We start from the raw sequence: 57671 nt of genomic DNA, 5'->3' as shown, positions 1-57671 counted from the left end.
TTTTACCCCGATCTCAGCAAAATCAATATGAAACTAAAATACCGTTTGTTGTATTGGATTGAGAAACGGACGGGAGCGAGGCTTTTTGAGTACCGGAATTACAGGATTCTGAAGTGATGAGAAATGCGTAAATGCTAAAATTAGCCGCGAGCTATAAGCTACGCGTCATTGGCAATTGAACATTGTATATTGAACATTGGAAATTCAATCCTTCAATCCTTCTGTCCCTGAATACTGAGACTGATCACTGACCACTAAATAACTTCCTGGCAGCCGCCAGCTCATCGGGTTTGCCCACATCCATCCAAAGTTCGGAAGTATCTAAAAATCCTTTGATTTTTTGTGTTTTGGCCAGTTCGAGGTAAACTTCGATAATCGAAAAGCGATCCTGGGGAGGCATGTAATTCAGTATTTCGGGCTGAACCATGTGAATGCCACTAAAGGCCAGTTCTTTTGCCCGGTCATAAACTTCGGGCCGCGAGATTTTGGTTTCACCGCTTCGTTTGTTGATCCAGCCGGCCAGTTGCATGTTGGCATCAAACTTAAAATAGCGCTGCGATTTCCGCCCGCTTACCACCAGGGTGGCCAGATTTCCCGCTTCAAGATGTACTGATTTCAGTTGTTGAAGATCGAAGCTGCTGATGATATCGACATTGTAAATCAGGATGGGAGCTTTCCCCGAAAACAAAGGACCCGCTTTTTTTAGCCCGCCTCCGGTTTCCAGTAACTGGCCCGATTCATTTGAAATCAAAACGGGTACTTCCCATTTATGGCTTTCAATAAAATCGATTACCTGTTGGGCAAAATGATGCACGTTTACAACTATTTTTGATACACCGGCAGCTGAAAGTTTTTCAATGGCTCTTTGCAGCAAGGGTTTTCCGCCCACATCCACCAGTGCTTTGGGGGTGTCGGCTGTTTCACCCAAAAGCCGGGTGCCAAGTCCTGCCGCAAAGATCATTGCTTCCATAGTCGCGGATTTTAGCGCAAGCGGTTCAGGCTTCTGATCAGCGCTTCGTCTTTGCCAATGGCGCGAATGGCCAGCCAGTCGAGAATAACCGCCACTACCGGGAAGGCTACCGGAATTTTAAAAGCCACTTTAGCTCCGTCGAAACCTGCATAGGCAAAATAAAAGAACATGCCAAAGAGTCCCAACAGCAGGATAATGGTGAAAACCAGCAACCTGATCTGGCTGACTCTTTTCTTGTACATAAACAGGATCACTACATGTAACAAAGTAATAAGACCGATAAAGATCAGGATAGGTAAGCCGCTGAATACACTTTCCTGCCCGTTCATAATTCCTTTGGCGTAGAATTCCAGCAATTCGCCGTTCACCGAAAGGTCGGCCAGTTTTAAACCAAAAAGTGTAACAATCAGCACTTCTGCAATCAGGATATATACCGTTTGAATTCGTTGAATCATCGTTGTTATTTTTCAGCAAAAATAGCCAATCAAAAGGTTTCTCAAAATCAAAATGAAGCGGATTAGTAAAAAACCGAATAAACACTAACTTTAGCAATAAAAAGTATGCGCAGGGCTAAACAATAAAATTTATGCTTTGTTTCTGTGAATATTAATCAAAAGTTAAGATAAAATCAACAATGGACAAGTTTTCATCTGTGGGAAATCAAGAGTTAGAGGCAGTTGAGGACCTTTATAAATCGTATCTTGAAGACCCTGAGTCGATTGACAAGAGCTGGCAACATTTTTTTGCGGGATTTGAACTGGCCCGCAAAAATTATCCGGAAAAACCGGGCACCGTTCGGTTGGAGAACATCGACAAAGAATTTGCAATATTAAACCTCATACATGGCTATCGTCAGCGTGGGCATTTGTTCACAAAAACAAACCCTGTAAGAGCCCGTCGTAGGTACCTGCCAACATTGGCGATCGAAAACTTCGGGCTGGGAGAAAAAGACCTGGAAACGGTATTTCAGGCCGGTAACGAAATTGGAATGGGACCGGCAAAACTGAAAGACATCGTTGCGCACCTCGAAGACACTTACTGCCGTTCGGTGGGAGTGGAGTACATGTACATGCGACACCCCGAAGTAATTCAATGGCTTCGCGAGCGCATGGAAGGCTCCCGGAATTCGGAAGAATACACCCACGAAAAAAGGCTGCACTTCTTTTATCACCTCAAACTGGCGGTTGGATTCGAGAATTTCATCCACAAAAAGTTTGTAGGGCAGAAGCGTTTCTCTCTGGAAGGGGCTGAAGCATTGATTCCGGCATTGGACGCAATTATTGAGAAGGGAGCCGAACTGGGGCTGGAAGAGTTTATCATTGGAATGGCACACCGTGGACGTTTAAATGTGCTGGCCAATATTCTTGAAAAACCTTACCAGAATATTTTCAAGGAATTTTACGGAAAAGAATACGAAGACGATATTTCGCAGGGCGATGTAAAATATCACCTGGGTTACGAAAATGAGGTAACCACCGACTTTAACAAGAAGGTGAAACTGAAATTGTTACCCAACCCGTCGCACCTCGAAACCGTGGCACCGATTGCCGAAGGAATGGTTCGTTCGCAGATCGATTCGGTTTACCATGGCGATTACGATAAAGCGGCGGCCATTATTATTCATGGCGATGCGGCCATTGCTGCACAGGGCGTGGTGTACGAAACCATCCAGATGTCGCAGCTGCCCGGCTACAAAACAGGGGGCACCATTCATTTGGTGATCAACAACCAGGTGGGGTTTACCACCCCGTACCTGGAGGCACGTTCCAGCACCTATTGTACCGACGTGGCCAAGGTTACCCGTTCCCCCGTTTTCCATGTGAATGGCGACGATGTGGAGGCACTGATCTATACGATAAAACTGGCGATGGAATTTCGTCAGAAGTTTCATGCCGATGTGTTTATTGATATTTTGTGTTACCGGAAATACGGGCACAACGAGGGCGACGAGCCGCGTTTTACCCAGCCTTTATTGTACAAAGCCATCGCGCGGCACAAGAATCCCCGCGATATTTATGCCGATAAACTCAGCGAACTGGGTGTATTGACACTGGAAGATTCGAGGACAAGAGTGAAAGAGTTTGACCAGTTTCTGGAGGGAAAATACAAGGAATCGGAAAAGATTGAGAAACTGAAGATCCGCCAGTTTATGGTGAAGCCTTACGAACCTTACGAAATGCCCTCAAAAGCGATCTTCAACGAAACGATTGAAACCGGTGTGAAGAAGAGTGTGCTTTTGTCGGTTGCCGAAAAAATCAATGAACTTCCGCAAGACCTGCCTTTCTTTAAAAAGGTAGACCGTATCATTTCGGACCGGAAAATGATGATCCACGACGACCGGCTGGATTGGGCGATGGGAGAGTTGCTGGCTTACGGAACGCTGGTGACTGATGGTCATCCGGTGCGGGTGAGCGGACAGGACAGCGAACGGGGAACCTTTGCACACCGTCATGCCGCTTTTGTGATCGAAGGAACAGAAGATAAATACTATCCGCTGCAACACATAGCCGAAAATCAGGCGCCGTTTAGCGTGTATAACTCGCTGCTTTCAGAATATGCCGTTCTCGGCTTCGAGTATGGTTATTCGCTGGCACAGCCCAACGGACTCACGATTTGGGAGGCACAGTTTGGCGATTTTCACAACGTGGCACAGGTAATTATCGACCAGTACATTACTTCTGCCATCGAAAAATGGGGACTGATGAACGGTCTGACTCTTTTCCTTCCGCATGGTTACGAAGGACAGGGTCCCGAGCATTCCAGCGCACGTATTGAGCGCTTTTTGCAACAGGCAGCCGGAAACAACATCCAGGTAATTGTGCCCAGTACACCGGCCAACTTGTTCCATTTGCTGCGCCGTCAGGTGAAAATGAACATGCGTTTGCCGCTGGTGGTGTTTACACCCAAAAGTTTGTTGCGGCACCCGATGGTAACATCCAAGCTCGAAGAATTCACCAAAGGTGGTTTCCAGGAGATCATTGACGATCATGTGGCAGAACCCGATTTGGTGGAGCGAGTGGTGCTGACTACCGGAAGGCTGTATTACGACCTGGCGAAGTACAAGGTGGAACACGGTATCACGGATGTGGCGCTGGTGAGAATGGAGCAGATTTATCCGATACCGCACAAAGCGATCAACGATATTCTGAAAAAGTATCCAAAGTCGGAAGAACTGATTTGGGCACAGGATGAACCCGAAAACATGGGCGCCTGGCCGTTCCTCGCACGAAAACTCGATTGCCTGGGAATCAAAGGGATCGCACGTCCGGAAAGTGCCAGCCCGGCGGTTGGATTGATGGAAAAACACCGTCAGGGACTGGAGAAACTGATCAGTTCGGTTTTTTCGAAAAAAGAGGTGACCGTTTAGAAGACTCCTTCCATTTCATAAAGAAATGAACCATCGAAAAGTTCTATGTAGCTTTCGGCATTGTTTCTTGTGAATGTGACGAATTATGGAAAGCTTTGAATAAAATTTAGAGATAAATAAAAAACCATGATAATCGAAGTAAAAGTTCCCAGTCCGGGAGAATCGATAACCGAAGTGGAAATAGGCAGCTGGCTTGTTGAAGACGGGGCAGTGGTGTCGAAAAACCAGGAAATTGCCGAGGTTGAATCGGATAAAGCAACCCTGACCATTGTGGCGGCCGAAGGTGGCAAGATTGAAATAAAAGCGGCCGAAGGAGAAACGATTGAAGTAGGTGCCGTTGTTTGCACCATCGATACCAGCGTAGCTCCGGTGGCCCAAAAGGCTGAGGCAAAGGCTGAGGCTGAGGTGAAGGAAGAACCCAAGGTGGAGGCGAAGAAAGAAGCCGATCCTGCCAAAGAAGTAAAAGCATCGGAAGCCTACGATAAGGTAAAAGTGACTTCTGTGGCCAAAGAGATGATGAAGGAGAACGATCTTTCGGTGGACGATGTGATCAACGGGTTGAAACGCCTGGGGAAAAAAGAGGTGGAAGCCGTTTTAAGCGCTCCTGCTGTCGCAGCAGTGGTACAAAAACGCGAAGCAAGCCGTGCCGAAGAACGTGAACGGATGTCGAGCCTGCGCCGGAAATTAAGCGCGCGTTTGGTGGCCGTGAAAAACGAAACCGCTATGTTGACGACCTTCAACGAGATCGACATGAGTTTTGTGATGGACATGCGCAAAAAATACCAGCAAAAGTTTGTGGACAAGCACGGACTGAAGCTCGGGTTTATGTCGTTCTTTACGAAAGCAGCGGCGGTGGCTGCCGAATTTTACCCGATGGTAAATGCACAGATCGACGGGGAAGAGATCGTAATGCCGCAATTTGTGGATGTGGGAATTGCCGTTTCTACGCCCAAAGGTTTGATGGTGCCGATCGTGCGGAATGCCGAAAGTAAATCGGTGCCGGAGATCGAACTGGAAATTAAGGAACTGGCCGAAAAAGCCCGTACCAAAAAGATATCGGTGGAAGAACTGACCGGTGGTACTTTTACCATCACCAACGGTGGTGTGTTTGGCTCCCTGCTTTCCACGCCAATCATCAACCCGCCGCAATCGGCCATCCTGGGGATGCACAACATTGTGGAGCGCCCCGTGGCTGTTAACGGGCAGGTGGTAATCCGCCCGATGATGTACGTGGCTTTGTCGTATGATCACCGTATTATCGACGGAAAAGACTCGGTGGGCTTCCTGGTAAAAGTGAAGGAAATGATTGAAAATCCGGAACGCATGTTTACCAACGGGAAAGACGCCGGCGAGTTATTGCTGGGGATTTAAAAACGTACTTATACGATATGCGAGAACCGTTCCTTCTTTTTGGGGACGGTTCTTTTTTTATAGGATGGGTGGGGAGGCTGTCCAAAAAGTCAGATAAATTTTAAAAAAAACTTACAATTTATGATCGACTTTCATTTTACCCCTCCCAACCTCTCCGTCAGCTGACGGAAGGCTTAAAGTCCCCTATAGGGGATTTAGGGGTGATAACCTAGTGGTTACTTACAAATCGTAAGTTCAATCTAACACAAAAGAATTTTTGATACAGCCTCTAGCCGATGTAAAAAACAGGTATTCAGAACTCTCCGGAATTCTCAATTCAGTAAAAAACAACCTTTCCGCAACTGCGGAACATTCGGAACGGATAAAAATCAACCTTTCCGGGCTTGCGGAAAGTCAGAACCGGCGCCAAAACAAGGTTTCCGTACGTGCGGAAAGTATGAATCCGATTTCAGGCAAGGCTTCCGCACGTGCGGAAAGTATAAGCAGAACACAAAGGAAGGTTTCCGCGAAACAGGTACTTGCAAGAGGCACTATTTTTGTTAAATTGCGTGCATATATTTATGCCCCATGTCTAAGATTTCTTTCATTTACAGTGTTTTTCTTGTTTTAATTATAAGTCAGTTATTTATTAATTCTTCTATAGCTCAAAATGATTTACTCTGGAACTATAATTATGACGACGGATTACGCACAAGTAGAGATTATCTCGTAAAATCATTTATAACCGACAACAACGAAATTATTCTTACAGGGAGAATAGAATCGAGTTTTACCAATACCGATTTTAATTCAGCAAGAATATCCGAAAACGGGAAAATTTTGTGGGAAACCCAGTATTCATCAATTAAAGATGAAGCAGATACAATTGTTTTAAATTATGATGGAGGAGGAATTAATTCACAAGATATTCCTGTTTCAAGCTTTTTAGATAAGGACGATAACCTTTACAGTGCAGTTATTTTGGTGGAGAATTTCAATAATGGACATTTTTCACAAGATGTAGCTGTAATAAAACAGGATAGTCAGGGAAATATCTTATGGAAAAATATCTTCTATCGTCAGAGGATCGATTTTGCGTTAGACGATTATTTTCGTGGTTTTTTTGTTGATTCGGTAGGGAATTCATGGTTACTAACCCGGGCTCCAATTGATACGGGCAATAGTTTGGTTAAATACGACAACGAGGGGAATCAAATCTTTGTTTCTCATTTTGATTTACCTGAAAATACCGATAATAGCAATGCCAAATTAGATCTTATTGATGGAAAAATCACTTTTATTTCTTTTCATACAGGTGTTGGCCCGTTCTTGGTCACTATCTTTTCTGATAGTGGAGAGATTGAAAGGGAATTTCATTTAGGTAACACAGGAGATGTAGGTATGGGGGCAAGGAGATATGAAAGGATTTGGTTTGTTAATTTTCCAACAGGCGAAAAAGTCATTGTAGGTAAATTGTGGTATGACTGGGGTGGTAAAAAGTACTATAAATTAAAAATATTCTACTTTGACAGTAACTGGAATCAGATAGCAGATATTGAACCAGAAAGTATCCCTATAGATGACATCTATCCTCATAAAGTTACTTTGTGTGGCGAAAATATATATATAAATGGCGGCGTTTACTATACATTTGACGACCACATGTCTATGAAGCCGTTTATCCTTCAATACGATAGTAATGCAAATGAAAACCTTATTTATTTAGATAATAAGTACAATCAGGGAGGTTTCGTTAGATCATTAAATGTTTCAAATGATACGGTATATCTTACAGAGAATGTATTCGATTCGTTAACCTATACAACAAACCTTGTGCGCATTGTAAGTACATCTCAAATTGACTATCGCAAAGAAATTGGTGTCAACGGCTATAGATGTCATCCAGAGAATATATTTAAGACGAAAAATTCTCTGATTTTTACAGGAGAGCTTCGAAATACTTTCACACCTCAATATCCCGAAGATACGAATAGCGAACAATGGGTTGCCCGTTTTAATGAAGAGGGGATTGAACAATGGAGCGTAATAAATACTGGTGCCGGGGCTTCAGATATTCAATTTGAAAAGGTTATTTCGGATCGTTTCAACAACACCTATGTATGCGGAGATAGCCAAATTGGACCAATAGGTGATGGAGATAAGCATTTTGACAATCAACATTTATTACTACAAAAGATTGACGCCTTAGGTAATCTGCTTTGGTTCAGGAGATTATCGATTGATGCGACAAAGCAATTATCATATAGATCTGAACATATTAAGTTAGTGTTTAATAAAGATGGTAATATTCTTTTAGCAGGCTTTGTTTATCCAAATATTTATACTTATAAATTTTCCCCAGAGGGAGATCTCCTTGCCCAAAATATTATAGAAACAGAAAGAAGTACGCTTGTAAGAGATATTCATATTGATTCGAAGAACAACATTTATTTGTATTTACCTTATTACTCCAAACCATCACAAATAGTAAAATTATCGTCCGATTTAGAAGAGTTGTGGCGTTTAGATTTTGAGGAAGAGTTAAAAAGAGATGAACCTGGATTTTTCATAGAGCAAGATAATGGTAATATCTGTTTTATCTCGAAAGATGGAGATCTTATTGAAATGTCAGAGAACGGAATACTTAATTCCCGAACAACAATTTCGGAGTTTGAGAGAATTAATCATGTAAGAAAAACAAAAGAAGGAACATACCTGTTAACAGGCACAATAAAGTATGGCTACAGAGATCGTATAAAGATTGTTGAGATAGACTCTACGGGAAAAATTCTTTGGGAGTATAGAGATGAGAATATAGCTGAAGGTAAACACTCGATGGATTTGCCATCTGGCGATATTGTTGTTTTTGGTGGATCGGATGATGGCAGTATTTACTTACGATTTAATGATAAAAGAGAGTTTTGTTATAAAGAAGAGTACCCGGTTAAAATGACTCTTATTTGTGAAGATAGTCTCCAAAATTTACTTATAACAGACAATTATCCCAATAGTACAATAATGAAAATAGCTCCCAATGGAGATTCAATAACTAGTCATCAATATATTAACGACACTTTAGCCGCGAATTTTCAAATAACAGATATTAAAGTAGATGTCTCTAATAATCCGTTAGTTTGTGGTTATATCAACAACATATCATCCATTCAATATTATGTGTGGAGCGTGGGCACTGTAGCTAAATTTTCACAACCTGAGTCTATTAATCAACCTCCGTTATTTATAAAGCGACCTGAGATAGAAAAATTTTCTAATCCAAACTATCGCGATACACTGCTGGCAGTAGATCCTGATGGAGATTCTATTACATATTCAATTGAGCAAGGGCCAGATTGGTTAACATTAACTGGCGGTGGAATTTTGTCTCGAAATGATAATTATTCAACGGATTCATTAATAATATTGAAAGCGACAGATAGTCATGGCGCATATGATAGATTGATTATGACTTACGGATTAGAATCAACAACGGATATAAATACAAATGTTTTGCCAAACGGATATTTTACTGTTTATCCTAATCCAAGTAATGGTTTATTGTATATAAAATTTCAAGAGAACAACCTAAATGAAAAATGCAATGTTGAGCTATATGATATGAAGGGGAATGTTGTTTATAACAAAATATTATTTATCAATTCAGCAGGTGAAAATAACATTAATCTTTCGCCCCTAAATCCCGGACACTATCTGTTAATGATAGACAGAAACCCAAACAATAGTTGTAAAATTATATTGCAATAAGACTTTTATGTCTAAAAGTTCATCGGAAGTAATATTGTGGTTCATATGTGGCTACTTGTAAGGTTGTTTACGGTTGCGTAATTTTTCGATTTAGTTTGCCCATATCCTCCGCTCCGATGCGAATCCTTTCGCGTGGGTGGTAAAATGGCTTTTTGACTTTAAGTACTCGGAACAGTCGTGCGGCAGCGGCATCCTTCAGCAAACGAATTTAATGCCCCGAATAAAATTGAAAATCTTCTTGGACACCGTTGGGCTTTATTGTAAATTCAAAAGCAAATTCAAATCACTTCACCATGAACGAAACATTAAAAGAGCAAATCAAAGAATTTGTTTTGGCTGATATTCACGAAGAGCGCATCAGTGCAAAAGCCGATCCGTTCTGGCAGTCGCTGCGTGATGCCGGAACCCAGCTGTGGCTCGATACCGGCGACATGGACGAAGCCGAAAAAAACTGGTCGGCCGAAATGACCGCACTTACCACCAACAATACGCTGGTAAACAAGGAAATTCAGAAAGGCATTTACGACGGATTTATCGCCCAGGCGCGCGAAATTGTCAGTGAGCTTCCGGTGGAGGAGCAGATTGTTGAAATTGCTTTTATCCTGAATGCGCGGCACGGAATGCGGCTGGCTAAGAAATTCGGCGGCTTTGTAAGTGTGGAGCTTCATACCAACACGGCGCATCATTTTGATGCCATTGTTGATTACGGTTTGCGCTACTACAATATTAATCCCGAACAGTTTATCGTGAAAGTGCCGTACACGGCGGTTGGTCTGCTGGGGGCACGCCGCTTGCGCGAGCTGGGGGTGAAGATCAATTTTACACTTGAATTTTCAGCACGTCAAAACCTGATGGTGGCAGCCATTACCAAACCCAATTACTGCAACGTATTTTTAGGGAGAATTGGCGCTTATATGAAAGATAACGGACTGGGAAGTGGTGAAGGGGCAGGCGAGCGGACCGTGCTTTCGACCCAGAAGATCGTAAAAGAAATCAGTGGAAATAACCCGGTGCCGACACAGCTGATTGCCGCCAGTTTGCGCGGTTATTCTCAGCTTGATGCGCTGGCCGGAACCGATGTTTATACAATGCCAACCAAAGTAGCCGCTGACGGAAAAATTCATCTCGACGGAAAATTTACTTCAAAGGTGAATGAGGTATACCCGGTTGATTTGACTGAAGACGCAGCAAAATATTCGCCCGAAAAGCTTTGGGACATCAGTGAAGGAGAGCTAACTTTGGCCCGCAACCTGGATCGGGATTGCCCCAAAGACGGCAACGAACTGATTGACCGGGTGCACCGTGCCGGCTGCGGCGATATGTTCCCGTACTTAAGTGAGAAGGATTTGGGCTTTATTGCGTCCGACGGGAAAATACCCAGGCACGAACGCTGGGCTTCGCGTATCGAAAGTGGCGAACTGGCCATTGATACCTTGCTAAACCTGGCAGGTTTGGCTTCGTTTACAGCCGATCAGAAGGAACTGGACGACCGTATCCGAAGAATCATCACCGAAGGATGAACGAGAATGAAATAAAGTAGTTTGAAACATAATTGAAAAAAGAATTGTATGTCGGTTTTACTTTTTGACGAAACACCTTACGAGATCATAAACAACAGGGTAAAGCGAAAATTAATCCACACTGAAAACCTGATGACGGTGGTGGTTGATTTTTCCGAAGGTCCATGGCCGGAGGCCGATCCCCTGCATAATCACCCACACGAGCAGACCTCGTATGTGGCAGAAGGAGAGCTTGTTTTTTATTGCGAAGGAGAGCCCGATAAACTTTTGAAAGTTGGTGATATGTTTGCGGTTCCGCCGTATAAAAAGCATGCCGTTAAACTGCTTAGTAAAACCGCCCGTTTAATCGACAGTTTTAACCCTATACGGGAAGATTTTCTGAAGTAAATAAGATAGGCAAAGGCTAAGGCTGAGGCTGAGACAGAGGAGCAAGTGCATTCAAGTTTCCTGTCTCAGTCTTAGTTTTCAATTGTTAAAGGCATAAGTGCTTGAATGCGAGAATAAGTTATGATCTACAAGCCACAAGTTGCAGGTGAAACTAAAAAAAATCAATCTCCTCGTCAATCCATTCAATCTAATAATTCAATTCTTTTTTCCCTGAAAACTGAGACTGAAAACTGCGACTTTTGTAATACTGAAAACGAATCAGTCCTTCAATCCCTCAGTTAAAAAGTATAAACCAGCGTAAGTCCTTTTTGCCGGCCCATGGAAAAGGGAAAAATATCGAGTCGTTTCATGTGCTGCCAGTCCCATTTGTACTGGTGGGTTAAATAAATAAGTTCGGTGCTGATCATTCCAATTCCGGCGCCGGCGAGCACATCCGGAAACCAGTGGCCTCCCTTGGCAAACCGCATAGCTCCCACAGCGGTAGCACACGAATAGGCTCCAATGCTGTACCAAACGCTGTTTTCTCCATATTCGTGATGAATGACCTGTGCCGCAGCAAACACCAGGGATGTATGCCCCGACGGGAAAGAACCGGGATCGCCAGTCGGGCGTTTTTCATCGAAGATATTTTTGAGCGACTTGGTAATGACGGTATTTACTAGAAGGCTTTTAAACAAAATAGCAGATTGGTTACCGATGTTGTTTTGGGCTTTCACGCCCAGGGCATTTAGCGCATAAAGGCCTACAACCGGTCCAAAACGAAGATAGTCGTCAGCAGCGCCTTGGTAATTGTGGTTTTTCCATACCCATTCCTGAGCATCGTATTTCAGATCAGAGTAATTAAATACGGTACCACCTGCAATCAGCACAGCCGGAATGATGAAGGGTTTTACGCCTCTTTTCCGGTCGGCATACCTGAAATCAATCCGGTGCAGGCTGTCGTTATGAAATTCGCCAAAACGTGCACTCTCGAAGGCTGGTTTCGAGTGCCCCGATTTTTCAGGGAAAAAAGCAAAGCCCAACGATGGAAAGCCTGACAACAAAGTTGCGAACAGGATTAGAGTTACAGGTAGTTTATTCATGCCGTAAAAATAAGAAAAGGAAGGTAACAAACTCGCTGTGCTTCGGCGTCTGGGCGGATTATGTAAATTTGTTTCGCAAATATTCACTATCTTGCCGCAACAACTAAAACAGATCCACATGCAGAACCAGGCAAAAATTTTATTTACCATCGCTTTTTGTGTGATTGCCTATGTTGCCGGAAGTCAGAACCTTGTGTTAAGCGCCGGTGGTACTTATTCCATGATTCCGTTTGAGCAGGCTGCCGGAAACAGCTTTTTAAATGAAAGCTTTGTAGGGCCAGGTGCACATGGAGGTGCTTTTCTGGAAGGAACGCTGAAAAAGAAACGAAAAGAAGAGTTGGTTTTTTCGATCGGGCTTTTGGGTGAGTATAAAATGACGACTCAGAAAATCAGTGATTACAACATTGAAAACAAATTAAACCTGATTTATGTAAACATGCCTGCGTATTTGTTTTACCGCTACAAGTTGCGTTCTCGTTCAAAAGTATATGTGGGGGCCGGGCCTTATGTTAGTTATGGTGTTAGTGGCCGGGGAGAAGTAGCCAGTGTAGGTGAGATGGAAGGAGGACAATTCAAAATTACCTGGGGAAGCACGGAAAACGAAGATTATATGAAACCTCTGGATTACGGGGTAAGTGCCAAAGCAGGCTATCGTAGTTACGGCGGGTTTGATATTTCTGCTTCGTATGATTATGGATTTCCGGATGTTTTCGTGCTCTATAAAAATCAAAGCATGAAACACCGTGCATTCCGGCTGACCATTGGGTATGCGCTTCCTTTGTCTGACTAGCAAGGCATGAGTTCAGCAGAGAGGATACCGGTTTACAGCCTTCGCAGTTTTAGTAAGCAGGAGCGCGAAAGTCAGCAGTTCCAGGTGGAAGTGTTCGACGCCAACCGGCATTTCTCGGTAAAATATCCACACCGTCACGATTTTTTTGAGGTACTCTACCTCGCGCGGGGAACCGGTTCGCATGTAATCGACGGCAACAAATACGAAATAAAACCACCCTGCGTGTTTTTTATGTCACCAGGTCAGGCGCATAAAATTGAGTTCTCGCACGATATCGAAGGGTTCATTTTTATTTTCACACCCGAGTTTTACCTGATCGATTACAACAACCCCAACCGGCTCATCGAGTTTCCGTTTTTCTTTACCATCCGGCAGGATAACCCGCCTTTGTTGCTTCAAAGCGATAGTGATGTGGTGTTTCTAGAGAGCCTTTTTAAAAAGGGAATTGCAGAACTGGAGAAAAACGAGGGGTATTCGGTTGAATTGTTGCACGCGCTGCTCGATCTCATTCTGCACTTCTGTGCGGCTTTGTACGATACCGATAAAAGTGTTCTTTCGGGGAAAGGACATGTGATCGTAAAAAAATTCTACCAACTGGTGGAAGAGAATTACGGCAATAATTTGAGTGTGGCCCAGTATGCCGATCTGATGGCGCTTACCCCCAATCATCTGACACAAACTGTTACCCGTCTTACCGGCAAAACATCGTCGGAAATTATTAAAGCCAAGCAGATACTGGAAATAAAACGACTGCTGGTGCATACCAGCTTGAGTGTTTCAGATATTGCGGCTCAACTGAATTTTGCCGATCAAAGTTATTTTGCCAAGTTTTTTAAACGTGAAACGGGTTTGTCGCCATTGCAATACCGGGCAAGATCATTAAAATAGTTTTGGGAGGGGCTGAATTAAGCGCATAGAAGAAATCTGAAAATAAAATTTCCGGCCCGTTTTAATATCGAAAATATTACTACTTTCATCAAAAATCAACTCTCAGAATGTACTATCTAAAGTGTGAGAAATGTGGCCATTATAATTCTGTTATTTCAGAGTATATGGTGTATTGCGGAAAATGTAAAATACATCTGCCCAATAACTATATTGATTGGGTGAGTAAAAATCCAAACAAGAATTTTGATGATTTTAAACAGCTGGTTTGCATCAGCCAATCGGATGTGCCGACGCAAAATACAACAGTAGTAAAGCCTCCGAAGAGAAGTGAAGCATCATCTTCAGTTCCCCCAAAACGGCGTAAGCGAAAACTTACAAAAAGCCAGCTGATTGGGATTATTGTGGGCGCTATTGTAGCAGCTGTATTCACTCAGATTGGGAAATATGCCGCAACGGAATTAAAAGAGTTCATACAGATGCGGAAAATTGAATCGGTAGAATTTGCCGCCCCTGATACTACTAACTGGAATTCGTTTACCTGCGATAAAGCTAATTTTGAGATGTTGTTTCCCCAAACGCCAATGGAACTCTCTCAGGATGTGGAAGTCGAAAATGGTGAATTAAGGGTTGTTATGTACATGTATGAGCCTGAATTGGGGGCGGATGCCAATTTGCTTTATGGCGCTAGTTTTACAATTTACCCGGATATGATTGATTCTGATGAAATGAGCGGAGAACAACTGGAGGCATTCTTTGAGAACTCAATAGGCGGTACTGTAACGGGTATGGAGGGGAGGTTACTTTCGACTTATGTGATTGATTACAATGGCTATCCCGGGCGTGAAATAAATGTCGAAATAAAGAATGGAATGGCTGTCGCTAAAGTGAGAAGCTATTTGGTAAAAAATACCATGTACATGTTACAGGTAATTTATCCTGCAAAACATAGTTTTAATACTTCAGTCAACTATTTTCTCGATTCATTTAAACTAAAGGGAGTGTAACGTTGCCTTTAAAATTGCAATTTCTTTAAATTTGTAAATCATTGAAAATTAAGTTTATCTTCCGGAGGTGGTAATGGCTTAATCTGATGGCTCCCATGAAAATTACCTAAAAATCCCGTAAATTTACATTCCAGTCTGGCTATTATTTTATTGCTTTGTAAAGTAAAGCCGCGAAGCCTGCTAACAGCGTTTCCCGGCAGCCATAACAGACGAATAATCATTAAAAAATAAAACAGATGGCAAATTATTTCAATTCACTTCCCTTACGTCTTCAGTTAGACCAGCTGGGAAAATGCGATTTCATGGAAGAAAGTGAATTTGCAAACGGAGTAGAAAAATTAAAAGGAAAACAAATAGTTGTTTTGGGTTGTGGTGCCCAGGGATTGAACCAGGGTTTAAACCTGCGCGATAGCGGGTTGAATGTAGCCTACGCATTGCGTCAGGAAGCGATTGAGCAGAAACGTGCATCGTATGTAAATGCTACGGAGAATGGTTTTGAAGTGGGCACTTTCGAGGAACTGGTTCCGAAAGCCGACCTGGTTTTGAACCTTACTCCGGATAAACAACATACTCCGGTGGTGAACAAGGTAGTTCCCTTGATGAAAAAAGGTGCTTGCCTGGCTTATTCGCACGGTTTTAACATTGTGGAAGAAGGCATGCAAGTGCGCGACGATATTACCGTAATTATGGTAGCTCCAAAATCTCCAGGATCAGAAGTTCGTGCCGAATACGTTCGCGGATTTGGCGTGCCTACGTTGATTGCGGTTCACCGTGAAAACGACCCGAATGGCGACGGACTGGAAATTGCCAAAGCTTATGCTGCCGGAACAGGCGGCCACAAAGCAGGCGTTCTTTTGTCATCGTTTATTGCCGAGGTGAAATCGGACCTGATGGGTGAGCAAACCATTCTTTGCGGATTGCTGCAAACCGGTTCTATCCTGAGTTTCGACAAGATGGTGGAAAAAGGTATCGATCCCGGTTATGCTTCCAAATTGGTTCAGTACGGATGGGAAACCATTACCGAAGCTTTGAAACTAGGTGGTATTACACACATGATGGATCGTTTGTCGAACCCGGCAAAAGTGGAAGCTTTTAAACTGGCACAGGAACTGAAAGACATCATGCGTCCGTTGTTTGAAAAACACATGGATGATATTATGAGTGGTGCGTTCTCGTCAACCATGATGGAAGACTGGGCCAACGACGATACAAAATTGTTGACCTGGCGTGCTGCCACAGGCGAAACAGCTTTTGAAAAAACACCGGCCGGTGATGTGGAAATCAGTGAACAGGAATATTTCGATAACGGAACGTTGATGGTGGCCTTTGTGAAAGCAGGTGTGGAACTGGCTTTTGAAGTGATGACTGAATCAGGCATCAAGGAAGAATCTGCTTATTACGAATCGTTGCACGAAACTCCGCTGATCGCCAACACCATTGCCCGTAAGAAACTGTTCGAAATGAACCGTACTATTTCTGACACTGCGGAATATGGTTGTTACCTGTTCGATCATGCCTGCAAACCTTTGCTGACCGATTTCATGAAGAAAATAGATACCAACCTGATTGGTAAAAACTTCAACGCAGGAATCGATGCACACGTGGATAACAAGGAATTGATCGACATCAACGAAGAGATTCGTTACCACGATGTGGAAATTATTGGTGCCGAATTGCGGGAAGCAATGGGTGCGATGAAATCGATCATCTAGAAAAGAAGAAGAACAGACTTTTCATAGTTGGAAGCCTGCTCCGTTTGGGGCAGGCTTTTATTTTTCATCTTAACTTATTCCTGGAAGATTTCTTTTCCTGTTGTAACAAAAAGCGAGCTTTGTTTTTAGGCTAAACACTTGAAGTTGCAATAAATACTATTTCAGAACTTTTGTTTCTTTCTTTTGTGTCAAAAATCTGTTTGTCAGTAAATTGTATTGTTCGTAAAATGGCGAATTGATTGCTTATTTTGCTAAGAGTCTGCTTTATTTTTCATAACTTGCAGAGAAGTATTTAATAGGATGGCAACCTCGTTTGCACTGATATTGTACCAAAATATGTTGTTTGGTGAGGGTTTGGAAAGTATTCTTGTTCGACACGATTTTTTAGTCAGGAAATATCCTATCTCCAAAAGCAACACGGATCTTATATCTACTCATCCGAATCCCGATATTCTCATTCTTGAATTCAACTGGCCCTGCCAAAATCTAGATCAATTCATAAGAAATAATGAAATGATCCATAACAGCAACATTAAAACTCTTCTGGTAACCAATATTGTGAATAAGTACATTCTTCGCTTGATTCGAAATGAAAAGATCCAGGGAATCGTTTTAAAATGCAGCGATGCCGAAGAGCTTATTTTTGCCCTAAAGCAAGTGGCGGACGATAAAAAATATTATTCCTCGCTGGTGGCAAACCTGGTTTTTAACGATAGCCCAGAGATGGAGGAAGTAAGGATAAGCAAACGGGAAAAGCAAATTCTGACGCTTTTGGCTGAAATGAAAACTACGGCCGAAATAGCTGATGATTTATCCATTAGTCCTTCTACCGTAAAAACCCACCGTAGAAACTTGCTCCAGAAGTTCAAAGCAAAAAGCTTGTTGTGTTTACTGCGTTTGGCGTGCCGGCAAAATCTTTTGAACGAAGAAACCGATTATTGCGGTTGCTGTTATAAAAAGTTTATAGGTCAGCTCAATTAATACCACTTTCGGTTACTTTTTCTCGTCTTTCAGTAATTATTTTTCATCGTATTGCGGATTGATTGAGATTTGGCTTAATTGTAACTTGCGTAATACTAGTTGATTGAAAACCAAGGCCCTCTGCATTAAATCTTGCCACATGTAGTAAAACAATTAAACGAAAAGCGATGAAAAAAAGTAATTTTTTGTTGTATGTAATCGTATTGGGCATTGGTTTTATTTTCACACAATGCATCCAAGACGAGAACTTTGAACAACCCCCGGAAATGGCCTTGAAATCCGGTGAAACGGTTGATGCCGGAAACTGTCTTTCTTTTCCTGTTGTATGGGCAGAAGGTGTAACCAAGAATTTAAGAGGTACTGCCGGAGTGGAGCCGGTAACAAACGGAGAATGGTGGTATTGGTGGGGCACCAACGACGATGGTACCCCAATGAGTGGCCAGCCCGATCCGGATGATACTGATTTTATCGACAACAGTATTTCCGACAGTGTTGATGTAACCAAAATTCCCGGAGAAGGCTGGTTAAAGGTGTTTTTGCAAAAGGATGAGTACAACGTTTGGCAGGCGGAAGCCACAGATGGCAGTTTGGCCCCGGTTGTAGTTAATGCGATTGATTGGGGAGATAACCTGGAATCCGTTCCCTGGTATTTGAATTCGAAGGTGAGGACCGAAGTTGTTTTGTACAAGAACAATCTTTCGCCGACGATGCTTCAATACGAAATGCGTCATGTTTCGGGATGGGGGATTGATGAGGTTCACGGACTGGCTGTGGCGCACCAGGAAAATTCTGAAAATGCTTTAACCATTGAAAGTACAGAAGCCACTGTTTATTCAGCCTGTGCCCGGCTCACCATTCAAAAACTTGACATTCCAAGAACCGAGATTGAAGAAGGAATGCTGGTATGGCAGCCCGGTGAAGGATGGACCGAAAACGATACTATTTCTGAAGATCTGATTGAGGAGCCGGTTTTCAATCTGTCGGTTGCTGACGGGGGTGACGGGCCGGGTTATTATTCTGCCGAAATAAACGTAAAAGGGAAAGTGATTTACGGCTACACCTGGAATGTGCGAAAACTCAACGACGGTGCCGGAGATTACCGCCTTACCTTTAGTTTCGATTCAACAGGTACCAATTGTGTTGATCTGAATACCTTTTTTGAAGAAGGAACTACAGAGATTTTAGTGCCACTTGAGGAGGAAGAAGTGATAGTGGCAGCCGAAGAAACAGAGCACGGTGGAGGAGTGGCTAAAATTGATTTTGCCAATAACCTGACCTACATCGATGTGCACATTGATGATGCGAAAGGTGGAAATAAAAAATAGCGGTAAGCAGCAATTGGATAATAAATTTAATTTTTGAAGCTATGAAAACAGTTTCTACATATGTTGGTTTTGTGTTGTGCCTGTTGCTGCTTATTGGCGCAGGATGTAACGACTTTCCTCTGCCAGAGGATGAGTTTCTGAAATCAGCCCGTTCAAGCGAAAATGCTGAACTCAAAAAGAATGAAAACAAGAAGCCGGCTGAGTTATCTACCGACGAGATAGATGGACTTCTTTTTATGCGGGAAGAAGAAAAACTGGCGCACGATGTCTATTATCAGTTTTATCAGTGGTATGCACACAACATTTTCCTGAATATTTGCGAAAGTGAGCAAAAACATACCGATGCCATTTTAAGGTTGCTGGACTTTTACGACCTGGATGATCCGGCAGCGGGAAAGGCCATTGGCGTATTTCAAAATACGGCCTTGCAGGATTTGTACAACTCACTTGTCAGCGACGGAAAAGAAGGGCTTCTATCGGCCCTGGAAGTTGGAGTGCTGATTGAGGAGACGGATATAAACGACATCAACAGTTTAATGACTGAAACCGAAGTGAAAAATATTCTGCAGGTTTACAGTCATTTGTTAAACGGTTCCGGAAATCATTTGAGTTCATTCGAAAGGGTTTTGAGTAAAGTGGAATCGAAACAGAAGTAGAACCGCACTCTGATAATTGTTGGGGCTGATCCTCATTAAAACCGCTTTCTCTTGTTGGAAGGCGGTTTTTTTCGGGGCTTATTTAAAATAAGAATATACCTCGTCGTAGCCTTTTACTTCCATCAGATCGGCGCGCATTTTGGCGGCTCCCGCGAAACTATTCAGGTAAATTTTGTAGAAGCGTTTCAGTATGTTGAAGTTTTTGTCGGGGCTCCAGGTAGATTCAAACAAACGCGTGTGTTCCAGCAGTTTTTCAATCCGCTCTTCTTTCGAAATATCTGTTTTTTCAGGATTGAAGAACCACGGATTCTGAAAAATGCCGCGCCCGACCATTACGCCGTCCACACCGGTTTCGCGGATGCGATCTAAGCCCTGTTCATAGGAAAAAACATCGCCGTTTCCATGAAAAGGAATATGCGGTTTCAGGCTGTTTTTAAGCTGAACAGCTTTGGCAATTTCATCCCAGCTGGCTTCGCCTTCCGATTGCATGCGCTGAGTTCTTCCGTGCAGGATAATGGCGGCCGGATCAACTTCCAGTAAATTACCGATCCAGTTTTCAGTGATGTGTTCTTTTATTCCGGTCCGTGTTTTTACGCTAACAGGCAACGATGTACCTTCTTTGGTCGCGAGTATAATTTCCCTGGCACGCTGCGGGTCGCCAATCAATGCGCTACACGCCCCAATTTTGAACACCTTTTTTACCGGGCATCCCATGTTAATGTCGATGCCATCGAAGTCGTAATTTTCGGTGATGTACCGGGCAATGTTGTGGTAGATTTCCGGATCGCGCCCCCAGATTTGAGCCACCAGCTTGATGTTGAGCTTTTTTAGCAGTTCACGTTCTGACGTATTCACAATCAGGCGTTCAGAAACCCGCTCGCGACCTACAGGGTGGTTCATCCCTTCTACGGAAGTAAACTCAGTGAAAACCACGTGAAGTTTTCCGGGAGCAGCCATTCCCATTACGATTTCGCGAAAAACAGTATCGGTGACATCCTCCATGGGTGCCAGTGAAAAGACGGGGCCTTTTAATTCGTTCCAGAAATTACTCATTGCGGTGCAAAAATAGGAAATATGGCGGAGCAGCAGCCTTCAATTATTGTAGAATAAGATTTTATTCAGCCACTTTTAACTGTTCCGTTCGAATAAGCGACAGACTTTTTCTGTATTTCCGGCTGTTGCCAAAAACAATACGGTCTTTCGCCGAACGTCCGGTCCCGTTTTCTTTTTCATGAGCACACTCGGGTGTGCAGCAACCGTGGTATTTATCGGCACATTCCGGACATTGAATGAACAGGATATGGCAACCATCGTTTGCACAGTTGGTATGTGTGTCGCAGGTAGCTCCACACTGATGACAGCGCGAGATGACCTGGCCGTTTACACTTTCGCCCAAACGTTCGTCGAACACAAAGTTTTTCCCCAGGAACTTGGATTCCAGCCCGGCTGCTTTTACCTGGCGGGCATACTCCAGAATTCCGCCGTGCAATTGATTTACATCGTTGAAACCCTGGTGTTTTAAATAAGCACTGGCTTTTTCGCAGCGAATTCCGCCAGTACAGTAAAGCAGGATTTTTTTGTCTTTCTGGTCTTCCAGTAAATCGGTAACAATCTCCAACTCTTCACGAAATGTATCGGCTTCGGGGCAAATGGCTCCTTCAAAATGCCCGATCTCACTTTCGTAATAATTACGCATATCCACTACTACGGTATTCTCTTGCCCGATGTGGTTATGAAAATCAACGCCGCTTAAATGAGTCCCTACGTTGGTGACATCGTAAGCATCGTCATCCAGGCCATCGGCCACCAGTTTGGGGCGCACTTTAATGGTGAGTTTGTAAAACGATTTCCCGTCGTCTTCAATCGCATATTTTATCGGAATTTCACGGAATATCTCGTGCTTCTGCAAGGTTTCCAGAAAAGTTTCCCAGTTGTGTTCCGGAACGCTCATCTGTGCATTTATTCCTTCGCGGGCGATGTAAATACGACCAAAACAATCCAATGTAAACCAGTCGCGGAATAACTCGTCGCGAAAAGCTTGCGGATCATCTAAAATGAAATAACGGTAAAGCGAAATGGTTTTTCGCTGGAAAGTTTCTTCCGCCAGGCGTTGTTTTAGCTCATCTTTATTAATACGGTTGTACAAATGCATCGTTAAAATCGTTTTAAAAACTGCGGGGCAAAAGTAGGTATTTTAAGAAAAAGAACAAAGGAGGGATTAATCTTAAAATATTTGTATGAAATATAATTTGCGAACGAACTAAAGTTCTTTAAATTTAGCGGCATTGAACCTGAAACTTGATAACTAAACGAGCCCGGAATGATCCTAAATTATATTCATTGGAACCCCGACCCTGAGATTGTAAATGTTTTTGGAATTTCGATCCGATACTACGGGCTTTTGTTTGTAGGCGGATTGATTTTATGCCTGTATATCCTGGGATGGATTTTTAAGCGCGAGAATATTCCGGCAGAAAACCTGGAAAAGCTTTCGTTGTATGGGATTATAGGTATTTTGGCGGGTGCCCGGCTGGGGCATTGTTTGTTTTACGAACCTGCCTATTACCTGTCGCACCCGTTGGAAATGATTCTTCCTCTGAAGTTTCCGGAGGGTGGCGGTGTCAAATTTACCGGCTACCAAGGACTGGCGAGCCACGGTGGCGCCCTGGGTTTAATTGTGGCGCTGATTATCTATTCACGAAAAACCAAACATGGTTTACTTGATGCCATTGATTTAATTGCAGTGGTGGCTGCATTGGGCGGTGCTTTTATTCGCTTGGCAAACCTGATGAACTCTGAAATTTTGGGAATGCCCACTGCCCAACCATGGGCTTTTGTTTTTGAACGGGTGGATAATGTTCCGCGGCATCCGGCGCAGCTTTACGAGGCTTTGGCCTACTTCCTGATTTTTGGAGTTACTTTTTCACTATACCTTACTAAACGCAGGTACCTCAGGAATGGGGCTTTTTTCGGGCTTGCCCTTCTGCTCATTTTTACCGCCCGGTTTTTCATCGAATTCCTCAAAGAACGACAGGTAGCTTTTGAGGAAAGCATGAAACTCGACATGGGGCAGATCCTTAGTATTCCTTATGTGCTTATTGGTGCCGGCTTTCTTTTTTGTGGGATCAGGAAAACGGCTAAGAGCTTGAAAAACAAATAATACATCGGATTTTCGTATTTTTGAGATAATTCCTTTTTTAGTAATAAAAACCAAGTACTTATGAAATCAATGATCACAATTCTGTTATTGGGCATCCTGTTTTTGTGCGCCTGTCAAACAGAAGATCCCCAACTAAAAGAGCTTGAACAGTACATTGAACAACTGCGTACCGAAAGTGAGTCGGTGGGGTGGACTGCAACGGTTTCTGTTGACGGTGCCACCGTATTCTCAAGAGGTTTTGGACTCGGGAATTACGAACAGCAGGTGCCTGTTTATCCCGATAAAACCAAATTCAGGATCGGAAGTATTTCCAAAGCCCTTACTGCAGCTGCCTTGGGTGTTTTGATAGAAGAGGGAAAGATTGACCTGGATGCCCCGGTACAAAAATACGCACCCTATTTCCCCGAAAAGAAATATGCGATGACCACCCGGCAGGTAGCGGGCCATCAGGCCGGAATACGGCATTACAACGGCGATGAGTTTCTGTCGGCGAAATATTATCCAACAGTTAATGAAGGGCTGGAAATTTTTATGAACGATACCTTGCTGTTTGAGCCGGGGACCGCTTACCGTTACACGAGTTACGGCTTTAATCTTTTGAGTGCCGTTATTGAAGGTGCAGCAGGGGAGGACTTCCTTCATTTTATGCAAACCCGGGTTTTTGATCCGCTAGGAATGACCGAGACTTTGGCCGAACACATGGATTCACTGATACTTTACCGCGCCGGTTATTACGATATGGCTGAAGGAAAGGTGATCAATGCGCCGTATGTCGATAACAGCTACAAGTGGGCAGGCGGCGGTTTTATTTCCACTTCGGAAGATCTGGTGAAGTTTGGAAATGCAATGCTTCAGAATACTCTTTTTTCAGAAGAAGTAAAGCAACAACTGGTTACGCCGCAGAGTTTGAAAAACGGCGAAAAGACCGAATACGGTATGGGGTTCTTTTCGGGTGTTGATGAATACGGAAGGCCTTATTATGGACACGGAGGCGGCTCGGTAGGTGGTTGCAGTAACCTGATTATTTATCCGGAAGAAAAGATGGTTGTTGCTGTGATTACCAACGACACCCGTGCAAAAGTGGGGAAGGAACTGCACAAAGTGGCTGAGATTCTTTTAACTAAAAAGCAATAAAAAAACCCGGAGTTTGAATCCGGGTTAAATATCGTGTTGTTCAATATTAATGAACGGCAATAGGATCTGGGTTTCCATCCGGATCGGATGTTACATGGCCATCGGTTGCAACATTTCCCAAAAGCAATATTCCTGCAACGTGAGGGGCTGCCATGGATGTTCCGTGTAAGGTTTCATAACCTCCGTTTTTATAGGTTGAAAGAATATACACACCGGGTGCAGCATAATCAACCGGCGATCCGAAGTTTGAAAATTCGGTTGCAAAGCGGTCGCTTTCCCACATGGCGGAAACGGTGTAAATATTGGGTCCGTTATTGTGGGCTGGAGAATAATAGAAACAATCATCACTTTCGTTACCCGCAGCAATCGAGAGTTTGATTCCTTTGGCTGCCACTGCCTGCACAGCTGCATCAACCGACGAATCAGTATAGCGCGACGATGGTCCGAGGCTCATGTTGACCACATCACCAGCGGTTCCAACACCATCCGTCGCAATGTAGTCGAGTGCTGCCACGGTCCAGGAGAAACTACCACTGCCGCGGCGATCGAGTACCCGGCAGGAAACTACCTGGGCTCCGGGAGCCACCCCAATTACTCCAATCGAATTATTTTTGGCAGCGATTGTTCCCGCTACGTGCGATCCATGCCCGTTTTCATCGTCAGGAGTAGTTGCTTTTCCGCCAATAATGAAACTTCGGCTTAAGCTGGTATTTACGTTCAGGTCAGGATGATCCAGGTCAACACCAGAGTCAACAACCCAGGCTTTTTTGGTGCCTGTGTAATTTGTTATGCCATTTACACGGCTTATTCCCCAGGGTGTTTGCTGGGCCGGACTGGTAGTACCTCCGCCTCCGGGTTTTCCTTTTTTCGCTTCAATATCGGGTAAGCCGAGGGAAATGATGCGGTCTTCTTCAATGTACTTTACTGATGGATCGTCCTGCAATTTTTTTAGCTGTCCGGGGGCCATCTTAACCGAAAAACCTCTCAGTGCAGAACCGAAAACATGGCCTACTTCAGCATCGCTTATGCCGGTACGTTTCAGGATTTTCCCGGTAGCTGCCTTCATGGCAAGCTGTTTCTTTTCGTAGCCTTTTAGGTTCGAAAGTTCAAGATCGATGTCAGCGTCCTGTAGAACTACAATGTAGCCTTTCTTTGCAGTGTTGGCCGATTTCAGCTCCAGGTTTTCTTCTAGGTCATCGGTTACCAATGCGTCGTTACATGCATTGCCCATGGTTAACACCAAAGCCAATGCGAACAATTTAAACAGCGTTTTTTTCATTTTCATTGTAAGTTTGAATTAATAGATAGAGTTTGCTTTTTATTCTTAGTGTTTATGTAATCAGGTTTGTTATACGTTGCAAAACGGCTCTATGTTTTCTTTCAAACAGATCAGGTGGTATTTTGTTTAATCTCAGTGGGTAAGGATGTTTTTTGTTTGCGTGTCAGTGGAGTGTTAATTCGGGTTGGTGTCAGGAAATATACATAAAAAGAAACCCGGGAGATATTCCCCGGGCTTGCCTTTAAATATGATTCTCTTTCTAATGAACTCCAATAGGATCTGGATTACCATCAGGATCTCCATTTACTGTTCCATCGGGTTTTATATTACCCAGCAATAAGATACCAGCAGCATGAGGTGCGGCCATCGATGTTCCACTCATGGTTGTGTAACCACCGCCTTTGTAAGTAGAATAAATGCTGTAACCGGGCTCGCAAAAATCAACAGGAGGATTGCCGTAATTGGAGAAATAGGCCCAATTATCGTTCACGTCGCTGGCAGAAATGGTATAGATATTTGCTCCGTTGGCACTGGCCGGCGATTTGGTGTTGGCATCGGTACTTTCGTTCCCGGCGGCAAGCGAGAATTTAATACCCAGAGCGGCAGCTGTTTCCACGGCTGAATTTAAGGTTGCATCATAGCCTCCGCCAAGACTCATGTTGGCAACATCGCCCGTGGCTGCATGATCGGCTACCCAATCAACGCCGGCAATGATCGCGGAATAAGAGCCCGATCCTCTTCTGTTTAGAACCTTCACCGGAACCACTGTAGCACCGGCAGCTACGCCAATTACACCTTCCGAGTTATCAATGGCTGCTGCAATGCCTGCACAATGTGAACCGTGTCCGTTGTCATCGTCAGCAACCTGCGTGTTTGCAACGAAATTCCATCCGTTTACCAAATCCACATTCAGATCGGGGTGATCCAGGTCGATTCCTGTATCGATGATCCATATTTTATTGTTTCCGGTATAGGTTACACCGCCGTTAACACGCGCAATTCCCCAGGGAGTAACTTCTGCTGTTGGTTGCGGTGCAGGTTTAACTTTTGTTTTTACATAAGGTTGAACCAAGGTGATTACCTGGTCTTCATTAATATATTTTACAGAAGGATCGCTCTCCAATTTTTTCAATTGCCCGGGAGCCATTTTTACTGCAAAGCCTTTTACAGCTGTTCCATACGTAAAAGTAATTTCAGCTCCGGAAACACCGGTTCTTTTAATGATCTTTTCCGAAGCTGATTGTACGGCTAGTTGTTTCTTCTCATAACCTTTTAGTTTTGTCAGTTCAAGGTTAAGGTCAGCGTCCTGTAAAACAACGATGTAACTCTTTTGAGCACTGTTCGCTGATTTTAGTTCGATACTTTCTTCAACGTCATCGGGTACCAATGCGTCGTTACATGCATTCGCCAACGTCAATACAAACGCCAATGCGAATAATTTAAACAGCGTTTTTTTCATTTTTAATTGTTGAGTGTAATGATAGAATGAGTTTGTCCTTTACAATATACATAATATATTTTGTTTTTATTGACATTTGGTCAATAAAAGTTGGGGCCTATAAACGTTTTGGTTGAGGGTGTTTTGTGCAGCCGATCAATGGTTTCTTTGGTATTCAGTGTGGTTTAGTGGATGGATGAAAAATGGGAATTGACTTTTTGTAAGCTTTGACCTGTTTATATTGCATTTTTTCAAGGGAGACTGATCCCGATGTTGTGCGGCCAAAAAGGACGCATGTTCGGCTACCTCTTATTTTAGTGTAAATCATTTGGCCGAACTTCCTACAGACAGAAATTTGGGGCAGGTTGAGGGATGATGTGGCGTTTATTTCCAGACTCTTAATGTGTTTAGGAAGTTAAATATGTCTACAGACATAGCTTGTTGGCTATCTGTAAGGAGTTTTATCTCTCACATCAATTCAAACCGGGTAGCCTGCAAGGAAGGGATGGAAGAGCTTCTTCGTTTGTTATTTCGCCAGTAGGCTGGCAACGGTGGCTTTTATTTTGGCAAAATCTTCCTCGTTAAAGCCAATGGAAGAGTAGGCGATATTACCCTCTTTGTCGACAATAAAATTTCGCGGAATATTTTGTTGGGCATAAAGCGAGAACACTTTTCTTCCGTGATCGGGAGAAAAAGGCATGGTGAAATTTTGTTCTGCCTTGAATTTGTTAAGCTCTTCCCACGAGTGTTCGCGCCCCAGAATAATGAGCACAAAGTCTTGGTTGTTCTTGTACTGGTCGTAAACCTCTGTTTGTAAATGAGGAAGCTCTTTCCGGCAGGGAGGACACCAGGTGGCAAAGAAATTGATCCAGACTACTTTTCCTTTTAGTTCCGACAGTTTTACCATTTTTCCGGGTGCTGTTTCAAAGCTAAAATCGGGTGCTGCTTCTCCTTGTTTGGCCAACGTGAATTCATCCTGAGCGTTTGAAACCAGTACCGAGAAGAGTATTAAAAGGAAGGTAAATAACTTATTCATGGTGGTGTTATTGACTTTGTTCAAAATTTGATTCTTCTGCCTGGTACTTATAAACCAAGCCATTAATTGACGCGAAGAAAATAAATTCGCGGCTTAAAACCCAAATTTTTGGATAAAAGAATAGTGGTTTGCTGCTTCAATGGAATCAAAAAACAGATTTCTTACCTGCGTAAGCTGGGGAGGAACAAAGGTAAGCGCCTTCAAAGCCGTATTGGTCAGATTAACCTTTCCGTTATCCGTTGTTGCAAATCCCGATTTAAAGGCTCCCTTCTTAAAATTCTCTGAAATAATTACTTTACCTCCCTGAATATACTGCCATTTTCCGTTGCGCTCTTCGTTTTGGTACTCACCCTGGAGTTCAAACGAAAAGCCGTTCCAATTGTCCAGCATTAGGGTGAATTTTCCTGTACCCGAATTAACGGCATAATCTGGATGGGAAGAATCCATCCATTGAATTTTAAATTCGTCCATTAGAAAGGCCACTTGGAAGGCGGCTTGCCCATCTTCTTTGAACCAGGTCCATCTGCCCACCGGAAGCCCTTTGGCAAAACGTCCTTTTATTTTTTCAGAACCATTTGGGTAATAAGAAACATAGTCGTCCGTAAGTTGTGTGCTTTCAATGCGTCCTTTGGCATAGAGATTTCCATCCCGGTAATAATCGGTAAAGCTTCCTCCAAAGTAGTTAACATGCTGTGCCCAGAAAGCTTCGCGGTAGTACGACGCATTTTCAGGCAAACAAATTTGCCAAAGATGGTTGTAGTAGATCTTTACTTTTCTTGATTTTTCGGGATATGACAAACCTGCGAGTGCTCTGTTGCCAAAATGATAGCTAATCGTATCTGAAATTATAGTACTTAGCCGGGAATCGAGCTTCATTGAAGTTGTGTCGATATTGCCGCCACGTTCGGCAAGTAAATGAGAACAGCCGTTGCAAAGTCCTTTTAATGTAAAACAATTTACGGCACCACCTAAAATAAAGGAACGTTCGAGGTCGCTGCAAAAAAGTTCAGTGCTGTCGAGGTGATAATAACATACGGCGGAATTGATATAAACAGAAGCATCTTGCGGGGTGTATTTCTTTACCTGGTCGTAATAAACCAATGCTGAATCCCATTTTTGCTGCTGGCGGTACACATGCCCAACAAAGTTATTCATAAAGAGTAGTTTGGTTTGGTTGTATTCCATATCGGCTTTCTCAATGGCTTGCCTGAAATAGTATACGGCATTGAGTGAATCGTTTTGCTTTTTGTAGATGTTTCCGAGTGCATATCTTGTTTCTGTGTTGGCAGGTTCTAGTTTGATATTCATCTTGAAATCGGAAATGGCTCCAAGGGTATCTTTGAGCTCAAGACGGCATATCGCCCGATTCTGGTAAACAAAGAAGGCGTCGGGGTCTTTGGTAATCGCTTCGTCAAAAAACTTGATCGCTTCGGTATAGTTTGAATCCTGCATTTGCAGGTAGCCCTGGTAGTTTTTCTTCGCAACTTCCCGTGAAATGTATTCTTTTTGGGCACTGACTTTATTCGTGATCAACAACGTCAGTAAAAACAATAGAAAGGTTTTGGTTCGCATTTGGCAGCTGTTGTTTTTAGTTTTTGTGCTTGATCTGCAATGTAATAATAAAAAAACACCTGCCGTAAATACGACAGGTGTTTTAAAACTTGTATTTTATTGAAGTTCTATTTCTTCAGAAAATCATTCACGGCCTTTTCAATTCGTCCGTTAATCGCCGATGTGTCAGACTTCACAAAGGTATCGCCGGTAATGTTCTCGAAAAGTTCGATGTAACGATCCGAAACCGAGTTTACAAATTCTTCGCTCATTGCCGGAATGGTCTGTCCGTCTTTTCCCTGGAAGCCGTTCTCGATCAGCCACTGGCGAACAAATTCCTTGGAAAGCTGTTTTTGCTTTTCGCCTTTTTCCAGTCTTTCTTGGTAGCCTTCAGCATAAAAATAGCGTGATGAGTCGGGTGTGTGAATTTCGTCGATCAGGTAGATCTTTCCGTCTTTCTTGCCAAATTCGTATTTGGTATCAACCAAAATCAACCCTTTCTCTGCAGCCATTTCAGTTCCGCGTTGGAAAAGTTTACGGGTATAATCTTCCAGCATTTCGTATTCTGCTTTGTCAACCAATCCCTGCGCAATAATATCTTCTCTCGAAATATCTTCGTCGTGACCTTCGTCGGCTTTCGTCGTTGGTGTCAGAATCGGTTCGGGGAATTTCTGATTTTCCACCATTCCTTCAGGCATTGCAACACCGCAAAGTGTTCTTTTTCCGGCACTGTACTCACGCCATGCGTGGCCGGTAAGGTATCCGCGAATCACCATTTCAACTTTATAGGGTTCGCACATGTGTCCAACGGTTACGTTTGGATCGGGCGATTCAATTTTCCAGTTGGGAACAATATCTGAAGTGGCATCCAGAAACTTTTCGGCAATCTGGTTCAATACCTGTCCTTTGTAAGGGATTCCTTTGGGAAGCACCACATCAAATGCAGAAATACGGTCGGAAACCACCATTACCAGGTAATCGTCGTTGATATTGTACACGTCGCGTACTTTTCCTTTGTAAAAGCTTTTCTGGCCCGGAAAGTTAAACTCGGTTTTTGTTAATGCGTTACTCATTGTATTGTTTTTAATTATGATTGAATTTTAAATTTCCAGTTGTTCGTTGGGAGTTGTTTTTTATACAAATTTAGCCCGCAAAAGTTTAAAGTTTTTATCACTCGTTCTAAACAGCTAATGTTTTCCCCTCTTTTCCTCAGCCTCCGCTTTTTCCTTCTCTCTTTCTCGCTCTTCCTGGTGTTTGTCGTAGGCATCCACAATGTCGCGTACCAAACGGTGACGAACAATGTCTTTTTTGTCGAAATGAATGGTTGAAATGCCTTCGATGTTTTTCAGGATTTTCAACGCCTGGATCAAACCCGAATGACTTTTTCTTGGCAGGTCGATCTGTGTAATGTCGCCCGTAATGATGAATTTGGCATTTAAGCCCATTCGGGTCAGAAACATTTTAAGCTGGTTGATCGTGGTATTCTGCGCTTCGTCCAGAATTACATAAGCATTGCTTAACGTTCGTCCACGCATAAAGGCCAGCGGTGCAATCTGAATGGTGCCGTCTTTCATGAACTCTTCCAGTTTTTTTAGCGGAATCATGTCCTGCAAAGCATCGTAAAGCGGTTGCAGGTACGGGTCGATTTTATCCTTCAGATCGCCGGGTAAAAAACCCAGGTTTTCACCGGCTTCCACAGCTGGGCGGCTCAGTATTATTTTGCGGATCTCCTTGTTTTTGAGTGCCCTGACTGCCAATGCAATGGCGGTGTAGGTTTTACCGGTTCCGGCAGGGCCGATGGCAAAAATAAGATCGTTTTTCGCCGATTCTTCCAGCAACCTGTGTTGGTTGGGAGTACGCGCTCTCACCGGTTTTCCACTGTTGCCAAAAACAATGATGTCGGGTTCGCTTCCGCCGTTTTCTTCCATCGAAGAAACACCGCTTTGCATCAGTTCAATAATAATTTCTTCGGTAAGAATATTGTATTGATAATAATGATCCAAAATAAGCGCAAACTTCTTCTCAAATGCTTTTATTTCTTTGGGCTCGCCCTGAACAAAGAGGGCATTGCCACGGGCTACAATGTTGATTTTGGGAAAGAGTTTTTTTATCAGTTCGATCTTCGCATTATTGATCCCGAAAAACTCCAGCGGGTCAATTCCTTCCAGTAATATTTGTTTATCCAAGTGCTTATTCTATTGTTTTTGAATGTGCCCAAAATTACAAAATAAATTTGTGTGTTGGGCATTGATTGTAAAAGGTCTGTACGAACGTTTTCGCAAAACAATTTTTTCTTACAGGATACAAAACCTGTTTGATTTTTAATTTTCAATAACTTTGCCCGATTACTTCAACCCCGATGGATGAGATTCGTTAAATTCGGGAATATTAAACAGCAAACGATGGAACGAAAAATAGAGGCTTTTAAAGAATTACTTGCGATAATGGATGAGCTCCGCAAAAAATGTCCGTGGGACAAGGAACAAACGCTGGAGTCGTTGCGGAAATTAACGATTGAAGAGACTTATGAGTTGGGAGATGCCATTCTGAAAAACGATCTTCAGGAAATAAAAAAGGAATTGGGCGACTTGATGCTGCACATTGTTTTTTATGCAAAAATAGGTTCCGAGAAAGGCGCTTTCGACATGGGTGATGTGTTGGAAGGAATCAATAAAAAGCTGGTTTACCGGCATCCGCATGTTTTTGGTGATACGGATGTGGATGGTTCGGCGCGGACGGTGGTAGAAAACTGGGAGGCGCTCAAATTAAAAGAAAAAGGTGGCAACAAACGGGTGTTGGAAGGTGTGCCAATAGCCATGCCGGCGCTGGTAAAAGCCAACCGTATTCAGGAAAAAGCCAGTGGCGTTGGTTTCGATTGGGAATACCGCGAACAGGTGTGGGATAAAGTGAGGGAAGAAGTGAACGAGCTGAGCCACGAAATTGATAAAGTGGACGAAGACAAGATGGAAGCCGAATTTGGCGACCTGTTTTTTGCCATGGTGAACGCGGCCCGTTTGTACGGGATCGATCCCGAAGCGGCGCTCGAACGCACCAACCTGAAATTCATTAAACGCTTTAATTACCTCGAAAGCCAAACACTTTTAAAAGGTAAAAACCTACACGATATGAGCCTGGCCGAAATGGATGAGATTTGGGAGGAGGCGAAGAAGGAGGAGTAGGTTTTAGTTCGCAGTCTTCAGTCGCAGTTTTGGGTTTAATGTTGCGCAGGTCTTCTTACGTGTTGTTGGAAGGGAGATGGACAGAGTTTGTCTGTACAAAAGCACAGTTCACAGAAGCAATGTGGGTACTTGCCTTAAAACGTTGTTGGGAGTTGCAAAAAGAAGTACCTTTCGTGTCCTTGCAAAATTTACCCAACCAAAGGTCATGAAGAAAAGTAAATACATCCTGCTGGCGTTTATCGTGCTTAAATTTGTGCTACAGTATTTTGCCATTAACCCGGTTTACGAATTACACCGCGACGAATTCCTGCACATCGATTTGGGCAAACACCTGGCCTGGGGGTATACTTCGGTTCCGCCGCTTACGGGGCTGCTTTCATCGCTTATCTTGCTGCTCGGAAACAGTGTTTTCTGGGTGAAATTTTTTCCGGCATTGTTTGGTGCCCTGGTAATTTGGGTGGTGTGGAAAATAGTGGAAGAGCTCAACGGCGGCCTGTTTGCACAAATACTGGCGGCAACAAGCGTTTTGTTCTCGGTGTTTGTACGCATTAATATTCTGTATCAGCCCAACTCACTCGACTTTTTGTGCTGGACACTGCTCTTTTTTACTCTCCTGAAATACATTAAAACCCAGGAGAACCGCTGGCTGTACTATACGGCTGTAGTTTTAGCACTTGGGCTGCTAAACAAATACAACATTGGCTTTTTGGTGCTTGGTCTTGTTCCGGCTATTTTACTTACGCCGCAGCGCACGGTTTTAAAAAACAAACACTTCTGGCTGGCCGCTTTGCTGGCGGTGCTGCTGGTGTTACCCAATGTAGTCTGGCAAATCAGTAATGCCCTGCCTTTGGTAACTCATATGCAGACACTGGCAAGTACCCAACTGGTAAATGTTAACCGGGCTGACTTTCTGATAGACCAGCTTGTCTTTTTCCCCGGATCTTTGTTGGTAATTTTGCTGGCTTTTGTTTCGTTTTATACGTATCAACCGCACAAAAATTACCGGGTGTTTTTCTACGCTTTTGTATTTACCATGGTCATTTTTACCTATCTGAGAGCCAAAAACTATTACAGCATCGGACTGTACCCGGCTTTTATCGCCTTTGGTGCGGTTTATTTCGAAAAACTGCTTTCAAGCGGATGGCTACGGTATCTTCGTATTCCTGTAATTTTGGTTCCGGTGCTGGTTTTTATGCCTGTTGCACCCATAATGCTCCCCGTTTATTCGCCCGGGCAAATACTTGAAAAACAGGAATTGTTTAATAAATACGGAGCCAATCGCTGGGAAGACGGGCAACTGCACGACCTTCCGCAAGACTATGCCGACATGCAGGGCTGGAGAGAACTGGCACATTTGGTTGATTCGGCTTTTACTTTGGTGGACGACAAGGCACATACTATCATTCATTGCGATAATTACGGGCAGGCCGGAGCAATTAACTATTACTCTAAGCAAAAATATACCGAAGCTCTTTCGATGAACGCCGATTATATTTTCTGGTATCCGCTGGACGAGTTTAAAATTGAAAATGTCATCCTGGTGCAGACTAGCGACGACGACGATCCGGAACGAACCCGTGAACGTGCGTTTTTTGAGAAAATCAGTTTGATCGGAAAAATTCAAAATCCCTATGCAAGGGAGCGCGGAACCAGTGTCTATCTTTTGCAAGCGGCAAAAGTTTCGATCAACGATATTCTGCGCGAGGAGATCGAAAGCAGAAAACATTGAGTGGTTGATTTACCTCCACAGGAAAGAGATGACTTACTGATCCTTGCCGCTTTAAAACCAAAATGCACCTGAATTGTTTTAAAACTTGGATACTAAAGGTATTCTAACATTTTAAACCGATGAAGTATGGAACCCAACGAAAAAGTTACGGTAGAAGTCTTGGTGAATGCACCTCTCGAAAAGGCATGGAAGGTTTGGACAGAGCCCGAGTTTATTACAAAATGGAATTTTGCATCGGACGACTGGAAATGTCCGACGGCGGAAAACGATCTTCAGACCGGTGGGCGCTTCTCGTATCTCATGAAAGCAAGTGACGACAGTGTGGGCTTTGATTTCTCGGGTGAGTACACCCGTGTTGAGCAGCTGAAAGTTATTGAATACCGGATTGATGACGGGCGCATGGTAAATATCGTTTTTACTGAAGAAAGCGATAAAACACGGGTGACCGAAACCTTTGAAGCCGAAAACATGCACCCCGTTGTCTTGCAAAGAAACGGCTGGCAGGCCATTCTGAACAACTTCAAAAAGCTGGCAGAAGAAGCAGCGAAGTAGTTTAAGCTGAAGTTAGAAGTTGCGGATATTTTTCTTTCCTGCCTACTGGAAGGCAGGTGTCTTTCGGCCAATGATCATTTTATAATCGAATATCATTCGTATTAAAACCTTTGTATTATCAATGCATTATGGTTTCGCTTGCCAAAAGCAATTTTGATGCTGATTTTCAATAAAATTTGGATACTTACTTATTAGTAAGTATTTTTGATTCCGTAATTCAAAAAAAATAGCGATGTCAGTTACCAGGGAAAGAATTATTGAATTGGGTGAGAATTTGATTCTGACCAAAGGATACAATGCTTTTAGCTACCAGGATATTTCTACGGAACTGGGAATCAAAAATGCGGCGGTTCATTACTACTTTCCTACAAAAGCCAATCTCGGGACCAGTATTGTAAAAACAAATATTCTGCGTTTCGAAGAGATGATCGATAACATGCACAGTCGTGGATTTGACGAATGGAAACAGTTGGATGCCTTTATTAAAATCTATATAAAAAGCAACAGAGAGCAGAAGCTCTGCATTTTTGGATCGCTCGGTCCCGACTTTGATACACTGAATGAGAACACTCAGAACGAACTGGTAAAAATGACCGAACTGATTGTAAACTGGCTGACCGAAATCCTTACTTCTGGAAAGGAAAAAGGTTTTTTTGTGTTTAATGAAGATTCGCACAACAAAGCGGCGATGATCTTTTCCAGTTTAGTGGCCAGCCTGCAACTTTCGAGAATCGTAAAAAACTTTGATTACAAAAGCTTTTGTCAGGCCATTCAGGAAGGACTAAAGTCCTAAAAAATTTGCCTAGTCAACTTACTTACTAGTAAGTATTGCAAAGCAATTCACTTTCAAAAATTGATAAAAATGAAACGAGCAGTAATAACAGGATTGGGGGCCGTTACTCCATTAGGAAACAATGTCAACGATTTTTGGCAGAGTTTGATAAACGGGAAAAGTGGCGCAACTCCGATCACCCGGTTTGATACAACAAATCATAAAACAAAATTTGCGTGCGAGGTGAAAGGTTTTGATCCTTCGGCGATGTTCGAAAAATCGGAAGTTCGCAAGATGGATTTGTACACGCTTTATGCATTGGCTGCCACCGACGAGGGCATTAAGGATTCGGGCTTAGACCTGGATGCATGCGACCGGAATAAAATAGGAGTGATCCTGGCGACCGGAATTGGCGGCATGCAGACCTTTGAAGACGAGATTCTGAAGTTTGGAGAAAACACGCAGCAACCAAGATTCAGCCCGTTTTTTATTACCAAAATGATTTCAAACATTGCCACGGGGCAGATCTCTATCCGCTATGGTCTGCACGGGGTAAGTTACTCTTTAACATCGGCTTGCGCATCCTCGAACAATGCCATTGCCAATGCCCTGGACCTGATTCGGCTGGGGCGTGCCAATGTGGTTATCGCCGGCGGTTCGGAGGCTTCGATCACACAGGCTTGTGTTGGTGGTTTCAATTCAATGAAGGCAATGTCGACCTTGAACGAAAGCCCGGAAACTGCATCGCGGCCGTTTGACAAGTCGCGGGATGGCTTTGTAGCTGGTGAAGGTGCCGGGGTTTTAGTGATTGAAGAGCTGGAGCATGCCCTAAAAAGAGGAGCCAGAATTTATTGCGAACTGGCCGGTTATGGGGCAGCATCGGATGCTTACCATGTGGCAGCCACTCACCCTGAAGGGCTGGGAGCTGTGCTGGCAATGGAAGGTGCGTTGGAAGATGCCAACCTAAAACCGGAGGATGTAAATTATATAAATGCTCACGCCACGTCAACGCCGGTAGGCGATATCAGCGAGTGCCTGGCCATTGAAAAGGTTTTCCGGAACAGTTTGGACAAGCTCCATATAAGCGCCACCAAATCCATGACCGGGCACCTACTGGGGGCAGCGGGCGCCATCGAAGCTATTGCGTGTGTAAAAGCAGTGGAGCAGGGGATTATTCCGCCCACGATCAACCTTGGGGAGCTGGATCCGCAAATCAACCCTGAGTTAAATCTTACTCCGCACAAAGCTCAGAAAAAGGAAGTGAAAGTGGCGCTTAGTAACACCTTTGGTTTTGGCGGACATACTTCAACCAGCGTATTCCGAAAATACAATTAACACAACGTTTGTGTGCTTTTAATACCGGTGCAATTGTCCGAGTCGTTGATTCGAATGATTGCACCGGTATTTTTGTACGTATATACCCTTGTATTAACGGATGCTACCTTTGCCTTTTTTTTCGAAGATATAGTTTCTGGCGATCAGTTTTAGCTTGCCTTTGTTTTCTATGGCCTGCATGGCCAGCAGGGTGTGCCTGCCGATGGTTACTACCACATCACTTTCCATGCTGAAAGAAACGGTTTCGTTTCCAACCTTTTTCTCAACTTTCCAGCGCCATTTGCCCTTTGTTTCTTTCTCCATCTTTTTTCCGTAGAAAACAGTTACGGTAGAATCGGCATTTAACCGAATTCCTGTAACAATTTTATCATCCGCTTTTTCTTCCGCCAGCTTTTCGTACGATTCTGCAGCTACTTTCCAGGTGCCCAGCATATCGGTTCTTGTTAGCTCAGAGTCTGCTGAATTGGTGGTAAAAAAGCAGGAATTCAGAAGTATGGAAAATAAAATCAGAAAGCTAAATGTGAATGTTTTGATCATGTGATTATTGGTTTATTGAAAATTATGGCAATTGTATTTCGGGGCAAAATTTCTGATGCCCGGGGTGTTTGTGTTGGTTTAAATTACTCTTTGATAAAATTGACTAAAACCGATCCGGGGGTAAATAACTCTCCGGGGGCGAACGATACAAACATCATTTTTTCATAAGGACTTTTTTCGCCGCATTCGAAAAACAAACCAACATTTCCGTTGGGCAATTTGGCGAGGCAGGAATAGGCTGAAGGACCTTCGTAGATCAGTTTCGAATTGCTCCAGGCAGAGCAGTCGTCAAAACTGGTTTTGATGGTCATATTTGTCCGGCTAAACGGAACGGCCGGGTTGGCAAAAAGGTACATATTCTTTCCCTCGTAGTTTCCGTAATGAATAATACTGGCCTGGCAAACGGGTTCCACGAGTTGTACTGCGTGCTGAACATCGCTCCAGGTCTCACCTCCGTCGGTGCTCAGCGAAAAAGCACGGCAGGCTTTGTCGTTGTACGAGCGCATGTTCATCATCAGTGTTCCGTCGCTTAATTCCACTACCTGACTTTCGTTTACCTGTGGTTTTATCATTTCACTCATTCGCCAGGATGCTCCGCGGTCGTCGCTTAAAAGCACATGGCAACCATAGCCAAATCCGTCCGGTTTTTTGAAATCAGGAGCATCATAGCTGTTGTTGCAGGGAATAATCAAACGACCTTTAAATGCTGCGGATGTTAGCTGAATGCCCACACCCGGGCCGGTAGCATACCAACCCCAACTTGTGTCTTTACAGCTTTCCAGCATGTTTTGCGGTTTCGACCAGGTCAACCCGTCATCGTCAGAATAGGTCATGTACGGAACGCGCGTATCCTGGCTTTTCTTCCGTATAATATCCGATTCGTGATCGCTTCCCAGGTTCCAGGTCATAAACAGGATGATCCGACCGGTAATCTGATCAATCACCGGACAGGGATTACCGCAGGTGTTGTTCCCATCGTCCCACACAACGGTTTGGCTTTCCCATGTTTTTCCATGGTCGGTTGAGCGCTTTAACAGAATATCGATATTGCCGGTGTCGCCACCTTCCCGGCCTTCAGCAAAAGCCAACAGCGTGTTGCTGGGTGTAACGATAAGCGATGGAATGCGAAAATTATTGTAGGAAGTATCTGATTGGCTCCAGAGCTCTTTTACAATGATGGCTTTTTCTTCGCGCTCCGGATTTAATTTACAAGAGGTTGCAAAGACAAGCAGAAAGGCGATGACGATGACAGTTTTCATTTGTTTGAGAGGGGGTGTTGGGTTAATTGATCATCAGTAATAATCATACGATTACCTTTTCTTAATTCAGCGTTTATGTCGGGTAATGCCATTAGAGTTTTATTGATTAGCAAGCGTTTAAAAGTACATATAAATCAAAATGATCCAAAGAAGAAAAATGTATTTAACATATTTTAATCGTTTGAAAGATAAGAGGAATTTCCTCAGGGAAATAGAAGAAGCATAAATCGACATTTAGTTTGAAGGCCTAGTTGGCAACTTTGTTTTGCAGAAAAAGATTGAGTTCATTGTGAAGGTCCAGCGAAAAGGAGCGAACGAAACGTTTGTTTTCCAATCCGAGTATCCATTCAATGCCAGTTGCTTCGCTAACGAGAAATAACTCCTCTACATGAAAAAGCAGCTCTTTTTCCAACTCCGGTACTTCCATTACTTTTAAGCCCATCTGGTGCCCCAGTTTCAGAACCATTTCGCGGATCACCGGGTTGCAGCATCCTGATTCTGTTGACGGAGTGATCAAAACCCGGTCTTTCACCATAAAAAGAGTGGCTGCAATTCCTTCACAAACGTAGTTTTTATCGTTCAGAAGTATTGAATTACGGTATTCGTTCCGAAGAGTGTTCCGGGCAGTTTCCCAAAGCAAGCGGCTGTAAAAAGGGTAGGAGCCCAGTTGACTAAGCGGTTTCCGCCGCTGGCTGACGTTGACCAGCATTCCCTGCTCCGAAATCGGAAAATCAAAGATTTCACGGGCCTCGGAAGTGATCAGGTAATTGACCGTTTTCGCTGATACGTAAAGCCGGATATGGATGGTCCCCGAACGATAAAACCGGTTTTTATTGAGCATGCGTTTGCAGAGGCGAAAAAGCTCGCGTTGGTTTCGAAACAGTGAAGGAAGCAGAGCTCCGAGCTCCTGCGTTTGTCGGTGCAGACTTTCCACGTTTTCATTCAGCAAAGGAATGCCGCCGTAACCAAACCACACTTTTTGCGACAGAATCACCGGGTCGTCCAGCAGCCAGCGGTTCATGCTGACTTCCTCCAACGAACAAACTTCTCCGTTGACAATCAGCGTTTTCATGCCTAAAAGAATACAAAAAGATGGTCAATAAAGCGGTCGAAGAGTTCGGGCTTTAACAAAATCGGGAATACAAAGCCAAACACAGCTCCCAGAAAGTGCGCATCGTGCGCCACGTTGTCGCTTTGTTTCTGGCTCATCCGGTACGAATAAAAAAGATAGCCGGCAGCAAACAGAATTCCCGGAATAGGGAGAACGGCAAACAGGTACAGCGGTTCCCACGGATCAAAAAAGATGGTGGCAAAAAGTACCGCCGAAACGGCTCCCGAAGCACCCACCGCATTGTAATAGTAGTTGTTCTTGTGTTTGATGAGGCTCCACAGGTTGGAGGCCAGAATGCCGCCGAAATACAGCAACAGGTAAAACGCGGTTCCCTTGTTCCCGAAGTAAAAGTTAAAATAGGCTTCAATATTGCGCCCGAAAAAGAACAGCACCAGCATGTTTACCCCCAGGTGTGCCCAGTTGGCGTGAATAAACGCATGCGAAATCAGCCGGTAATATTCCTTGCGGTGAATAATCTGTGCGGCATTGAACTGCAGTTTCGACGCCATTTCGGGGTTGCGAAATGCCATGTACGAAATAAGTACTGTAACCCCTATTATAAACCAGGTCATCATCATAATCAGTGTAGAATTTTATAGATCATTTCCTTTTGCAGATCACCGCTGTCCACCATGGTGGAAACATTGAGTCCTTTGCTTTTCAGATCGTACTCGCGCAAGATTCCCATAATCTCGTACAATTTGGTGGGCGAGTATTTTTTGGCGGCGCTGATGTAATCGCGGACAAAGTAGGGGTTCACCCGTAACTCTGCGGCCACACTGCGTTCCGATTTGTCTTTCAGAAAATGATAGGTAAATAATTTTGAATAATAGAAATACAGCCCGGCAATGGTTTTTTGAATGGGGTTAAGCGTTGGGTTGGAGCCAAAATACTGGATGATTTTGTTGGCTCGTAATATGTCTTTGTTTCCGAGTGCAGTTTGCAGTTCAATTAAATTGAAATCCTTGCTCACACCAATGTTTTTCTCGATGTGCTCGGGCGTAATCCGGTTCGAATCTTTTACGGCAATTACCAGTTTGTTCAACTCGTTGGCCACTTTGCTGAGGTCGGTCCCCAAAAAAGAAGTCAGGAGTTGTGCTGCCTGCGGGGTAATGGTGTAGTCGTGACTTTTCAGGTATTTGTCGATCCAGGCCGGAACCTGGTTTTCATACAGTTTTTTGGTGGTCAGGATCACCCCGTTTTTTTTGATCGCCTTTACCAGTTTACTGCGGGCATCCACCGTTTTGTACTTGTGCGCCAGCACCAGAATCGTTGATTCCAGTGGCTTTTCGGCATACGACGACAGTAATTCGATCTTGTTTAAACTTTGCGCTTCTTTTACAATAATCACCTGTTTGCTGGCCATCATCGGGAAACGCATTGAGCTTTCCGCGATGTTGATCGTATCCGAATCTTTGCCGTAAAAAACGGTTTGGTTGAAGCCTTTTTCGGCATCGGTCAGCACGTTCTTTTCGATGTACTCCGAAATAATGTCAATAAAATAAGGTTCTTCGCCCTGCAGCAAATAAATGGGGTAGTAAATTCCCTTTTTCAGGTCTTGTAAAATATCGCCAAACTCCATGTTAAAATCTCAGGTGTTTCACGGAAAGTCCGTTGTTTTTGATTTCAAGCAGTGCATCGATGCCTGCCTGTATATGTTTTTCCACAAATTGCGAAGTTACCTTGTGGTCGCTGGCACTGGTTTTTACTCCCGACGAGATCATGGGCTGATCAGACACCAGCAAAAGCGCACCGGTTGGGATGGAATTGGCAAAACCCACTGTAAACAGGGTGGCCGTTTCCATATCAATCGCAATGGCGCGGGTTTTCTTCAGGTATTTTTTAAACTGGTTGTCGAACTCCCACACACGGCGGTTAATGGTGGTAACCACGCCGGTCCAGTAATCCTGTCCCTGGTTACGTAAAATGTGCGAAACCGCTCTTTCGAGGCTAAATGCCGGTAAGGCAGGAATTTCGGGTGGAAGATAGTCGTCGGAGGTACCTTCGCGTCGTATGGCGGCAATCGGAAGAATAAGATCGCCCAGTTGGTTTTTCTTTTTTAACCCGCCGCATTTTCCCAGGAAAAGTACGGCCTTGGGGTGGATTGCGCTCAAAAGGTCCATGATGGTGGCTGCATTCGGGCTTCCCATTCCAAAATTAATAATGGTAATTCCTTCGGCAGTGGCACTCGGCATGTTTTTATCGGCGCCTTCTACCGGCACTTCAAACTTCCGGGCAAATTTTTCCACATAATCCTGAAAATTGGTTAACAGAATAAATTGTCCAATGTCTTCCAGACTTTTCCCTGTATACCGGGGAAGCCAGTTTTCAACGATTTCTTTTTTTGTCTTCATACAATTTGAAATATTTTACCTTTGAACAATCTGAAATGGGTAAGGTTGAAAGGTTGACACAAATGTACATTTTTCGCCGTCACCTTCAAAAATGCGTGCAAAAGAAACTGAAATGGACAAGCTGAATTTACCGGATTATACTTTTCGTACCAAAACAGAAGACGGCAAACGCTGGATTTTTGATGGTATCCGTAAAAAGTTTGTGGTGCTGACACCGGAGGAATGGGTGCGGCAGAATTTTATTCAGTACCTGAAAAACGAGAAAAAATATCCTGAAAACCGCATGGCAGTTGAAAAGCAGATTATGGTAAACGGAAAATCCCGCCGCTTTGATCTGTTGATTTATTCGAAAAGCGGACAAGCTCAATTAATTGCGGAGTTTAAAGCGCCGAATGTGAAAATTACCCAGGATACCTTTGACCAGGTGGTGCGGTACAACATGGCGTTGCGGGTAGAACAGGTGGTGGTTTCAAACGGATTGCAGCATTTTGCCTGCGAAATAGATTATGTAAATAACAGCTACCGGTTTTTACGCGAGATTCCTGAGTTCAACATTGTTTAAATCAGCACAGTAATTTCTGAAAAAGAATTTCATCTTTCCATCCATTCCTGGTTTTTAGCCAGTCTTTTTTTATGCCCGATTGCTGAAAACCGGCTTTTTCGAAAAGATGAATGCTGACAGCATTGTCGACCGCAATGTTGGCGTACAACTGTTTTAGCCCAAGCACTTCGAGCGCATAAACAGAAAGAGCCAGCAAAGCATCGTGGGCGTATCCTTTACCGCGGTCTTCGGTTTGGTGGATCAAAATTCCGACACCGGCTCGCAAATGGTAGGGTTCAAAATCAAAAAGATCAACCGCTCCAACGGCATGCATGTTTTCATCCTGAATGATCAGTCGCAACTGTCGGGTGGCATAAATATCTTTGGCCGATTCGGCCAGGTATTGCGCCAGAATATGTTTTGAGAACGGCGCTTTTGTATTGCTCACCTGCCAAATCTCGATGTTGTTTTCCCATTGGTACAACAGGTCTATGTCTTCGGGCTCCAGCGGGCGAAGACTGATTTTTCCGTATGTGAGCAGTGCGTTCATTGTCGATCGAGTTTTTTCCAGGATTTATACAGAATTTCAGCATCCGTAACTAAACGGTAATCTTTTGCATACAACATGTTCAGCCGGGTAAATTTTTCGGGATCGAGCCTTAGCTCGGGAAACAAATCCCCCGGATTCAATATACCTTGTTTTAACGCCGGGAGGTGCTCAAAGGTTCCTTTTTCGGGGATAAACCCAATCCACGATTTTTTGCCTGCCAAAACGTTGCAAATGTTGCTAATGAAACGGGATTTGTTTTTGAAAAACCAAATAAGAACGGGGCTGGAAAGCAGCAAAAGCAGTGCGGTTTCCAAATCAAACATTCGTTTCTTTCTTTTATTTACTGGTTTTGAAATGGCGTTTACATTCACCACGTATAAATCGCCGGCTGTGTGAATGGAATTACTTCCGATGATGCTGATACTTTCGGGCGGAGCGATTTTGTAATCCACATCGAGCTCGGTAAGATCGAGCATGGCCCTGATTATATCGGCAGAAGAAATGTTTCCGGCACAAAAAATAAGTTCATCGATCCGGTTAATACGAATAATTTCCTTTAACTGGCTGATTTGCCCGAGGTACTGTGCGCCTTTATCGTTGTCGTCGATGGCGATATAGCCTGCCAGTTGGGCATTCAGTTGGGTTTCTTCCAAAATGTGTTGCACCCTTTCTGCTTCTTTTGGGTGACCGACGATGGCCATTTTCCGGTTGCGCTGGATATTTAAGCGAAATGCCCCCGGTTTCAGCCAGTGGAACAACAAACGCAGCATTGACAGCGAAACGGCCGCCCAAACGGAGCCCAACAATATAAGTGCTCTTGAAAAGCGGTACTCTTCATCTACGAGCGAGTATACCAGCAAAATGGCAATAAGCCCCCACAGAATTCCGCGCCCGAGTTTGTAAATACTAACCGGTTTTTTGTAGCCTCCTGAAAATCCGATTCCCAGTAAAAAGAAGAGGATGTAAACCGGCACCACAACCTGTAAAAAAAGAGGAGGGTAATAATCTACTTCGTGAAACTGGAGTTCTTCCCAAACGGGTGTGATAAGAAAGAACCCGAGGAAAACAAGCAGCGCATCGAACAGGGGGAAAAAGAGGCGTGAAACAATCCGTTTTGCGATGGACAGAAACGCCCGGAAATAAATGGCCAGGTGAATAAGCGAAGCAAAAACACCCGCTTTGCCTCCCGGAAAATGTTTGCGCACAAAAATCACCATCGCGTTGTAAAACACTTTTACATAATTCAGCGATCCCTTTTTGGTGCTTTCTCCTTTGTAGTGAATGATCGTGGTTTCCGGGAAATAGTAATTTTTATAACCGCCCTGCTGAATCCGGTACGAAAGATCGATGTCTTCGCCGTACATAAAAAAAGTTTCGTCGAGCAGGCCCACTTTGTCAAGTGTTTCCTTGCGCATCAGCATAAAAGCGCCTGCCAGCACATCTACCTCGTGAATTTCATTTTCGCTGAGGTAGGAGAGGTGGTACTTGCCAAATTTCCTGGATTTGGGAAATACTTTTGACAAACCAAACATTTTGTAAAACGCCACCCACGGCGTAGGTAATCCGCGTTTTGATTCGGGCAGAAAGTTTCCTTTTCCATCGATCATTTTTACACCCAAACCGCCGGCTTCAGGGTGCTGATCCATAAAGGCTACCGTTTTTTCAAAGGTATTTTCCTCTACTACTGTATCGGGGTTCAGCAATAAAATGTACCTACCTTTTGCCTGACGTATGGCCTGGTTGTTGGCCTTCGAAAAACCAACGTTGTTTTTATTTTCAATCAGAAGAACATTGGGGAATTTCTCATGGATGAGTTCGGCGGAGCCGTCAACGGAATTATTATCGACCACAAACACCTCGATACTGACATTGCGGGCAGCCCGGAACACAGCGTGCAGACACTGTTCCAGAAAATGTTTGACATTGTAGTTGACGATAACGACCGATAAATCCATACACAGTTCAGTCAAAGATGCTCAAATGTAGGCATTCCTTTTGGATAACGGAAGAACAGGCAAAATCTGATACCAAACTTATCTTCCCACCGAATTTTCGTAGGGGACACGATTCACCAGCGAACGCCCGAGCGTGATCTCATCGGTGTATTCGAGTTCGTCGCCAATGGATACACCACGCGCCAGTGTTGAAATCCGCACTTCGAAATCCTTCAACTTCCTGAAAATATAAAAGTTGGTGGTATCGCCTTCCATCGTCGTGGACAAGGCCAGAATAATTTCGATCACTTCTCCGGATGCCACCCGACCGACCAGCGAATCTATTTCAAGGTCAGAAGGGCCGATGCCGTCCATCGGCGAAATGATTCCTCCCAGAACATGATACAAACCGTTGAATTGCTGTGTGTTTTCGATCGACATAACATCGCGGATGTTTTCCACCACACAAATAACACTGGCATTGCGCGAAGGATTGCTGCATATCTGGCACAATTCGGTGTCCGAAATGTTGTGACAAACCTTGCAGTGTTTGATTTCGTCGCGCAGTTGGATGAGGCTGTTGCCAAAGGCATGTACCTGTTCGGTGTCTTGCCGTAACAAGTGCAGCACCAGCCGTAGCGCACTTTTCCGCCCGATGCCGGGTAGTTTGGAAAATTCATTCACCGCGTTTTCCAGTAAACGGGAAGGATATTTATCGATGTTCATGCTCCAAAAATAAAGTGAAAAGTGCAACATTCTGAATTTTGGATACTTAATTTTTGCGTATCTTATGTCATCAAAAAAAACAGAAACCATGAAGAAAGCATTTCTTACCCTTGTGATAGCAGCTACCGTTGCTTTGGTTTATGGACAAAACAATACCACCGCGCAAGAAAGTTCTGAGTCGTCAACCGAAACTTACACCCCACCCAAGTTTTATTACGGTGGAGGATTGAACCTGACATTTGGGAGTGTTACCGAAGTGGGGATTTCGCCCTTGGTAGGGTACAAGGTAACGCCGCAGTTTTCAGTAGGCAGCCAGTTAACGTTTGAATACTTCAAATACGACAGGGGGAGTTACGATTACAATGCCACCAATTACGGGGCCAGCCTGTTTACGCGTTACCGGTTTGTGCCGCAGGTATACGCCCACATGGAATTCTCGATGATGAATTATGACTTTCAAACGTACCAGGGTGACAGCAACCGGGATTGGGTTCCGTTTTTATTTGTCGGAGGCGGCTTCAGCCAGCCCATATCAAAAAACACCTGGGTAAATGCCCAGCTGCTTTTTGATGTTATCCAGGATGACAACTCACCGTACAAAGACTGGGAGCCGTTTTATACCATTGGCGTAGGCGTTGGTTTTTAAGTTTCTGTATCCATCGATTGTGCATCAATCACTGCAATGGCAGTCATGTTAATGATTTCCCTGACAGAGCTGTCGCGTTGCAAAATATGAATGGGTTTTTTCATGCCCATCAAAATAGGACCAACTGCTTCGCAAGGGCCGATCGACTGAAGAATCTTGTAAGTGATATTGCCCGAACTCAGGGTGGGGAAAATCAGCGTGTTGGCATCTTCAGCGCCAAGTTTGTTAAACGGATAGCGTGAATAGCGCAGTTTCCCGTTCAGTGCATAGTTGGCCTGCATTTCACCATCCACAATCAGATCAGGATATTTTTCGTGGAGAATTTTTACCGCTTCTTTTACCCGTACCGGACTACCTTCGCCTTTGTAAGCACCAAAGTTGGAGTAGGAGAGCAGGGCAATTTTGGGTTCGATGGTAAACCTCCTCACTTCCCAGGCTGTCAGAACCGTGGTGTCTGCCAATACTTGTGACGAAGGATTCATGTTTACCGTGGTATCCGACAAAAACAACGGGCCACGTCTGGTGAGCATAATGTACATGCCCGCAATGTGGTTAAAATCTTCCCGCACGCCAACCACCTGCAACGCCGGACGAATGGTATTGGAGTAAGTACGCGAGAACCCCGAGATAAAGGCATCTGCTTCACCGGTTTCCACCATCATGGGGCCAAAATAATCGCGGTTGTACATATTTTCGAGCGCTTCTTCGTAGGTCATCCCTTTGCGTTTGCGCTTTTCATACAGAATTTTTGCAAACTGATGGCGTTTTTCCTCGGTCACCGTTTCGTGCAGATCAATGATCGGAATGTTGTCGATTTCGAGTTGGTTTTCTTTGATCAACGCCTTTATTTTCGCAGTGTTTCCGATCAGGATAGGTTTGGCAATTCCTTCGCGTAATACAGACTGAACTGCTTTCAGGATGCGGAAACTGTTGGCTTCGGCAAAAACCACGCGTTTGGGATCATGCCTGGCTTTGTTGCGGATGGCCATGATCAGTTTATTGTCGAGTCCCAGGCGGTTGGTGAGCTCCTGTTTATAAACTGTCCAGTTTTTGATTGGTTTCCGGGCCACACCCGATTCCATGGCAGCATTGGCTACAGCTGTCGATACCGTGGTGATCAGACGCGGATCAAGCGGTTTGGGTATAATGTAGTCTTTCCCAAAAGTAATGTTTTGTTGGTTGTAAGCTTTTGCCACCATTTCGGGTACGTATTCCTTGGCCAGTTTGGCGAGTGCACGCGCCGCAGCAATTTTCATTTCTTCGTTGATGGTGGTTGCACGTACGTCTAGCGCTCCCCTGAAAATAAATGGAAAACCAAGGACGTTGTTGATTTGGTTCGGGTAATCGCTTCGTCCGGTAGCCATTATAATGTCGTCACGTACCGAAGTAGCATCTTCGTACGAGATTTCCGGGTTGGGATTGGCCATGGCAAAAACGATCGGATTCGGAGCCATCGATTTTATCATTTTCTTCGAAACCACATCGGCAACTGAAAGTCCTAGGAAAACATCTGCCCCTTTCATGGCATCTTCCAGGGTGTCAAGCTCGCGCGTGGTTACAAACTGTTGTTTGCTGGCATTAAGCCCGGTCCGGTGGCGGTTGAGCACTCCTTTGCTGTCGGTCATTACCACATTTTCGGGTTTTACCCCCAGGCTGATGTACAATTTAATGCAGGAAATAGCAGCAGCACCTGCTCCGCTAACCACCACTTTTATATCCCCGATGTTTTTTTTGGCAAGTTCGAGCGCGTTTAGTAAACCAGCTGCCGAAATGATTGCCGTTCCGTGTTGATCGTCATGAAAAACCGGAATGTTCAACTCCTTTTTCAGGGCTGCTTCTATCTCAAAACATTCGGGTGCCTTAATATCCTCCAGGTTGATTCCGCCAAAAGTTGGGGCAATGGCTTTTACCACTTCAATCAGTTTTTTCGGATCTTTTTCGTTTACCTCAATATCAAATACATCCACATCGGCAAAAATTTTAAACAGCAAGCCTTTGCCTTCCATTACCGGCTTGCCTGCTTCGGGGCCGATATCGCCTAACCCCAATACGGCTGTTCCGTTGGAGACAACCGCAACCAGGTTGCCTTTGGCCGTGTACTTATAAACGTTGTCGATGTCTTTTTTGATCTCCAGACAGGGCTGGGCAACCCCAGGAGTGTAGGCCAGAGATAAATCGTATTGGGTACTGTGAGGTTTTGTCGGGATCACTTCAATTTTTCCCGGACGGTCTTTTTGATGGTAGTTGAGTGCATCAATCTTACGCAATTTCGGCATGATTAGCTAATTATGGTTTCTTTTAAATTTACTGAAAATCAAGGTGGAATAAAATATTTTTTAGCAGTTAAAAAGGTGTTGTTCAGCAAGGTGAAGAAGAAAAATAACACGGATCGTCTGTTCGTTTACCAAGCGTCCTTTGTTTTGTTTTATTCGTCCTTCCGAGAACAGTTCTCGCTTAAATGAAGCGGAACAAAAAGACATGAAAACGGCAGAATATCCGAAATATAATGGGGCAGAAGTCAGTCAACATTTGTACAAAACATTAATTTAGTAGCTCAAAGAGCTCTGACGTATTCTTTAACAACGTTTTGAGCTACAAAACCAGTAACCAATATAAACCAATAGAACGATGCGATCATTTGTAAAACACGTGCTGCTTATTACCTGTTTTTATCTTTTTGCCGGTACGGCATATGCTGCTGAATCACCCAATTTCGTTTTTATAATTGCCGATGACATTGGCTGGGATGACATTGGATGCTACGGAAATAAAGTGGTGAAAACACCTCATATCGATCGATTGGCAGAGGAAGGAATGCAGTTTAACAATGCATTTTTAACGGCCAGTTCGTGCAGCCCAAGCAGGTGCAGCATTATTTCTGGGAAATATCCGCATTCGAACGGGGCGGCCGAGTTGCATACGCCGCTTCCTGAAAGTGAGATCCCCTTTCCCTTGTTGTTAAAACAAAACGGATATTATACCGCCCACGCCGGTAAGTGGCACTTAGGCAATTTTACACACCGTGCCTTCGACCGATACACGGATAACAACGGCTACAACAATGGAGACGGCGGTGAAGCGAACTGGGTGAAGTTTCTCAGGGAAAGGCCGAAAGACAAACCTTTTTTCTTTTGGCTGGCTTCACTTGATGCACACCGGCCATGGGGAGCCGATACTTTTCAGGTAACTTTTGATCCGCAGAAAGTGGAAGTACCGGTTTACTTTGCTGACACCGAAGAAACCCGGCAGGACATTGCTTCTTATTACAACGAAATAGCCCGGTTCGACTATTACGTGGGGAAAGTAAGAGAAGAATTGGAACGGCAGGGCATTCTTGAAAATACCGTAATCATTGTTATGTCAGACAACGGAAGCCCTTTCCCACGATGCAAAACGAGGGTTTATGACAGTGGCATGAAAACACCTTTTGTGGTGTATTGGCCGGAAAATATTTCCACAGGCGGGCAAAAAACAGAGAGTTTGATCAGTGCTGTGGACATTGCACCCACGATTCTTGAGCTTGCCGGGGTAAATGCCCCCGACAGTTACCAGGGAACGAGTTTCAGTGCGGTGTTAAACGATCCTGAAAAAGAAGTCCGAAAGGAAGTATTTTCTGAACACAACTGGCACGATTACGAAGCCCACGAACGGATGGTCAGAACGCAAAAGTATTTGTACGTTTTGAACTCGCGTCCGGCACTGGCAAATGGTGGCCCGGCCGACTCTAAAAAATCGCCCACTCAGCATGCATTGAATATGGTGCGAGATGAGGGACGCTTAACGCCTGCGCAGGCCGATATTTTTGTAACTCCGCGTCCGGCAGAAGAATTGTTTGATGTGGAAAAAGATCCTTTGCAATTGATGAACCTGGCTTCGCTTCCCGATTACCAGGAGGTGTTAAGTGAAATGAGAACCTTGCTGAATAACTGGAGAAAAGAGACGGGAGATACCACCCCGGAACATCTTACGCCCGATTGGTATGATCGCGAGACAGGTGGTCCGCTTCAGGTGAAGCGCGTCAGGGGAACCATGCCCGGACAGAAAGAATAACTGCCGGAGAATGCATAGATAATAAAGAAACAGCTATCGTTATGAAACAATATATGAATAAGTGGGCGAGAGGTATTTGGGCAGTAATGTCGTTGGTGTTATTCGCCGGACTTTTGTTCTCGTGCCAACATAAGGCGGAAACTTCCGCTGAGTCGCCAAACATTTTAATGATCACTTCGGAAGATAACAGCGCGTATTTTTTGGGCTGTTACGGCAACGAGATGGCGACCACTCCCAATCTGGACAAACTCGCTTCGGAAGGTTTTTTGTATTCACATGCGTTTGCCAATTGTCCGGTATGTGCACCGGCGCGAAATACCATACTCACCGGGGTTTACGCGGCGTCGAATGGAAACGAACAGATGCGGAGTAAATACGCAAAATCAGACATTGTAAAAACCTATCCTGAATATTTACGCGAAGCAGGCTATTACTGTACCAACAATGTTAAAACCGATTACAATTACGGTGGCGACTGGAATGCAATCTGGGACGACTGCAGCCGGAAGGCTACGTATAAAAACCGGGCGCCCGGGCAGCCTTTTTTTGCGGTATTCAGCAATTTTACCACACACGAAAGCCAGATTCACAAACAAATTCCGGCAGCAGAACTGAAGCACGATCCAGCTAAAGTTGAGATTGCTCCTTATCATCCCGATCTGCCCGAAATACGACACGATTGGGCACAATACTACGACCGCAACCAGCAAATGGATGCTGAAATTGGTGACATTCTGAAAGAATTGGAGGAAAGTGGGGAAGCTGAGAATACCATTGTAATTTATTACGGCGATCACGGCGGGGTGTTGGCACGCAGCAAACGCTATGTTTATGAAACCGGAACCCGGGTGCCGTTCATTATCCGTATTCCAGAAAAGTTCAGGCATCTTTTTCCGGCTGAAAAACCGGGCGATAAAGTTGAGCGGATCGTCAGTTTTGTTGACCTGGTGCCTACTTTTTTAAGCATTGCCGGTATTCCGATTCCGGATCACATGCAGGGCAACGCATTTTTGGGTGAACAAAAAACAAAAGCTCCCGATTATGCTTTTATGACCCGCCAGCGTATGGATGAAAGGTTCGACATGGTGCGTGCCGTTCGGGATCAGAAATACCGCTACATCCGAAACTACATGCCTTTCAGGATTTCGATGCAACACATCGATTACCTTTTTAAAGCACCGTCGGCGCAGGCTTGGGAAGATGCTTTTAAAGCCGGAAAAACCAACGAAGTGCAAAGTCGTTATTTCAGAGAGAAACCTTTGGAAGAACTATACGATACAGAAAACGATCCCTGGGAAATTAATAACCTGGCCGGCGATCCGGCTTATGCCGATGTGCTGAACCGGATGCGTGAAGCCGAAACCCGCTGGATGCGTGATGTGCGCGATGTGGCGCTGGTACCTGAAACCGAGTACGATGATTTTTCCGGTGATGGCTCCATGTATGATTACATGCGTTCCGAAGCCTGTCCTTTTGATGCGTTGCTTGATGCAGCTCAAAAAGCTACTTCTGCTGATGCTAATATGGATGCTTTTGTTAACAACCTGCAAAGTAGCAATGCCGCCATCCGCTATTGGGGAGCGGCTGGTTTGCTGATTCACCGTGAAAAAGTTAAACCCGAACTGGAGGGAGTAATCAGAAAAGCAGCAAAAGATGAGTCGGGCGCGGTAGCAACGCTGGCAGCCGAGTTACTTTTCAGAATGGGCGAACAAAAACCGGCCTTGGAAACCTACAACCGGATACTGGCAGATACGCTTGTCTTTAATCGGACCGACCGAAATTTTGCCTTAAACAGCGTTGATGCGATTGGAGCCAGAACGCCTGAACTGGAGCAAAATGTACTGAATATGTACGAACGGCGAAAACATATTTTGCAGGGAAACGAACGTTACAAAGGCTACGATGCCTTGATGGCGAAAGCCTTGCTTACACAGTGGGGATTGATCAAATAGCCCGGCTTTACACGGTTGGAAGGATTTTTCCAAATCATGAGATTGATTGGTTTTTAAGTCTAATCGTTGCAGCTTTGCTTTTAACTCTTCAGTCCGGGGAGGCTGAAAAAGTTGTAGATCGTAAAAAGCAACCGGGTTCAAATTCGCGGTCTTTCTCATAAGTATTAAGTGCCTTTTAAAACAGGTGTTGTTGGTAATGAGAAGATTGTGTGTTTAGTGAAAGCAGAAATGGCTTTTCGTAATTTGGCTTCCGTTGGTCATAATAAACGATGGAGTTTATAATAATCTCCGTTATCTTACGTTGATAATACGTTGTTAAACTTTAACATAAAACGCACATTTGATTTACCTTTTGTTTAATACATATTAATGGAGCTACCTTGTAACCCATTCAAACAAACTGCAAGGCGAGTATGCTGAAAATCGTACAGAGTAAGCAATGAATCAAAAAAAAATCAACAATGAAAACTGTTAAAATTTTTTTATTGGGCGCTATCTTCTTGTTTAGTGTCAATTCTTTTGCGCAAACTACTTTTGGTGTAAGAGGTGGATTAAACCTAGCCGATGTCTCGATGAAAATTTCAGGTATTGGCATTGATGCAACAACTATGAAACCCGGGTTCCATATTGGAGCAATCATGGATCACTCTTTAACCGACATCTTTGCATTTGAAACTGGATTAATGCTTGACACCAAAGGGACCAAAATCAAAAGCAGTGCAATTGGTGACGTAAGCGGTGAGGCGGTTACCAACATTTTTTACCTCGATGTTCCTGTAAACTTGAAAGCTTCTTATGATTTCGGAGGTATTGGTGTTTACGGTTTATTTGGCCCCTATGTAGGTGTCGCATTAAGCTCGAAAGATAAATATACAGGCGAGTTTAAGAATGTTTCAGGTATGAGCGAGTATGATAATGAAATTGGGAGTAGCGACGATGATGACCTTAAAAGGATGGATTTTGGATTAATGATGGGAGCAGGAATTGAAATAGATAAATTTCAGTTGGGAGTTGGATACGATTTGGGTTTAGCGAATATTGACCCCGCAGGAGACAGCGATAATTTTGTAAAAAACAGGGTCCTCAAAATATCCGTAGGACTGATGTTTGGTAAGTAGAAGTACTTCATTCGTGCCTCAGCCGAAAGTGTGAAAGAGAAATGTGAGAAAAGGCCACAAGAAAATATTTGTGGATTTTTTCTAAATCAGATTTTAGAAATAGCCTCTCGTTATAGGGAGGTTTTTTTATACCCTAAAAAGCTTCAATAATCTTTATAAGGTGGTCAAATAATTCCAGTTTGATTAGAACACATGTAAGTACAATGTCTTCCTAACTATTAGAATAATGCAGGCTACAAACATGAAAAATAACAGAAGATTCATCCCATTAATTTCTGCATTTTCAAATGACCAGATCCAAAATCTAATTGTTGATCCTCCCTTGCAAAACTCTCTGCTTAATGTCAAACATATATATTATGTCAATCAAATGATGACTATGCACTGAATTAACAAACAGTCTTCTTATAACAGTGTGAATTTATTTTTTAACATAAAACTTGTCTTTGAAGAACATCTGAAGGTGTTTTTGCTTTTTCTCTCCGGGAGTTTTGTCCCAAAATGAAACTATATCTTCGCGAACGCAAAAACAAAAACAACTCACCTATACTGAATTAAATCAATCGGCACAACAATTGCTTTAATCCAAGCAAACATATTTTTTATTATAAAATATTGAATATGGAAGCGACGCGAATCAATCTAAAATTTGGATTTTATCTTATTAAGTCATGATTTGCATTAGCAATATTTGATTCTGAAATTTAACGTTAGATAAAAAATAAGGGGTTATTTACATCTTTCCGAAAATTTCATATCAACAAAAGTTTATAAATAATTACGGCAAATGACTGATCATTCATTCGTTTGGATGGGGGATTGAGTGCCGATAAATTACTAAGTGGTTTTGTAAATATTAACTCAACAAATGATATGAAAACAACTTTACCCAAGCAAAATTATTTTCGCTCAAATTTTGAATCTTATCTCTCTACTAAAACATCTATGTTCACTACGCTTGTTCTTTTGCTTAACTTATTATTAGTTAATCAGGGAACTGCACAAGAAGAGGGTTTTGTTCGATACTCAAGTAAAGAGGAATCGACAAAGTCAGCAACAATAATGTCTTTACCGACCCTAAAATCGGCAGCAGTAGGTTCCTCTATTGAAGTCGCAGATAATGCTACTTACAATGCTTATACAAAAGCAGAGCTAGTTGAAAACATTTTAATTTCAGGATGTCTGCAGGTAAGCAATGTCAAATTTGGCTATTATAATTCGTATGGAAACTGGCGCGACCACGATTGGGGATATGCTTCCAATGCCGGTAATCGACAATTAGGCTATTTTAACAAAGGGGCTTCTGATTTTCCTTTATCTGAAGGATTGATTCTATCGACAGGAACAATCAATGCAGCAGAAGGGCCAAATGACATGCCGGATGAGACAGATGATATGGAAGGCTATTCTCGTTTCAGAGATCCCGATTTGGAAGCAATAAGCGGAGGAGGTTCCCATGATGCCGCCGTTTTAATATTTGATTTTGTTGCAGTAGGTAGCAATCTTGAATTTAACTACATATTTGCATCTGAAGAATATCGTGAGTGGACATGTTCACAGTTCAATGATGCATTTGGATTCTTTTTGAGTGGACCTGGCATATCAGGATCAGTAAATTTAGCTAAACTTTCGGGCGGAACTGAAGTAACAATAGAAAATATACATAGTGCTTTTACCAGTACTGATGCGTCTTATTATTCTTCAGATAAAAGAGGTTCTTATCCTTGTCCCGCCCAAAATGAGAGTTATTATATTGATAATGGAAGTGGTAAAAGTTATACTAGTAATTCTCCTACCACTCAATTTGATGGGATGACTACCGTATTGAAAGCTGTTTATGAAGGACTACAACCAGGCCAGACCTATCGAATTAAACTTGCAATTGCGGATATTAGTGACGCAAAGTGGGATGCAGGAGTTTTTCTGGAAGCTAAAAGTTTTTCCACGACAAACGTAAATATAAACCAACCTGCTCCTGTTTGTTTCCCTAATACAATCGATTTAACAGCTCCTGCGCTTACAGCCGGAAGTTCACCTGGATTAACATATAGCTATTGGCAGGATGCACTTGCAACAATTCCATATAGTTCTCCTGAAACTGCACCAGCTGGTACTTATTACATTAAAGGATTCGACACTTCTTCTGGATGTTCGGATATACAACCGGTAACAGTTATCGTTCATAATGTTGTTGTTGCTGAACTAAACAATTATCACAATGACTTAATCTGCATTGGAGGCACTGATGGTTCTTTTAAGGTAGAGGCAAGTGGTGGGACCCCTCCATATAGCTATAGTCTAGATAACGTAAACTTTTCTAACACTTCTGGTATTTTTGAAGGGCTTGCTGCAGGGGTATACAATGTATATGCAAGAGATGCAATCAATTGCGAAGCAACTATCCCTTTGGGAGTCGAAATAACGGAGCCAACCACGAGCAGTTGTCGTATTTCGAAAGAGAATTGTCCCCCTTCTGATTTAACAGAGGTTTGTTTTGAGGGAGAAGGAGAAACTCCTGTTTATTGGACCCCTCCAAGGCTTTCATACAATTGTTGTGCAAGTGGGGGAACGGACGGGTCTTCTTTCGACGTACAATTTAATATTCCGGAAAGCCAGAATTCCTGCTGGATTTATAACAACACGCAGCGAATAGGAAGTAACAATATGCGCTTGTGGCAATCGGCAACTACTCCCGATCCGGCATTGTACCATGGAACCAGTAACGATGTATTTTTTGTTGCTCCATTTCAGTACTTTGATAACTCGGTTGATATCCCAGTCAATCTTCAATTGTTAAATTCATCTGCTGCTAAAACTATCGGATGGAATTTAGTCGTTTTAAAAGGAAATTCAAGCGGTACGGCATATACAATAGAAAAAACTTATTCTGAGTCCAAACTATTAAATTCCGGGACCAATACTAATCCTTCGGAAACTCTCTGGACAATAACGATCCCTGCTGGCGATTTGCCTCAAGGAAGTGGAGTGTACAAATTAAAGTTTGAATTTACAGGGCCAGGAAGCAATAAAATTGAAGTTGATTACATTCATTACGACGCAATTTTATCCGATCTTAGTGGATGTTCTGAAGGAATTAACTTTGTTGTTACTGCAAATTACAATCCGGGAGATGAATTCCCAATTGGAACAACACAAGTTGTTTATACCGGAACTCTCACACAACCTGGTGGTTTCACATTGTCTGACAACTGTACATTCGATGTAGTTGTAAACGATTCTCCAGTTCCCACAGGAGATTCAACGCAAAGCTTTTGCTCAATTGACATCCCTACAATTTCGGATCTAACCGTTTTGGGAAATAACATCCAATGGTACGCAGATGCTACTGGTGGTCTTCCTCTGAACACTACTACCTCACTAATTGATGGAGAAGATTATTATGCTACACAAACTATTGCTGGTTGTGAAAGCCTTGCACGCTTTAAAGTTAATGTAGAAGTTAATGATCCTGCAAAACCGACAGGAGAGACTGCCCAAAATTTTTGTACTGGAGGTAATTCAACGATAGCTAATTTACGCGTAATAGGAGATAACATTATTTGGTATGCGCATGAATCTGACAGAACTCCATTGGCAGAAACAGAACCACTAGTAAATGGCGCTAGTTATTATGCGACACAAACTGTCAACGGATGTGAGAGCGACGAAAGATTTATTGTAACAGTAGTTATCGAAGAATGCTGTACAGAAACTGTTACAGCATCAGCTACTGACAACTCAGTATGTGAAGGTGGAAACATTGAGCTTACTGCTTCCTCTGTTTCAGGCGCTAATTCATATTTGTGGAGTGGACCTGCAAGTTTTTCTTCTATTGAGCAGAACCCGACGATAAGCAATGCTATCCCAAGCTACAGTGGAGATTATATTGTTGAAGTCAGCTATGGAAACAATTGTGTAGCGAAAGATACTGTAA

At 43.6% G+C, this 57671-nt stretch carries 46 protein-coding genes and 2 pseudogenes (1 of these 48 running past the window's edge); 26 read left to right on the top strand and 22 right to left on the bottom strand.

The window, feature by feature from the left end; all coding sequences use genetic code 11:
• On the top strand, positions 1–117 hold the end of the coding sequence (locus INQ51_RS00235) for a hypothetical protein (protein WP_233375883.1). 762 nt of this gene lie to the left of the window's left edge; 117 of the gene's 879 nt are visible here — the last part of the coding sequence; its start codon lies off the left edge, out of view; it ends in the stop codon at positions 115–117.
• A gap of 127 nt (positions 118–244) precedes the next feature.
• On the opposite strand, the gene INQ51_RS00230 is transcribed toward INQ51_RS00235, so the two are convergent.
• Both INQ51_RS00230 and INQ51_RS00225 read right to left on the bottom strand, forming a co-directional pair.
• On the bottom strand, positions 245–970 hold the full coding sequence (locus INQ51_RS00230) for a nucleotidyltransferase family protein (protein WP_233375882.1): 726 nt from the start codon (positions 968–970) through the stop codon (positions 245–247).
• An 11-nt stretch (positions 971–981) separates the two neighbouring features.
• Entirely contained in the window at positions 982–1425 is a 444-nt protein-coding gene (locus INQ51_RS00225; RefSeq protein ID WP_233375881.1) for a DUF4293 domain-containing protein, read from the bottom strand.
• A gap of 179 nt (positions 1426–1604) precedes the next feature.
• On the opposite strand from INQ51_RS00225, the gene INQ51_RS00220 reads away from it, so the two are divergent.
• The 5 genes from INQ51_RS00220 (at position 1605) to INQ51_RS00200 (ending at position 11356) form a co-directional block, all read left to right on the top strand.
• Positions 1605–4337: a 2-oxoglutarate dehydrogenase E1 component gene (locus INQ51_RS00220; protein ID WP_233375880.1), complete on the top strand. Its 2733-nt coding sequence runs from the start codon at positions 1605–1607 to the stop codon at positions 4335–4337.
• 126 nt (positions 4338–4463) lie between these two features.
• On the top strand, positions 4464–5708 hold the full coding sequence (odhB, locus tag INQ51_RS00215; protein WP_233375879.1) for a 2-oxoglutarate dehydrogenase complex dihydrolipoyllysine-residue succinyltransferase: 1245 nt from the start codon (positions 4464–4466) through the stop codon (positions 5706–5708).
• A 567-nt stretch (positions 5709–6275) separates the two neighbouring features.
• On the top strand, positions 6276–9449 hold the full coding sequence (locus tag INQ51_RS00210; RefSeq protein WP_233375878.1) for a T9SS type A sorting domain-containing protein: 3174 nt from the start codon (positions 6276–6278) through the stop codon (positions 9447–9449).
• A 293-nt stretch (positions 9450–9742) separates the two neighbouring features.
• Positions 9743–10969, top strand: coding sequence for a transaldolase family protein (locus INQ51_RS00205; RefSeq protein ID WP_233375877.1), 1227 nt, complete (start codon positions 9743–9745; stop codon positions 10967–10969).
• Positions 10970–11017: 48 nt separating this feature from the next.
• Complete coding sequence (locus INQ51_RS00200; protein ID WP_233375876.1) at positions 11018–11356, top strand: cupin domain-containing protein; 339 nt, start codon at positions 11018–11020, stop codon at positions 11354–11356.
• A 278-nt stretch (positions 11357–11634) separates the two neighbouring features.
• Here the strand turns inward: INQ51_RS00200 and INQ51_RS00195 are convergent, their stop codons facing one another.
• On the bottom strand, positions 11635–12438 hold the full coding sequence (locus tag INQ51_RS00195) for a phosphatase PAP2 family protein (protein ID WP_233375875.1): 804 nt from the start codon (positions 12436–12438) through the stop codon (positions 11635–11637).
• Between the two features lie 118 nt (positions 12439–12556).
• Here INQ51_RS00195 and INQ51_RS00190 point away from each other — a divergent pair, with 118 nt between their 5' ends.
• The 7 genes from INQ51_RS00190 to INQ51_RS00160 all read left to right on the top strand — a co-directional run bounded on the left by INQ51_RS00190 (position 12557) and on the right by INQ51_RS00160 (position 19794).
• Positions 12557–13228 carry an outer membrane beta-barrel protein gene (locus INQ51_RS00190; RefSeq protein WP_233375874.1) on the top strand — a complete coding sequence of 224 codons (672 nt, stop codon included), beginning with the start codon at positions 12557–12559 and terminating at the stop codon, positions 13226–13228.
• A 6-nt stretch (positions 13229–13234) separates the two neighbouring features.
• On the top strand, positions 13235–14116 hold the full coding sequence (locus INQ51_RS00185) for an AraC family transcriptional regulator (protein ID WP_233375873.1): 882 nt from the start codon (positions 13235–13237) through the stop codon (positions 14114–14116).
• Positions 14117–14223: 107 nt separating this feature from the next.
• Positions 14224–15120 (top strand): hypothetical protein, encoded by an 897-nt coding sequence (locus INQ51_RS00180; RefSeq protein ID WP_233375872.1) that lies wholly within the window; start codon positions 14224–14226, stop codon positions 15118–15120.
• A gap of 236 nt (positions 15121–15356) precedes the next feature.
• Positions 15357–16832 (top strand): ketol-acid reductoisomerase, encoded by a 1476-nt coding sequence (gene ilvC, locus INQ51_RS00175; protein ID WP_233375871.1) that lies wholly within the window; start codon positions 15357–15359, stop codon positions 16830–16832.
• Positions 16833–17345: 513 nt separating this feature from the next.
• On the top strand, positions 17346–17813 hold the full coding sequence (locus INQ51_RS00170) for a response regulator transcription factor (RefSeq protein ID WP_233375870.1): 468 nt from the start codon (positions 17346–17348) through the stop codon (positions 17811–17813).
• Between the two features lie 167 nt (positions 17814–17980).
• Positions 17981–19138 (top strand): hypothetical protein, encoded by a 1158-nt coding sequence (locus tag INQ51_RS00165; protein WP_233375869.1) that lies wholly within the window; start codon positions 17981–17983, stop codon positions 19136–19138.
• Positions 19139–19179: 41 nt separating this feature from the next.
• Entirely contained in the window at positions 19180–19794 is a 615-nt protein-coding gene (locus INQ51_RS00160) for a DUF2202 domain-containing protein (protein WP_233375868.1), read from the top strand.
• A 78-nt stretch (positions 19795–19872) separates the two neighbouring features.
• Here INQ51_RS00160 and INQ51_RS00155 read toward each other — a convergent pair whose 3' ends face one another.
• Positions 19873–20847 (bottom strand): tRNA dihydrouridine synthase, encoded by a 975-nt coding sequence (locus INQ51_RS00155; protein ID WP_233375867.1) that lies wholly within the window; start codon positions 20845–20847, stop codon positions 19873–19875.
• Between the two features lie 61 nt (positions 20848–20908).
• The gene (locus INQ51_RS00150) at positions 20909–21946 is read right to left on the bottom strand and encodes a rhodanese-related sulfurtransferase (RefSeq protein WP_233375866.1); all 1038 of its coding nucleotides are present in this window, start codon (positions 21944–21946) and stop codon (positions 20909–20911) included.
• Positions 21947–22114: 168 nt separating this feature from the next.
• On the opposite strand from INQ51_RS00150, the gene lgt reads away from it, so the two are divergent.
• Positions 22115–22954 carry a prolipoprotein diacylglyceryl transferase gene (gene lgt / locus INQ51_RS00145; RefSeq protein ID WP_233375865.1) on the top strand — a complete coding sequence of 280 codons (840 nt, stop codon included), beginning with the start codon at positions 22115–22117 and terminating at the stop codon, positions 22952–22954.
• A 60-nt stretch (positions 22955–23014) separates the two neighbouring features.
• A complete protein-coding gene (locus tag INQ51_RS00140; protein ID WP_233375864.1) occupies positions 23015–24088 on the top strand; it encodes a serine hydrolase domain-containing protein in 1074 nt (357 codons plus the stop codon).
• A 46-nt stretch (positions 24089–24134) separates the two neighbouring features.
• Here the strand turns inward: INQ51_RS00140 and INQ51_RS00135 are convergent, their stop codons facing one another.
• The 6 genes from INQ51_RS00135 to INQ51_RS00110 all read right to left on the bottom strand — a co-directional run bounded on the left by INQ51_RS00135 (position 24135) and on the right by INQ51_RS00110 (position 31578).
• Entirely contained in the window at positions 24135–25367 is a 1233-nt protein-coding gene (locus INQ51_RS00135) for a S8 family peptidase (RefSeq protein ID WP_233375863.1), read from the bottom strand.
• A gap of 259 nt (positions 25368–25626) precedes the next feature.
• On the bottom strand, positions 25627–26826 hold the full coding sequence (locus tag INQ51_RS00130; protein WP_233375862.1) for a S8 family peptidase: 1200 nt from the start codon (positions 26824–26826) through the stop codon (positions 25627–25629).
• A gap of 505 nt (positions 26827–27331) precedes the next feature.
• Entirely contained in the window at positions 27332–27841 is a 510-nt protein-coding gene (locus tag INQ51_RS00125; protein ID WP_233375861.1) for a TlpA family protein disulfide reductase, read from the bottom strand.
• 93 nt (positions 27842–27934) lie between these two features.
• On the bottom strand, positions 27935–29413 hold the full coding sequence (locus INQ51_RS00120; RefSeq protein WP_233375860.1) for a hypothetical protein: 1479 nt from the start codon (positions 29411–29413) through the stop codon (positions 27935–27937).
• A gap of 107 nt (positions 29414–29520) precedes the next feature.
• Positions 29521–30465: a phosphoribosylaminoimidazolesuccinocarboxamide synthase gene (locus tag INQ51_RS00115; RefSeq protein WP_233375859.1), complete on the bottom strand. Its 945-nt coding sequence runs from the start codon at positions 30463–30465 to the stop codon at positions 29521–29523.
• Between the two features lie 114 nt (positions 30466–30579).
• Positions 30580–31578 carry a PhoH family protein gene (locus tag INQ51_RS00110; protein WP_233375858.1) on the bottom strand — a complete coding sequence of 333 codons (999 nt, stop codon included), beginning with the start codon at positions 31576–31578 and terminating at the stop codon, positions 30580–30582.
• Positions 31579–31794: 216 nt separating this feature from the next.
• On the opposite strand from INQ51_RS00110, the gene mazG reads away from it, so the two are divergent.
• From mazG to fabF, 5 genes are all read left to right on the top strand, one after another.
• The gene (mazG, locus tag INQ51_RS00105) at positions 31795–32571 is read left to right on the top strand and encodes a nucleoside triphosphate pyrophosphohydrolase (protein ID WP_233375857.1); all 777 of its coding nucleotides are present in this window, start codon (positions 31795–31797) and stop codon (positions 32569–32571) included.
• Between the two features lie 205 nt (positions 32572–32776).
• Positions 32777–34300, top strand: coding sequence for a glycosyltransferase family 39 protein (locus tag INQ51_RS00100; RefSeq protein ID WP_233375856.1), 1524 nt, complete (start codon positions 32777–32779; stop codon positions 34298–34300).
• 126 nt (positions 34301–34426) lie between these two features.
• The gene (locus tag INQ51_RS00095) at positions 34427–34852 is read left to right on the top strand and encodes an SRPBCC domain-containing protein (RefSeq protein ID WP_233375855.1); all 426 of its coding nucleotides are present in this window, start codon (positions 34427–34429) and stop codon (positions 34850–34852) included.
• Positions 34853–35084: 232 nt separating this feature from the next.
• Entirely contained in the window at positions 35085–35645 is a 561-nt protein-coding gene (locus INQ51_RS00090; protein WP_233375854.1) for a TetR/AcrR family transcriptional regulator, read from the top strand.
• A gap of 69 nt (positions 35646–35714) precedes the next feature.
• Positions 35715–36959 (top strand): beta-ketoacyl-ACP synthase II, encoded by a 1245-nt coding sequence (gene fabF, locus INQ51_RS00085; RefSeq protein WP_233375853.1) that lies wholly within the window; start codon positions 35715–35717, stop codon positions 36957–36959.
• Positions 36960–37052: 93 nt separating this feature from the next.
• Here the strand turns inward: fabF and INQ51_RS00080 are convergent, their stop codons facing one another.
• From INQ51_RS00080 to INQ51_RS00055, 6 genes are all read right to left on the bottom strand, one after another.
• Positions 37053–37496 (bottom strand): hypothetical protein, encoded by a 444-nt coding sequence (locus tag INQ51_RS00080; RefSeq protein WP_233375852.1) that lies wholly within the window; start codon positions 37494–37496, stop codon positions 37053–37055.
• 83 nt (positions 37497–37579) lie between these two features.
• Positions 37580–38755 (bottom strand): sialidase family protein, encoded by a 1176-nt coding sequence (locus INQ51_RS00075; protein ID WP_233375851.1) that lies wholly within the window; start codon positions 38753–38755, stop codon positions 37580–37582.
• Positions 38756–39002: 247 nt separating this feature from the next.
• Positions 39003–39827, bottom strand: a complete 825-nt coding sequence (locus INQ51_RS00070; protein ID WP_233375850.1) for an aminotransferase class IV — start codon at positions 39825–39827, stop codon at positions 39003–39005.
• A gap of 2 nt (positions 39828–39829) precedes the next feature.
• A complete protein-coding gene (locus INQ51_RS00065) occupies positions 39830–40444 on the bottom strand; it encodes a rhomboid family intramembrane serine protease (protein WP_233375849.1) in 615 nt (204 codons plus the stop codon).
• Positions 40445–40446: 2 nt separating this feature from the next.
• Positions 40447–41448, bottom strand: coding sequence for a DNA polymerase III subunit delta (holA, locus tag INQ51_RS00060; RefSeq protein ID WP_233375848.1), 1002 nt, complete (start codon positions 41446–41448; stop codon positions 40447–40449).
• Position 41449: 1 nt separating this feature from the next.
• Entirely contained in the window at positions 41450–42220 is a 771-nt protein-coding gene (locus tag INQ51_RS00055; protein ID WP_233375847.1) for an AMP nucleosidase, read from the bottom strand.
• Between the two features lie 91 nt (positions 42221–42311).
• On the opposite strand from INQ51_RS00055, the gene INQ51_RS00050 reads away from it, so the two are divergent.
• Positions 42312–42782, top strand: a complete 471-nt coding sequence (locus INQ51_RS00050) for a type I restriction enzyme HsdR N-terminal domain-containing protein (RefSeq protein ID WP_233375846.1) — start codon at positions 42312–42314, stop codon at positions 42780–42782.
• 1 nt (position 42783) lies between these two features.
• Here INQ51_RS00050 and INQ51_RS00045 read toward each other — a convergent pair whose 3' ends face one another.
• From INQ51_RS00045 to recR, 3 genes are all read right to left on the bottom strand, one after another.
• Positions 42784–43311: a GNAT family N-acetyltransferase gene (locus INQ51_RS00045; RefSeq protein ID WP_233375845.1), complete on the bottom strand. Its 528-nt coding sequence runs from the start codon at positions 43309–43311 to the stop codon at positions 42784–42786.
• Complete coding sequence (locus INQ51_RS00040) at positions 43308–45266, bottom strand: glycosyltransferase (protein WP_233375844.1); 1959 nt, start codon at positions 45264–45266, stop codon at positions 43308–43310. The genes INQ51_RS00045 and INQ51_RS00040 overlap by 4 nt, the downstream gene beginning before the upstream one ends.
• Before the next feature lie 78 nt (positions 45267–45344).
• Positions 45345–45971 (bottom strand): recombination mediator RecR, encoded by a 627-nt coding sequence (gene recR / locus INQ51_RS00035; RefSeq protein WP_233375843.1) that lies wholly within the window; start codon positions 45969–45971, stop codon positions 45345–45347.
• 88 nt (positions 45972–46059) lie between these two features.
• On the opposite strand from recR, the gene INQ51_RS00030 reads away from it, so the two are divergent.
• Positions 46060–46617, top strand: a complete 558-nt coding sequence (locus tag INQ51_RS00030) for a hypothetical protein (RefSeq protein ID WP_233375842.1) — start codon at positions 46060–46062, stop codon at positions 46615–46617.
• Here INQ51_RS00030 and INQ51_RS22685 read toward each other — a convergent pair.
• Together INQ51_RS22685 and INQ51_RS22680 are read right to left on the bottom strand one after the other, a co-directional pair.
• Positions 46614–47597, bottom strand: a pseudogene (locus INQ51_RS22685) (phosphate acyltransferase); the annotation flags it as partial. The gene INQ51_RS00030 and the pseudogene INQ51_RS22685 overlap by 4 nt on opposite strands.
• 72 nt (positions 47598–47669) lie before the next feature.
• Positions 47670–48893 (bottom strand): annotated as a pseudogene (locus tag INQ51_RS22680) (malic enzyme-like NAD(P)-binding protein); the annotation flags it as partial.
• A gap of 352 nt (positions 48894–49245) precedes the next feature.
• Here INQ51_RS22680 and INQ51_RS00020 point away from each other — a divergent pair.
• The 4 genes from INQ51_RS00020 to INQ51_RS00005 all read left to right on the top strand — a co-directional run.
• Entirely contained in the window at positions 49246–50667 is a 1422-nt protein-coding gene (locus tag INQ51_RS00020; RefSeq protein WP_233375840.1) for a sulfatase, read from the top strand.
• A gap of 41 nt (positions 50668–50708) precedes the next feature.
• On the top strand, positions 50709–52619 hold the full coding sequence (locus INQ51_RS00015; protein ID WP_233375839.1) for a sulfatase: 1911 nt from the start codon (positions 50709–50711) through the stop codon (positions 52617–52619).
• A gap of 461 nt (positions 52620–53080) precedes the next feature.
• Positions 53081–53737 carry a porin family protein gene (locus INQ51_RS00010; RefSeq protein ID WP_233375838.1) on the top strand — a complete coding sequence of 219 codons (657 nt, stop codon included), beginning with the start codon at positions 53081–53083 and terminating at the stop codon, positions 53735–53737.
• An 873-nt stretch (positions 53738–54610) separates the two neighbouring features.
• A partial coding sequence (locus tag INQ51_RS00005) for a choice-of-anchor L domain-containing protein (protein WP_233375837.1) occupies positions 54611–57671 on the top strand: 3061 nt, incomplete at its 3' end.

The sequence above is a fragment of the Maribellus sp. CM-23 genome (genome assembly GCF_021354595.1).
In the GTDB taxonomy this organism is placed as follows: Bacteria; Bacteroidota; Bacteroidia; order Bacteroidales; family Prolixibacteraceae; genus Draconibacterium.
The sequence above is the reverse complement of the archived record's forward strand: the minus strand, read 5'-3'. Positions and strand labels throughout refer to the sequence as shown.

Coding starts and splice junctions, on each gene's coding strand:
- INQ51_RS00230 (WP_233375882.1), bottom strand. CDS start 970: ATGGAAGCAATGATCTTTGCGGCAGGACTTGGCACCCGGCTTTTGGGT.
- INQ51_RS00225 (WP_233375881.1), bottom strand. CDS start 1,425: ATGATTCAACGAATTCAAACGGTATATATCCTGATTGCAGAAGTGCTG.
- INQ51_RS00220 (WP_233375880.1), top strand. CDS start 1,605: ATGGACAAGTTTTCATCTGTGGGAAATCAAGAGTTAGAGGCAGTTGAG.
- odhB (WP_233375879.1), top strand. CDS start 4,464: ATGATAATCGAAGTAAAAGTTCCCAGTCCGGGAGAATCGATAACCGAA.
- INQ51_RS00210 (WP_233375878.1), top strand. CDS start 6,276: ATGTCTAAGATTTCTTTCATTTACAGTGTTTTTCTTGTTTTAATTATA.
- INQ51_RS00205 (WP_233375877.1), top strand. CDS start 9,743: ATGAACGAAACATTAAAAGAGCAAATCAAAGAATTTGTTTTGGCTGAT.
- INQ51_RS00200 (WP_233375876.1), top strand. CDS start 11,018: ATGTCGGTTTTACTTTTTGACGAAACACCTTACGAGATCATAAACAAC.
- INQ51_RS00195 (WP_233375875.1), bottom strand. CDS start 12,438: ATGAATAAACTACCTGTAACTCTAATCCTGTTCGCAACTTTGTTGTCA.
- INQ51_RS00190 (WP_233375874.1), top strand. CDS start 12,557: ATGCAGAACCAGGCAAAAATTTTATTTACCATCGCTTTTTGTGTGATT.
- INQ51_RS00185 (WP_233375873.1), top strand. CDS start 13,235: ATGAGTTCAGCAGAGAGGATACCGGTTTACAGCCTTCGCAGTTTTAGT.
- INQ51_RS00180 (WP_233375872.1), top strand. CDS start 14,224: ATGTACTATCTAAAGTGTGAGAAATGTGGCCATTATAATTCTGTTATT.
- ilvC (WP_233375871.1), top strand. CDS start 15,357: ATGGCAAATTATTTCAATTCACTTCCCTTACGTCTTCAGTTAGACCAG.
- INQ51_RS00170 (WP_233375870.1), top strand. CDS start 17,346: ATGATCCATAACAGCAACATTAAAACTCTTCTGGTAACCAATATTGTG.
- INQ51_RS00165 (WP_233375869.1), top strand. CDS start 17,981: ATGAAAAAAAGTAATTTTTTGTTGTATGTAATCGTATTGGGCATTGGT.
- INQ51_RS00160 (WP_233375868.1), top strand. CDS start 19,180: ATGAAAACAGTTTCTACATATGTTGGTTTTGTGTTGTGCCTGTTGCTG.
- INQ51_RS00155 (WP_233375867.1), bottom strand. CDS start 20,847: ATGAGTAATTTCTGGAACGAATTAAAAGGCCCCGTCTTTTCACTGGCA.
- INQ51_RS00150 (WP_233375866.1), bottom strand. CDS start 21,946: ATGCATTTGTACAACCGTATTAATAAAGATGAGCTAAAACAACGCCTG.
- lgt (WP_233375865.1), top strand. CDS start 22,115: ATGATCCTAAATTATATTCATTGGAACCCCGACCCTGAGATTGTAAAT.
- INQ51_RS00140 (WP_233375864.1), top strand. CDS start 23,015: ATGAAATCAATGATCACAATTCTGTTATTGGGCATCCTGTTTTTGTGC.
- INQ51_RS00135 (WP_233375863.1), bottom strand. CDS start 25,367: ATGAAAAAAACGCTGTTTAAATTGTTCGCATTGGCTTTGGTGTTAACC.
- INQ51_RS00130 (WP_233375862.1), bottom strand. CDS start 26,826: ATGAAAAAAACGCTGTTTAAATTATTCGCATTGGCGTTTGTATTGACG.
- INQ51_RS00125 (WP_233375861.1), bottom strand. CDS start 27,841: ATGAATAAGTTATTTACCTTCCTTTTAATACTCTTCTCGGTACTGGTT.
- INQ51_RS00120 (WP_233375860.1), bottom strand. CDS start 29,413: ATGCGAACCAAAACCTTTCTATTGTTTTTACTGACGTTGTTGATCACG.
- INQ51_RS00115 (WP_233375859.1), bottom strand. CDS start 30,465: ATGAGTAACGCATTAACAAAAACCGAGTTTAACTTTCCGGGCCAGAAA.
- mazG (WP_233375857.1), top strand. CDS start 31,795: ATGGAACGAAAAATAGAGGCTTTTAAAGAATTACTTGCGATAATGGAT.
- INQ51_RS00100 (WP_233375856.1), top strand. CDS start 32,777: ATGAAGAAAAGTAAATACATCCTGCTGGCGTTTATCGTGCTTAAATTT.
- INQ51_RS00095 (WP_233375855.1), top strand. CDS start 34,427: ATGGAACCCAACGAAAAAGTTACGGTAGAAGTCTTGGTGAATGCACCT.
- INQ51_RS00090 (WP_233375854.1), top strand. CDS start 35,085: ATGTCAGTTACCAGGGAAAGAATTATTGAATTGGGTGAGAATTTGATT.
- fabF (WP_233375853.1), top strand. CDS start 35,715: ATGAAACGAGCAGTAATAACAGGATTGGGGGCCGTTACTCCATTAGGA.
- INQ51_RS00080 (WP_233375852.1), bottom strand. CDS start 37,496: ATGATCAAAACATTCACATTTAGCTTTCTGATTTTATTTTCCATACTT.
- INQ51_RS00075 (WP_233375851.1), bottom strand. CDS start 38,755: ATGAAAACTGTCATCGTCATCGCCTTTCTGCTTGTCTTTGCAACCTCT.
- INQ51_RS00070 (WP_233375850.1), bottom strand. CDS start 39,827: ATGAAAACGCTGATTGTCAACGGAGAAGTTTGTTCGTTGGAGGAAGTC.
- INQ51_RS00065 (WP_233375849.1), bottom strand. CDS start 40,444: ATGATGATGACCTGGTTTATAATAGGGGTTACAGTACTTATTTCGTAC.
- holA (WP_233375848.1), bottom strand. CDS start 41,448: ATGGAGTTTGGCGATATTTTACAAGACCTGAAAAAGGGAATTTACTAC.
- INQ51_RS00055 (WP_233375847.1), bottom strand. CDS start 42,220: ATGAAGACAAAAAAAGAAATCGTTGAAAACTGGCTTCCCCGGTATACA.
- INQ51_RS00050 (WP_233375846.1), top strand. CDS start 42,312: ATGCGTGCAAAAGAAACTGAAATGGACAAGCTGAATTTACCGGATTAT.
- INQ51_RS00045 (WP_233375845.1), bottom strand. CDS start 43,311: ATGAACGCACTGCTCACATACGGAAAAATCAGTCTTCGCCCGCTGGAG.
- INQ51_RS00040 (WP_233375844.1), bottom strand. CDS start 45,266: ATGGATTTATCGGTCGTTATCGTCAACTACAATGTCAAACATTTTCTG.
- recR (WP_233375843.1), bottom strand. CDS start 45,971: ATGAACATCGATAAATATCCTTCCCGTTTACTGGAAAACGCGGTGAAT.
- INQ51_RS00030 (WP_233375842.1), top strand. CDS start 46,060: ATGAAGAAAGCATTTCTTACCCTTGTGATAGCAGCTACCGTTGCTTTG.
- INQ51_RS00020 (WP_233375840.1), top strand. CDS start 49,246: ATGCGATCATTTGTAAAACACGTGCTGCTTATTACCTGTTTTTATCTT.
- INQ51_RS00015 (WP_233375839.1), top strand. CDS start 50,709: ATGAAACAATATATGAATAAGTGGGCGAGAGGTATTTGGGCAGTAATG.
- INQ51_RS00010 (WP_233375838.1), top strand. CDS start 53,081: ATGAAAACTGTTAAAATTTTTTTATTGGGCGCTATCTTCTTGTTTAGT.